Genomic DNA, 57,671 nt, shown 5'->3' with positions numbered 1-57,671 from the left:
ACGTGTACCTGCCGATCGGACTGATCAGGCAGGTCAAGTACCGCGCCATCGAGTCGGGCATGTCGTTGTCGGCGCTGGTCGCTGCCGCGCTGACCGCCTACCTCGACAACCCGCACGAGCCGGAACAGCAAACCGAGGAGGAGATCTGAGATGGCGACCGAAGGAATCGAAGCTGTGTTCCTGGAGACTCACAACTGGGGCAAGGCGGCGAGGTTCTTCCAGGCATTGGGCTACGAGTTGGAGTTCTCGACCGACCACAACTCCGGCCGGCTCCGCAACGGCGACGGGCCGTACCTCTTCATCGCCGAGATTCCCCCGGACCGCGAGCCGCAGACCCAGATCGTGCTGACGGTGCCCGACGCGGACGCGTTCCGCCCCGACGCCGCCGTCGACGTGGTCACGCCGTTCGCGGAGACCCACTACGGGACCAGGGCGATGACCGTCCGCGACCCCGACGGGCGTCTGTGGACCCTCCAGGCTCCCGCCAAGGGCTGAGCGCGGAGGAGACGTCGTGGCAGACGAGCGAACCGGGGCCCCGGACGACACCGCGGTGCGGACCGCCCTCTGGCGGGCGATGCACGTCCAGGTCGACCCGCCGCCGCACGTCCTCGAGGACGAGATCGGCCTGCACCTGGCCGCGCCCGGCGACGACTGGCGCCGTCGCCCCGACATGGACCCGCGAGCCACCAGCTCCTTCCGGGCCGCCATGGTCGCCCGCGCCCGTTTCGTCGAGGATTTGATCGCCGAGCAGGCCGACCGCGGTGTCGCCCAGTACGTCATCCTCGGAGCCGGTCTGGACACCTTCGCCCAGCGCCGGCCGGAGATCGCCGCCCGCCTGCGGATCTTCGAGGTCGATCGGCCCGGCCCGCAGGCTTGGAAGCGGCATCGTCTGGTCGAGCTCGGCTACGGCGTTCCGCACTGGTTGCAGCTGGTACCCGTCGATTTCGAGGACGGCGCGGACTGGCTGACCCACCTGTCCGCTGCCGGGCTGGACCTCGGCCGGCCGGCGGTCGTCGTTTCCACCGGCGTCACCATGTACCTCACCAAGGACGCCACCGCGGCCACCCTGCGCAAGATCGCCGGGTTTGCGCCGGGCTCGACGCTCGCCATGACTTTCCTGCTGCCGCTGGACCTTCTCGACGAGGCCGACCGTCCCGGCCTGCGGGCGAGCGCGGCCGGCGCGCGGGCGTCCGGAACCCCGTTCATCAGCTTCTATACGCCGTCGGAGATGCTCGGCCTGGCGCGCGCAGCCGGCTTCACCGACGCCCGGCACGTGTCGGGATCGTCGCTTGCCGACCGCTACTTCACCGATCGAACCGACGGCCTCCGCCCGTCGAGCGGAGAGGACCTGTTGCTCGCCACCACCTGACCACCACCTGCCGATACCCGCGCGGTCAGTCGCAGGCCACGCCATCGCCGTCGGCGTCGAGACCTTGGGAGTCCTTACCGGCCACGATCAGATCCGTGAAGCCGTGCGCTGCCAGCCAGGCGCATTTGCCCTCGGTGCCGGCGACGCCGGCCGGGAAGACCAGCGGGACACATTGGGTAGGGGTGCCGTAGTGGTGATCGCAGCCGTCCACGAAGGCCGGGACCTTCAGGGGGGCCGTCGGGGACTTCTGCTTCGGCAACGGGCTGGCGGTGGTCCCGTCGCCGAAATGCTGAACGAACGGAGCAGCCTTCGGACTCGCACCCGCCGACGGGACGGCCGGTGGCGTGGGAGTTGTGGAATGGACCGCGGCCACGGAAGGAGACGGCCACGTCGAATCGACGACGACCGGCGGCGCCACCGCGGCCGGGGACGGCGTCGCGCCCGACCCGAGCCCCGCCCGCCCGAACGTCACCAGGACCGCCGCGACGGCCGCCACCAGGGCGACCACCGCGACCACGGTGGATCCGCGCCGGACCGTCATCCGACGTGGACCCACTGCGCGACCGACGGGACCCCGTTCGTGCCGACCACGAAGAGCATGTACCAGCCGGGCGGCGCGATGTTCGGGTTGCTCGTCAGGTTGAGGCCGATCGTGCTGCCGCTCACCGACATCGGCAGGTCGACGTACCGCTGGTTCGGGTCGCTGGAGTGGGTCACGGCCTCCGGCCGGATCAGCTCGGCCTTGAGGACCGGGCCGTCGACCGTGACGGTTTTGGTGGATCCGTACGCCCACTGCTGCGAAGGCAGGCTCAGGATCTGCGGCCGGGCGCCCCGGAAAAGGTACGGCGGAGAATAGATCGACAGGCGCATGTCGAACGATCCGTTGCCCGGGTTGTCGCCGACCGCCATGACACGGCCGTCGGGCAGCAGGAACGCGGACGAGTGGTACGTGCGCGGTACCGGGTCGGTGGCCATGCCGGCCGTGAACGTGGTGGTGGCCGGGTCGTACATGGACGCCTCGTACACCGGATCTGCGCGGTTGTGCAGTCCGCCGCCGGTCTCGAAGACCTTGCCGTCGGGCAGCAGGACCGCCGAGACGTACATCTTGCCCTGGGTGGAGGTTTCCGCGACGCCGCCGGTCAGCGTTCCGGTCGGCAGCAGCGGGCCGGCCGTGTAGGCGGGGTTGGCCTGCTTCAGGTCGATCAGGTCGGTGAGCCGGTTGGCGTCGGGGTTGCTGTTGATGTTGCCGCCGCCCAGCGTGATGACCTTCTGGTCCTGGGCCGGCGGGAGCAGCACGCTCATCGACTGGTCCCGCTGGTCCTTGTTCTGCAGGCCGCCGACCGGCGTGATCGTACCGGCGGTGTAGTCGTAGATCGACGAGCCGGTGCCGGGCAGTCCGTTGCCGAAGACATGGCTGCCGGTGTAGAACAATCGCCCGTCCTGCATGAGGATCATCGACGGGTACAGGCCCCAGAAGCTCCACGTCTGGTTCGCCTCGTTGAGGCCGAGCCACCGCGACTCGCTGGTCTTGAAGTACTGGGTGGCGACCGTGCCGGACGAGTCCTCGCCGAGCCCGCCCAGCGAGATCACGTCGCCGTTGCCCATGATCGTGGCCGACGGGTACCAGGACCCGGCGGTCATGTCGTTGACCCGGGAGTACGAGTTGGTGGCCGGGTCGAAAAGGTACGAGTTCTTCAGCCCTTCGTACCCGTGGCTGCCGTCGGCCGCCGGGTAGGCCTTGTTGCCACCCATGATCAGCACCCGGCCGTCGGGCAGTTGCACATGGCCGGCGCAGAACAGGTCGGCCGGCGTCGGCACGTTGACGAACGTCCCGGTGGCCGGCTGGTACACGGCGGTGGTGAAGGTCCCGGCCGCGAACGCGTCCGGGTCGTTGCCGGACCCGGCCACGATGAGCACGTTGCCGTTCTTGAGCACGACCGTGTGGATGCCCCGGACCGGCGAGTTGAACGGCAACACCTGCCAGACGCCCTTGGTGCAGGCGTCGCCGGCGCTGCACGAGGTGCCGGCGGCCGGCGCCGTGACGTCGTTCATGGCGTAGTCGTCGGTCCGCAGGGTGCCGACACCGTAGATGGTGATGCCCCAGACGATCTGGTCGGTGTTGGCCGGCACCTGCGGCGTACGGACGGTCTTCTGCGCCCAGGCCGAGGTGACCGGCAGCGTGGCCAGGTCGGTCCAGTACACCCAGCCCTGCGCCACGTCGTGCCGGAACACGGTCATGACGGTGTTCGCGCTGGTCGTCGTGTACCAGGCCGACAGGTCGTACTGGTGGCCCGGCGTAACGTTCGGCGCGCACGAGGGGTTCTCCAGCATCATCGCCTTGCGGTCGCCGTTCGGCGAGGTCGCGAGCGTGATCTGCATGGCGTTGGCGCCGGTGTGGCCGGGACTCGTCAGGCCGAAGGTGAAGCTCTGGTCACCCCAGCCGGACTTCTCCCAGCACACCGGGAACCCGGTCGAGTCGAGGCCTTCGAGGCCCGGGTTGGCCACCAGGTTGGCGCTCGCCAGCGCCGCCCCCGTCGGGACGGCCGCGGCGATCACCGCGATCACCGCGAGGATGAGGGCCTGGGCGACACGCTTGCGGTCCGTGCGGCTCAGCCAGGGTCTTTCGTACGGCGTGAGCGCCGCGCCGCCGGCGGTCACGCGGTCACCGGCTGCCGGGACCGGGTGCGGTAGATGACCTTGTCGGAGATGAGGAACCGCGCCACGAACGAGATCACGAGGGTAACCAGGTTCGCACCGAGAACCCCGAGGTGCGCACCGCTGACCAGCAGCGCCAGCAGCGGGATCCGCAGCACCAGGTCGGCGTTGCCGAGAAGGAAGAACCGGTTGATCCGGCCCCAGAAGCTGCGGCTCGACCGGCGCGACCGGTAGAGCAGTGTGTCGGTGAGGGCGAAGTTCCACCCGATCGCCACCTGGTTCGCGAGCACGGCCGCCGGCAGGTAGTGCACGCCGGCCAGGTCGTTCAGCGCCCAGAGCGCGACCTGGTTGGGCAGCAGTCCGGAGAGACCGATGAGCCCGAACAGCAGCATCCGGGACCGCTGGGCGCCGAAGCGCAGCAGCCCGAGGTGCTTCACGAAGCGGACGCCCTCGGCCATCGACGACTTGGACTCGCCGGCGTGCCGCGGCTGGAACGAGTACGGCACCTCGACGATGCGGCCGGGCCGGTTGCGGACGACCAGCTCGAGCAGGATCTTGTAGCCGAGCGGGCGCAGCTCCTCGACCTCGAGCGAGCTCGTACGAATCGCGAACAGACCGCTCATCGGGTCGCTCACCTGCACCAGCGAGCTCCGAAAAAGCATCTTGGTGGCGAAGGTCGAGCCGCCGGAGACGATTCGCCGGTATCGGCCGGACAGACCGTCACGGTTGCCGCCGCCCGCGTACCGGCTGCCGATGACCAGGTCGGCACCGTCGCGGGCACCGGCGCCGATCAGGTCGGGCACGATCTCCGGCGGATGCTGGAGGTCCGCGTCCATGACGACGATCCACTCGCCACGGGCCAGCCGCATGCCCTCGACGACCGCACCGCCCAGGCCGCCGGCGCCGTCCTCGCGATGGTGCACGGTCACCGGGATCGGGCAGCCCCGCGCCGCCTCCCTGATCACCTCGGGGGTGTCATCGGTGCTGTCGTCCACGAAGACGATCTCGGTCTCCCCGGCGGGCAGCGCCGAGGCGAGCCGTTCGAGCAGGGTCGCGATGTTGTCCCGCTCGTTGAAGGTCGGCACCACGACGGTCTGCCGCAGCACGGTCCGCACGGGCAGCTCGCCGATGGTCCCGCGCATCCTCGCGCGTACCTTCGCGGGCCGGGTCTCGAGCGAGACCGGGTCGACGGTGATGGTCATGGTGTCTCCTTGTCCACACGGCGGATCTCGATCTGGCCGCCGGGCGGGCCGAACGAGGCGATCACGGTCGACCTCGTGAGCAGCGTCCGCACGGTGGGGAGGCTGTTCGGGTCCTGGCGCATGGCCGGGGTGGACACGACATAGTCGACGTCCCGCCAGCCGTCCGGCAGCCGCTTCGCGACCGCCGAGTCGAGGTCGATCTTGTAGAACCAGATGACCTTGTCGGGTGGGTAGCCGGCGTTCACGCAGTCGAGCCAGAGCACGTCGTCCACCACGACGGTGGCGCCCGCCCGGCCCGGCAGCTCCGCGCGGAGGTAGTCGGCGGCCTGCACGTACGGCGCGTTGTCGTCCACGCTCAGCGCCCGGCGGTCACCGACGTACCAGCGCGGGGCCACCACCAGGACGGACAGCGAGATCATCGCGCCGAGCGCGGCCCACCGCCACCACACCCGTCCCGGCCGCAGGGTGGTCACGCCCCAGGCGACCACGCCGGCGATCGCGATCGCGAAGAACGGGAGGACCTGCACGACGTACATGGCCGGGAGATAGCCGCCCGGTCGCAGCGCGACCACGACGAGGATGGCGCCCGCCAGGGCGATCGGCCGCACCCGGCGCAGCGCGAGACCGGCCGAGCACGCCACGGCCCCGGCGAGCAGGATCACCGGGTCGTAGTAGAGCCACGAGTGCAGCAGCGACGACGCACCCGAGCCGGACGAGAAGACGCTGCCCGAGCCCGAGCGCGAGCCGAGCTGGAACCCCCAGGCGCCGATCAGGGACACGTGCCCCGGGCCGGGGAACAGTTCGCCGCGCAGCACCGCGTAGAGCGGGTAGAAGCAGCCGGCCAGCACCAGGCCGCTCGCGAAGGCGCCGAACGCCCACGGCCGGGTCGAGCTGCGGGCCGTGTTCTGCCACATGGCAACGAGCACGGCCGGAAGAACGACGGCGATCGTCTCCTTCGAGAGGATCGCCACCGCGGCCGCCGCACCGGCCGCCGCGAAGTGCCACAAGTGCTTGCGGGGCGACAGGGCCAGCGCGAAAGCCCCGAGGATCCACACGACCGCGAACGAGTCGAGATAGATCTGCCGGCCCATGGTCAGACAGAGCGGCGACAGGCCGTACGTGATCAGCGCGAGCGACGCCGCCCAGCGCGGCATGCCGATGCGCCGGCTCACCAGGTACACCAGCAGCAGGCCGATCGCCTGGACCGGCAGCATCGCGATCCGGCCGGCCGCCACGGCGAGGAGTCCGGGGGCGAGCATCGCCGGGAGCCAGGAGAGTCCGGCCAGCTGAATCCAGCCCAGCGGCGGATGGTCGTACCAGTAGGTGTAATGCGCCAGTCCCCGGCCGTGCTGCACGGCCCAGGCCTGCGCCAGATAGGTGCCCTCGTCGTCGCTGGCCGACGGGAAGCCGGCGATGTTCCAGGCCAGCAGCGTGACCATCAGCGCGGTGAGACCCAGCGCGATCGCCAGGTCGGCGTTTCCCTTCAGCTTCCTTTTGCGTACGCCGTCGGTCGCGGCCGGAACGACCGAGATCGGCTTGGCGAGCTCGACCGCGGTCACGCGGCACTCCCCTCGGCCGCCGTGAGGTGTGCGCCCACGTGCGAGGTCAACTCCCAGTTGCGGCGGCCGGTGTACTCGCGCCAGACGGCTCGCAGCGCCGCCAGCGCGAGGACCACCGCGTACGGGAAGGCTCCGAGGATCAGGCGGGCGTAGTGATGCCACTTGATCTTCAGGTCGTACTCGTTGCCGAAGTCGCGCAGGCCCACCACCTGGAACATGAGCGTGGCCGCCAGGAAGATCACCGGCAGGAAGGTGAGCAGGGCGACGAACACGGGCAGCTGCGCCCAGACGGCGATCGCCACCCCGATCGGGATGACCACGCCGGAGAACGCCTGCACCAGCGGGCCGGTCAGCGTGTAGCGGGCCAGCAGCCGCTGGCGTAGCAGGGGCAGCCGCCGCCACTCCCCCTTGCGCAGGACTTGAAGGAAGCCCTGGTTCCACCGGGTGCGCTGCTTGACCAGCCCGCGCAACGAGCTCGGCGTCTCCTCCCGGGTGACGATCGTCGAGTCGTACGCCACGACCACCTTGGACCCGCGGCTCGACAGGCGCACGCCCAGGTCACAATCCTCGGCCAGGCAGGTGCCGTCCCAGCCGTTCGCCCGGCGCAGCACGTCGGTACGGACGAAGACCGTGTTGCCGCCGAGCGGGATGAAGCCCTTCTTGGCATGCAGGTGCAGCCGGCTGCGGAACCAGAAGAAGTACTCGAGGCAGTTGTGCAGGCTGTACCAGCTCGAATGAAAGTTGATCAGTTGGACGCCGCCCTGGACGACATCGGCGCTGGTCGAGCGGAACGCGTGGTCCACGTGCTCCAGCAACTCGGGATGCACCTGGTCCTCGGCGTCGAACACGCCGACGACCTCGCCGCGCGCGTACGGAAGCGCGGTGTTGAGCGCCCGGGGCTTGTTCTTCACCTCGTTGTGGTCGGTGACGACCAGGATCCGGCCCGGCGCCGTGCGCGCCACCCGGTCGGCCACCTCGGCCGTCTCCGGATCGTCGTGCCCGACGATGACGATGATCTCGAAGGCCTCGTGCGTGGACCGGAGCAGCCGCTCCACCGTGCGCTCCAGGACGGCCTGCTCGTGCCGGGCCGGAAGCAGAAGCGAGAAGGTCAAGTGTTGTTCCCCGTCCGGCGGTGCGAACCGCGTGGCGGCCAGGGTCTCCGGCGTGCGCCAAGCGTGCATCGTCCACCACAGCGTGACCGCGGCGAATGCCGAGAGAACCACCGAGACGAAAATCATGACGGCGGCAGCCAATGTCTTATACCTCTTCTCGGAGATCGGCCGGCCCACTCCCGCCGATCGCTGAGACACTAACCGCCGCAGGTCGGGGCGCTTCAAGACCGTTGTCGGCGATTTTGCAATACGAACGTGAACATTCTTGAAGCCGAAACGCGGCCGCAATATCAACTCGGACATGCCGGAATTTGCCGACCAAACCTGCGAGCGACCAGCGGTCGAAAAACCTTGCGGCGAAACGGAATCCGCCCGGCGAGCCGCGGCCATGGGCCGAACGGACGATCGGGCCTGACGATTCAGCCGATCTCGAAAAGCGCTGTCCGGCAGGACTCGGACATCTAATTTCAGAAATGTTGCGCGCGACGACGCGGTCATTTCCAATCGAGGCTCAGGCGGTGAAAGCGAATTGCATCGCGTCAGTGCCTCCCCTGCCAGCGCACGGCCGCCGCGCCGGCGAAATCGCCGGCGTGTGCGAAGCCGCCGAGGACCACCAGGTCGCCGGGGTGCACCTGTCCGGAGCGGACGGCGCGGTCGAGGGTGAGCGGGATGGCGGCGCCGAACGTGTTGCCGCACTCGTCGAACGTGTCCGGGTGCCGTTCGGGCGGCAGTCCCAGCGCCTGCCGCCAGTTCCGCAGGAACGTCCGGTTGGGCTGGTTGGTGATGAGCACGTCGATGTCGCTGGTGCTCAGCGCGAGGCGCCGGCACAGGTCGCCGACCACCTCGGGGACCAGCCGGTTGCCCCGCGCCAGGACGGCGGTCACGGCCTCCTCGGTGAATCCGATCTTCAGCTGGGAGGTACGGGTCTCCCAGTACCGGCGGCCGTCGTCGGCGACCAGCCGCATGTCCCCGGCATACTCACCGATGTGGCGCGTGCTCACTTCCAACACCGGTGACGGGCCGTCGGCGGTGACGTACCCGACTCCGCAGGCGTCACCGGGGATCGCGGACTGGGCGAGCCGGCGTACCTCGGACTGGGTGAACAACTGACCGGCCGCGGTCTGCACGTTGCAGATCAGTGCTCGCGTCGCGTCCGTGGTGGTGAGGATCTGGCGAGCCAGCTGGAGCATGTGGACGAACGAGGCGCAGCCGGCGTTCGCCACGTCGACCAGCCATTCCGGACGCAGCCCCAACCGGCGGGCGATCTCGGTGCCCGCGCCGACGATCGGCAGGTCCGGCAGCTGCGTGTGGACGAGCAGCACGTCCGCCGAGCGGATCTCGTCGGCGCCGTGCCGGTCGATCAGCTGCTGCACGGCCCGCTCCGCGAGGTCGACGTTGGTCTCGCCGGCCGCGACGTGGTGGCGCCATCGCGGCGCCTTGAACATCGCACTGTCCCGAAGCTTGTCGTCCGCCTGCGGGTCGCGGGTGAAGAAGTCGAGCCCGACCGGCTCACCGGGCAGATAGGCGGCGACATCGGTGAGGCTGACGGCCGGTGCGCCGGTCATCTCGCCACCGCCCGCACCGGCGGCACGCTCACCGGCAGCCCGGCGGCGTACCGATGCTCCAGAATGGTCTTGAGGTTGTTCATCTCGACGGTGTGCCCGGCATAGAACAGATCCCAGTAGTCGCCCACCCACGGCCGGTCCGGCCGGGGCGCCAGCTCCGGGTGGGGATTGCGGTCGTAGTGGGGGTGACGGCAGTTGGTCCAGGTCACGACGGAGCCGGACCGGCCCAGCACCAGCGCGGCCGGGATGACCCGCATCAGATAGATCATCCAGAGCTCCTCGCCCTGGTCCCAGGAGCAGTGGTAGTCCACGGTCAGGGCGCCGGGGTTGGCGACGGTCCGGCAGTAGATGCGGGTGTCGTCCGCCAACCGGTCATGGCCGGCCCACAGTCCGGGCACGCCGGACGGCTCGAAGTCCCGCAGGCTGTAGGTCCACTCCTCCAGGTGATGACCTTGCCGCAGATACTCGTAGACCTGCTCCGGCGGGCACTCGACATGCTGCTGGATGGTGCAGTACGTGCCGTAGATCTGCTGATGTGGATAGGCCGGGAGGGTCAGTTCCTGGCAACGGGCCACCAGTTCGTCCCGGCCGATGCTCTCCACGCGCATCAGGCCGGGAAGGTCAGCCAACCTGGACGGGTCGGTGCTCACGGGACGTCTCCTCGCTGTCTGGGTGCTGACCGAGCGCGGTCAGGAACGGCAGGAACGGTGGGACCTCGCGGGGGTCGACGTCCACCTCGACGAGCGCCGGGCCAGGACCGGCGGCGCTGTGCCGCAGGGCCCGGCGCAGTTGTTCGGCGCTGCCGGCTCCGCTGACCGAAAGCGTGCGGAACGCCGCCGTCATCGCGCCGGCGATGTCGGTCGGGCGGAACAGGTTGTAGCTGTAGTCGTCGCCGTAGAAGAGCTGTTCGCGGGTGACGCACATGCCGTGCGCGTTGTTGTTGAAGATCACGAAGGTGATCGGCACGTCGTACTCCACCGCGGTGTGCACCTCCATGCCGTGCATGAAGAACGCCCCGTCGCCGGCGAGCACGAAGGTGCGCTGCCCGGAGGCGAGCGCCGCGCCGATACCGGCGCCGAAGGCGTACCCCATGCCGCCCATGCCGACGGCGACCACGAACCGGCCCCGGCGCCGGGCCGGCAGCAGGTGAATTGCCGCGGCGGCCGCGTTCCCGGCGTCGACGAAGACGTGCGCGTCGTCGGGCAGCGCCGCGTCGATGGCGGCGATGGCTTCGGCGTACGGCGTTCCGCTGCCGTGAAACGGGTGGGCCGGCAGGGGTCGTGGGCCGGCGTGTTCCGGACATGGCCTGGGCTGCGCCGGGAACCGGCCGACGAGGGCGCGCAGCGTGCTCCGCACGTCACCGCGCACGGACTGGCCGGCGACGAACGGTGTCTCCGGGTCGAGGCAGATCACCGTCGTACGGCGGAGAAGCTCGTCGAGCCCGGCGCGGGCCATCATCGGCAGCCGCGTGCCCACCAGCAGGCAGAGGTCGGCGCGGCGCAGGCAGTCCGCGACGGTGGGGTGCCCCATCACCCCCGACACGCCCACGAACCGCGGATCGTGGTTGTCGAACACGTCCTTGGCGTCTGGTGTCACCGCCACCCACGCCCCGGTTCGCCGGGCGAGTTCGGCCACCTCGGCCCGGGAATCCGTGGCGGCCACTCCCGCGCCGGCGATGACGAGCACCCCGGTGGCGGTACGCAGGGCGGTCACTGCGCGGTCGACGGCCGCGAGGTCCACCGAGGTCGGCGCGGGCGTGGGCGGGATCGGAGCGTACGCGTCGACACGCGCCTGCTGGACGTCCTTCGGCAGCAGCAGTACCGCCGGCCCCCGGGGCTCGCGCAGCGCCGCGGCGACCGCCCGCGCGAGGAGCTCGCCGATGGTGTCCGGTCGCTCGACCCGGGCGCAGAACCGGGAGATCGGTGCGAACACGCGCCGGGCGTCGAATGAGCCGCTCCGGCCGCTGGATTCCTGGAACGCGCCCTGCCCGTCGAGGGCCGCCGGTGGCTGTCCGACCAGCGCCAGCAGCGGAATCCGCGAAGCGTGCGCCTCGGCCAGGCCGGGCACCAGGTTCATGGCGCCTCCGCCGGAGGTTGCCGCCACGACGCCGAGCCGGCCGGTGGCCCGCGCGTATCCGTCGGCCATCGTGACGGCGGAGAACTCGTGCTTGGCGACGACTCCCCGGACGGCGCTGTGGCCGCGATGGATCGCGTCGTACAGATCCTCGATGTTGGCGCCACCGACGCCGAAGACGTGGTCGACGCCGAACGTCGCCAGGTGGTCGACCAACCGGTCGACGAGACGACCCTGCGCGGTTCCCATCAGTGCACCGATCCCAGCCGGTCGCGGTCGGCGATGACACCGGCGATGGACGTCGTCTGGAACCGGAAGCGGTACTCGGTCGGTGTGACGCCGAGGGTCCGGCTGAACGCCCGGAGGAACGTCTCCGCGGTGGTGAACCCACACCGGCGGGCCACGCTGGTGATCGGCAGTTCGGTGACCTCCAGCAGCCGGCGGCCGCGGGTGATCCGCGCGCGCTCGACGTACTGCCCCGGGGTGATGCCGGCCTCGCGGCGGAACACCCGGGCGAAGTTGCGGGGGCTCATGTTCGCCCGCTCGGCCATGTCCGCCACGAGCACGGGCCGACCGAGATTCTCCAGTGCCCACTCCTGGGCGGCCCGGATCGGCGCGTCGGTGGCGAACTGCGCATCCATGACGGCGCTGAACTGCGACTGCTCGCCGTGTCGCTTGAAGAACAACACCAGGTACCGCGCCACCTCCAGGGCGAGCTCGGCGCCGTGGTCCTCCTCCACCAGGGACAGGGCCATGTCGATCCCGGTCGACACCCCGGCCGACGTCACGAACCGGCCGTCGCGGATGAAGATCGGCTTAGGGTCGACGACGACATCCGGGTAGCGGCGGGCCATGTCCGCGCTGAACGCCCAGTGGGTCGTGGCGCGACGCCCATCGAGCAGCCCCGCCTCCGCAAGCAGAAACGCCCCGCCGCAGACCGACGCCACCCGCCGGGACCGCGCGGCGGCCGCGGCAATCCAGGCGATCAGCGCCTCGTCGGCGAGCACGTCGTTCAGTCCCCAGCCGCCCGGCACGAGAAGCGTGTCGATCGGGCCGTCCCCCGCCGCCAGCGGCGTCGCCTCGATCGCTATGCCCGAGCACGTCCGCACCAGCGGCGCCTCCCGGGAGACGCACTCGACCCGGTAACCGGCGTCCGGCCGGTCGAGCAGCCGGGCGGCGGTGTCGAACACCTCGATCGGGCCCGTGATGTCCAGCGCCTGGCTCCCGGAGTACGTCACCACCACCACACGTTTCGTCACGGATAGACCATTTCGCGAACGCCCGTTTGGCCGCAATGACAACCCCTTGACAAATCCTGCCAAGAGCGGGTCTGTCCGATGTATCGGCACATCGGAGCTTGGCCGGCGGCGGCCGGTCGGTGCTGCTCAGGCGGCGCCCGAGGGTCGCAGTCACGGCCGGTTCGGTGCGCCCGGCGGCGCGGCGACGGCGATAGTGATTCATCTGACGGGTTTACTGCCCCCGCAGTAGTTCGAGGAGTCAGGGAGCGAGTGAGGATGGCCAGAGTTGTCATGCAGGCCGTGGTTTCGGTGGACGGCTACATCGCCCGTCCCGATGACACGGTCGGGCCGCTGTTCGACTGGTACGGCAACGGCGACCGCACGGTCCAAGCCAACGAGAAGTGGACGTTCCAGGTCAGTCGCGCCTCCGCCGCGTACGTGCAGCCCTTCTGGGACGCCGTCAAGGTCACCGTGATCGGCCGCCACCTGTTCGACACCACCGACGGCTGGGCGGGGGTGCCCGCCGCCGGGGACGAGCTCGTCGTCGTCACCCACCGGCCGCTGCCCGAGGAATGGCTGGCGAGGTTCCCCGGCGCGCCGTTCCACACCGCCGCCTCGGTCGAGGCCGGCATCGCTCTCGCCAAGGACATCGCCGGTGACGGTCTGGTCTGCGTGACGGCCGGCGACGTCGGCGGGCAGGCGTTCTCGGCCGGCCTCGTCGACGAGGTGGCGATGGACGTCGTCCCGGTGGTCATGGGCGAAGGGGTACGGTTCTTCGGCAGCCACGCCGGCACCGTCCTGCTCGACGACCCGGACATGGTGGTCCAGGGTGCCCGCGTGCTACACCTGCACTACACCGTCAACCGCGACGCCGTTCCCCCATCATGAGGAAAGGCAGCGGTTCAGTAGCCGATCCACTGGTAGACCTCGGGGATGGCCTTGGTCCCGCGACCGATCGCTGTCGCAGGACGAGGACGGCTGGGACACCTGCTGAACTCCCTGCTGACCCCATTGCGCTGAGCACTGGCGCAAATGGTTGCTTCACGAGTGTTTTCGTGTTTCGCTGACGTTTGAGTGATCCGCGCCAATGAATGCGGCCGAGGAGTCGCGAGTCGGGCGGGTCCGGAGGCGGCGTCCGCCCGGTCGCGGCCACGCGGTGGGTTTGGGTGGTGGCCGTGGACGGCGGTGTCGCGACGAGCGGCCAGGGCGCCGCCGTCGAGACGGTACCGGGCGCGGTTGCCGTGCCACGCGGCTATCCCGGCCCACTGGCGTCGTTGCTCGCCAAGACGGCGCGACCGTTGCTGATACGCGGCGGCGTGGATCGACAGCGCCTGTTCGACCTGCTCGACAAGGCAGTCCTCAATCCGGTGACGGTCGTCCGCGCGGGCGCCGGCTGGGGCAAGACCGTCCTGGTTTCGGCGTGGGCGCAGACCAGGCCCGGCCCGGTCGCCTGGCTCAGCCTCGACCGGCACGACAACGACCCGCAGATCTTCTGGGCGTACGTCGTGGCCGCGCTGCGCAGCGCCGGAGCCGTGACCTCCGAGAACCCGCTCGCCGAGATGGGCTCGGTCCCGCGGGACGAGCGGGAGCGCGGTCTGCGGATCGCCGCCGGGCTCAGCCGGCTACCGGTCCGGACGGTGCTGGTGATCGACGACTTCCACGAGATCGACGATCGGCAGGTCCTCGACGAGGTGGACGACCTGCTCCGGCATCCGTCGGCGGTCCGGCTCGTCCTGATCAGCCGGACCGAGCCGCCGCTGGCGCTGCACCGGCTGCGCGCGGCCGACCAGGTCGCGGAGATCCGGGCCGACGATCTGGCCTTCACCGGCGACGAGGCCGCGGCACTGGTCGGCGGCCACGGGCTGACCCTCGGCCCGGACGAGGTGACCCTGCTGGTCAAGCTGACCGACGGCTGGGCGGCGGGTCTGCAACTGGGGGCCGGGTTCCTCGCCGGCGACCAGGGAGCCCGCTCGGTCGCCGACTTCGTCGGCAACATCCGCGCCGTCGAGGGCTACCTCCACGACGAGGTCCTCGCGGGTCGCCCGCCACGGCAGCGCCGGTTCCTGCTCGAGACCAGCATCTGTGAACATCTGTGCGCCGACCTGGCCAACGCGATCACCAGCGCGAGCGACGGTCAACGGATGCTCGAGGAGTTGGAACGCGACAGCGGCTTCGTCGTCCGCCTGGGCCCGACACCGCACTGGTTCCGCTATCACCACCTGCTGCGCGACATGCTGGGGCACCGCCTGAACCTGGAGATGCCGGCCGACGTGCCCGAACTGCACCGGCGTGCGGCCCGGTGGTACGTCGACAACAACCTGCTTGTCGAGGCGCTGACGCACGCGGTCCAGGCCCGGGACTGGGCGTACACCGGCCGCCTGGTCATGACCCGGGTCGCGCCGCTCATCCTCTCCACCCAGCGAGCGGCCTTGGTCAGGATCCTCCAGCAGGTGCCCCGGGAGCAGCTCACCTCGACGCCGGAACTGATGATGTGCGACGTCCTGCAGATCTTCGAGGCCGGTGAATACGACGCGATCCCGGCACGGGTCGCTCGGATCCGGGAACTGCTGCGGGATCGACCGGACGTTACCCGGGACCCGGCCGAGGTTCTGCTGTTGACTCTCCAGGCGGCAGCGGACCGGATCGTCGGTGACATGCCCGCGCTCGTCGCGGTGGCGAACGAAATGCTCACCCTTCTCGCCGGATCCCCGTTCCACGACGGTGCGGCGTTCGCCCAGTACCGGGCGATCGCCCGCAACGCCAGGGGTATGGCCCTGATGTGGACGGGCCGGCTGGACGCCGCCGCCCGTGACCTGCGGGAGGCCTCCGGCGCGGCGATGGCTGCCGGCGTGGAGCTGCCCGGGATCAGCGCCGTCGGTCACCTCGCCCTGCTCGAGGTGATGCACGGATCGGTCCGGGCCGCCGCCGAGCTCGCCGGCAGCGCCCGGGACCTGGCCGAACGGCGGGCCTGGGGGTACACGTTGCAGGCCGTGGCCGCGCATTTCGCGCAGGCGCTCGTGCACATCGAGGGCAACGACCTCGCCGCGGCCGAGGAGGCGCTGCGGCGGGGCCGGCGGGCTCACGAAGGCGATCCGGAACCCGCCCAGCGGCTGGTCATGCTCGGTGTCCGGGCGCGGTTGGCGCTCGCACACGGCCAGCCGGCGAGGGCCCGGTCCCTGCTGGCCGAAGCACGCCGCGACCGGGGCGCGCGAGTCTGCGTCCCGCTCCTCGACCAGTGGTTGATGCTGCTCGACGCCGAGATCGACCTCGCCGTCGGCCGACCCGCACGAGCGGAACAGCGGTACGCCGAGTTCCTGCCCACCGAAGCCGTCGGGCTGGCCCACCGCGCCGGCCTGGCCCGTGCGGCCCTCGCCCGACGCGACCTGCGCCGCGCCGAGGAACTGCTCATCGCCGACCCGACCACCACGCTGCCGGAGACGGTCGCCACCGTCGAGGCCGGTATCGTCGGGGCCCTCGTGGCCGACGAGCGGGGACACACCACCCGGGCGGTGGACCTCCTCGCCGACGCCGTCGGCCTGGCCACGCGCGAGGGCATCCGCAGACCGTTCATCACCATGTCCGGCAGCCGGCTGGTCGACCTATTCGACCGGCTGCGGCTGCTCGACCCCGACCACGCGAGCCTCGCCGCGGACATCATCAACGAGGTACGTACGGCGAACGGCCCGGCGCCCGATACCTCCGGCGGCCTCACCGAACGCGAAGCACAGGTCCTGCGTTACCTGCCCACCATGCTGACCGCCGCGGAGATCGCCGCCGAACTGAGCGTGTCGGTCAACACCGTCAAGGCACACCTGAGATCGATCTACCGCAAGCTCGGCGCCGAACGGCGCAGCGAAGCCGTCGCCAACGCCCGCGACCTCGGCATTCTCTGACGACCACGCGGCCCGAGCCTCGGCCCGGAACCACCCGCATGCTGCGCACGTGGCCGACCAACCCACCGATAAGAAGGTGACCGAGCGTGGGCGACGCGGTAGGCTGGCCGTCGCAATCACGTCGCCTGTCGATGGCTCGCGTGCGCCGAGAAGCACGCCATACATGACCTTCGAATGCCGGAGCGGCTCTGCTCCCGTACGGTGAAGCCCGCGATCCGGGTCCGGACCCCGCGGGAGATCCGGTCGGCCCGGCGCCCACGCCGGCACCGATGCTGGGGCCACCTCGTCGCGGCGCCCCTGTGGCCGCTGCACGGCGCCAACCTCGGCACCCTGCTGCGCACCTGCGACGCCGTCGGTGCCTGCCTGGCGGTGCCGCCGTTCGGCTGGGTGGACGAGGCTCTCGCCCGCGGCAACACGTTGCGCCACCCGGCTTGCGTGCACCGCGTCGGCAGTCCGTTGCGGTGGCTCGCGGACGAACGGCGGGCGGGGACGAGCATCCTCGGCGTGGAACTGGCCGACGAAGCCGTCCGCCTCGCGGATCTGCGCCCGGCCCGGCACCGGACCGTCGTGGTGCTCGGGCACGAGGCCACCGGCATCCCGCCGGACGCTCTCGACCTGCTCGACGGCGCCGTGGAGATCCCGATGGTCGGCACCGGGTCGAGCCTCAACGTCGCCGTCGCCGGGTCGCTGGTGCTGTACAAGCTCGCCGCGCTGCTGTGACGAGATCCTGTGGGCGACCACGAGCCGCTCCCCTTCGAACACCGTAACGAACGCTTCGCACCGAAGTCCATGATGGACAGCTCGATCGCACCGCCGGCCGGTGACCCCCGAGGCGGCGACTTGCGGGCAGGAACCATACTTGTCCCGTGGTTGAGCGGGAGCGTGGCACCCCCGAGGTCACCGCTGCGCCGACGTCGGCACCCGAGCAGACGCGGACCCCGGCGTCTACGTTGGAACCGGCCGTCGGCGAGTCGCGCAGCCCGGATCTTCCGGCGATCGGCAACGCCGCGCTGGCTCGCTCGCTCGGTTCGGACGATCCGGGCGCGGGTCCCCTGCCCGCCGAGGTGCTGGCCGCCTTGCAGGGTGGGGCGGGCAACCGTGAGGTGGCCGCGCTGATGTCCGCGCCGCCGGGCGAGGCCGAGGTGCAGCGCACCGAGACGCCCGTGCAGGCGCCCACCGCGGAACAGGTCACGGCCACGGCGCCGGCGGCTGCCGTCGAGCAGCAGGCCAGCGCGGCGATGCGGTCGCTCGACGCGGCCGCCGCGCAGCCGGCGCCCGCACCGGCCGGGGCATCGTCCCCTCCGGAGCAGACACCGGCCCCGGTGGAGCAGCCGCCGGCCCCCATGGAGCAGGTGCCGGCCGACCCCGCCCTCGCCTTGCGGGACGCCGCAATGGCCACGGCCCAGCAGGCCACCGCCGGGCTGACGGCGCTCGCGACGACGGCGCCCGGCGCGGTGACCTTCGCCGCCGGCGGGACGGCCGCCGAGGCGGGTGCGCTCGTCTCGGAGTTCCTGGCGTCGATCAGCGCCCGGGCCGCCGCGCTGTCCGCTACCGGGACCGCGATCGCCGAGGAATACCGGGCCACCGCCGGGGCGACCGCCGGCCGGATCCGGGCTGCCGCGCAGGAGCGGACGGCGGCGGTCACCGGGCACGTGGCCCAGCTCGCCACCGCGGCACGGGCCGATGCGGAGTCGGCGTCCGTGGCCGTACTGGCCCGCCGGGATGCCGCGAAGGCCGCCGTGGCCGCGGCGACCGCGGGCGCCCGCGAGCGGCTGGAGGCCGGATACCGGACCTCGCTCGCCGCGATCGACGCGCGGCTGGCCACTCATCTCGCCGAGATCGACGCGAAGTATGCCGCCGGCGACGCCAAGTTCCGGGCGAGCGGCAAGACGGTCGGCGACGAGGCCGTGGCCACCGGCACGCGGATGGCCGCGGCGTACATGGACGGCGTCAAGAACGAGAGCGACGGCTTCTGGGACGGGCCGCTGACGTACAACCGGGCCAAGGCGCGCCGGGACACCGCGCAGGAGGTGTCCGCCGCGTACCAGAAGGGTCTGTCCGGAGAGGCCGACAAGCAGGCCGGCCAGGCGCAGGCGGGACGTGCCCACGACATCGCCGCCGCCCAGGCCACCGCCGCGCAGGCACGCACCGCGCTGGCCCAGCAGCACGCGAGCAGCCTGGCCACGGTGGAGCAGGCGAACACGGAGGCGCTGCGGCGGGCCGACGACGCGTACGCGGCGCTGACCGCCACGATCGCCCAGGGCCGGACCGGCGGGCAGTCGATGCTCGGCGGGCTCGAAACCACTCTCGCGGCGAACATCACCTCCGCGGCGGAGGCGCAGGCGGCGGAGGTCGAGCACCAGGCGGCCCTGCTGGCGTCGGCCACCGCGCAGAAGTTCACCGAGGCGGTGCAGGGGCTGCTCGCGATCGGCGCCCAGGTGTCCGCTGCTCTCCAGGGTGCGCCGGCCCCTCAGGTGGGCGCGCTGAGCGCGGGCCTGGCGGAGTCCACCACGCAGATGGACGCCGGGCTGGCCGTCTTCGAGGCACAGGTCGCCCAGGCCAGGGCGACCGGCGCCGAGACGCTGGCGCAGGCGGGCCAGACGGCCGTCACCGGCCTCGGCACGTCGACACAGCAGGGCTTGGACGCGGCCACGGCCGGCGGCACCGACCTCGGCAGCACGGTGCAGAACGTGGCCGGCGCCGGTGAGGACGCTTTCGGGTCGATCGAGCAGCAGCACACCAGCAGCCTCGCGACGATCACGGCGGCGGCCGACAGCGGCTACACCGACGTGGCGGCCGGGGTGGACAAGGCGTTCGGGGACATCGCCCGCTCGCTGGACCTGGGGTTCGCGCAGAGCGCCGCGGGGTTGGAGCAGGGCCTGCGCGGCGCCCTGGCGAAGATGCCGGGCGAGATCCGCACCCAGGCCGAGGAGAACGCGGCCCGGGTGCCACCGCGGTGGAAGAAGATCGTCAAGTGGGCGCTGATCATCGCGGTGGTGGTCGCGGTCGCCCTGGTCGCCGGGCCGTTCGTGATCGGCGCGGTGGGCGCGGCGCTGGGCACCGGCGCGATCGCCACGGGTGTCATCGCGGGCGCGATCGTCGGCGCGGCGACCGGCGCGACCATCCAGGTCATCAACAACTGGGAGCAGAGCCGGCCGCTCACCGAGGGCGTCGCCCGCGCGGCACTCGTGGGCGGGATCGGCGGCGCGGTGGGTGGCGGCTTCGGCGCCTACTTCACGGCCGCGGCCCAGGCGGGCACCACCATCGTGAACACGGCGTTCCGGCAGTTCGTCGCGGACACGGCGCTCAACGTGATGACCGAGACGATCATCAACGTGGTCTCCACGGGCCAGTTCAGCTGGGCGGCGCTGGGCATCGCCGTGGTCTCCTCGCTGGCGGTCGGGCTGGGCATGCGCGGCGTCGGCGGGCTGAGGGGGGTCCAGGGCATCCAGGCCCGCTCGATGGACCTGGGCGAATCCTTCGGCGGCGCGGTCACCGGCGGCGCCGGCGCGATGCCGAACGTCGCCGGCGAGGTGACGCCCACGCCCAGGAAGACCGATGTGGACTGGGACGACCCGAACGTCCAGCGGGCGCTCGGGCTCGAGGTCGACCCGGCCACCGGCCGGCTCGTGCCGACCGGCGCGAAGCTCGACAAGCCGGGCCAGCTCGAGGTCGATCCGCAGCAGGGCGCCTTCGACCCGGCGAATCCGAACGGTGGCCCGTACCGTGGCGAGCTGGGACAGGTCAAGGGCGGGGAGTACGCGCCGGAAGGCGTCTTCGAGGTGACCACGCAGCCGATGTACGCGGTGCGGGTCGGCCCGCCGGGCTCCTGGGTCGACCACCTCTTCGCCACCCAGGCCGAAGCCATGGCGTACGCGCAGCAGCTCGCCGCGCGCGGCTCGGCCGCGATCCGGGAGACCTCCGCCCTGCCGACCGACTGGCCGAGCGGCGGCGCCGTCGGATCCCCCGGCAACCCGGTCGACGTGGTCCGCGTCCTGGAGGTCCCGGCCGGCACCCCGACGATCCGATCCGTGGTCGCCCCGCAGCCGGTCACGCCCGGCAAGCCACAGGAACTCGCCGGCGGCGGGCCGCAGACCCAGCTGCCGAAGCACATCTTCCCGCGGGGTACCGGGGGCGGGCCGTCGCCGAGCCAGATCGCCGAGTTCCCGGTCGGACCGAACCCGGCGGGAGGCACGCGGTCGCCGGCGGCCGGCACGACCGCCGCGGAGGAGATGACTGCCGGCACCGCACCCGCGGCGAAGCTCCGGACCGGGGCGAAGACCGGCAACGATCCCACTCCCGAGTCGATCAACGAGGGCTCGGTCCGGATGGAGGAGCACCCCGACTTTGCCGCCGCCATCCAGGACCTCGAGGCCCGCGGATTCACGATCGTGCAGACCACCGGCGACCCTCGCGTTGTGGTGCGGCGGGTGGTCGGCAAGGACGGCACCGTCATCCGGACCGATCTCGAGCTGCACGTCCGCAAGGGGATGCGCTTCCTCGACCTGGAACACGAGATCGGCCACGTGAACCAGCTGACCGACCCGAAGCGCTTTCCCGACGGCCCGCCGCCGACCGACATCGTCACCGAGGCGACCCCCGGGCAGTTCCGCGACGCGCCGAACCAGACCGGCGTGCTGACCCGATGGCAGGACCCCATCACCGAGTATCACAACCGGCTGCAGGAGGTCATCGCCCTCGCGGATCGCGGTGCGTCGCCCGAGCTCATCCGCGAGCACCTCGGCGGTGTGGCCGAGTGGCGGGAAAGGTACCGCGACAAGGGACTGAAGGGCGGTCGCAGCGGAAGCCAGCGCGCCTGGGCCGAGGAACATTTCCCCGACATCCAGCAGCTGGAGGATCGGGTGCGGGAAATCCGCGCACAATTCACCGGAGGATAGGATCGGCACATGAAGATCAGCCCGCGCAGTGACTATCCCGTGGGCGTCCGACCAATGTCCGTCGAGGTGCCGGCCGGCGTCGCCGGTCTGTACGAAGGCATCTACGAGGTCACCCTCAACAACGTGGTGGACATCGTCTTCTGCCCGTCGCTCACGGATGTCGCCCCGCCGTTCCGCGACGAGTTGCTGCCGCGCGACGTGGACGAGATCACCACCGTGGCCCAGGCGCGGCTGGCGAGCATTCTGTTCTCGCCCTACTCCGTCACGCCCAACGACTCCCGAAACGGCCGGCACGAACGGCTGCCCGGCAAGGGGGTCGTCTTCTACGTCACCGAATCCGAGTTCACCACCTTCGCCGCCGAACTGCGCGAGTTGAGCGAGCGACTGGGTGGACGGCATCCCGATCAGACGGTCAGCGACCTGGCCGGCCACGCGGTCATCCGGTTCGTGCGGGAGACCGTGGTTCCCTCGCCGGAGTTCGGGCCGGCCGATCGCGCCATGCTGCAGGACGACCCGGTCGGCTGACGTACGGCCGGGGGTGTCAGCGTGCGCTCGAGAGTCGCGGGTCAGGCGAGCGCGGCGAGCAGTTCGCCGCGGGTCGCACCGGGTAGCGGATACTGCGGTGCGCCCATGCCGAGCGCAATGACCCGCTCGGCGACCCCGGCGCCGCCGAAGACCTCGTCCGGCGTGGCGATGAATGCCGCGATCGACGTGTAGCCGCGGGCCAGATCCGGGTCGACCAGGCTCGCCGCGAACAGCGCCTTGCTCATCGGCCACCGCGGATCATCGGTGCGATACGCCGTACCGGCGGCGTCCGCGGCCATTTCCGCGAGCCGGTGGCGGTCGTTCCAGACGGTGGCCCGGTACAGCGGCTCGACGACCTGCATGCTCGCCTCGTCGAACCGGCGGGCGAGCTTGTCGTGGTCGGCCGGATCGGTCTCGCGCAGCAGATCCCGCAGCAGCCCGGCGTGGATCATCGCCATCGAGGCGCCCCGGCCGACCGACGGATTGGTGCACGCCCAGGCGTCGCCGACCGCGACCACGCCGGTGGCGACCGGCTCGCCCTCGGCGACCAGGCGCCGCTGCCGGTCCTCGAGGCCGGCCAGGACGTCCACGCCGGAGATCGGTTCGCCGTCCGCCCAGTGCGCGATCAGCGGGTAGCGGGCGACAGCCGCGTGCCAGCGGGCCGGTTCGCGCAGGCCCCGCAGCGCCCTGTCCCGGCTCGCGGTGGTCAGCACCACGCTCCACGTACCGTTGTCACCGGGCAGGGTGATGGCCGACAGCGAGTCGTAGTTCTGCAGCAGGTTGGAAAGCGCCGCCGGCTGTTCGCCGGTACGGGAGCGGAAGTGCCGGCAGTAGTAGACGAAGCCGGAGTCCGACCGCTCCTCGACCGGCGCGCGGGCACCGGCCGCCTGCAGCCAGGAGGCCAGGGCCGAGCGCCGGCCGCCGCAGTCCACCACCAGGTCGGCGGCCATCGCCGTGCCGTCCGCGGTCAGGACGCCGGTCACCCGCGGGACCCGGGTGCGCCCGTCCGTGGTGAGGCCGGTGACCGTGATGCCCCGCCGGATCGTCACTCCGGCGGCCTCGGCGGCGGCCGACAGCACCGCTTCGAGCACCGGCCGGCGGGCCGTGACGGTGTCGAACCGTTCATCGCCGGGGCGGATCGGACCGCGCCGGTCCACCGGCAGCATGTCGATCAGGTTCACCTGGCGGGCGCCGACCGCCCGCAGCGCGTCACCGACCTCCGGGAGCTGCTCCCGTACCTGCTGCCACCAGCGCGGCAGCATGAAGTGCGGCAGCCGGAACTGATTGACCCCGCGCCGCTGCCACCCGCTCCAGGCGGCCTCGGTGTCCGCCGCCGGCGGCGGACCGGCCGGGTCACGCTCGACGACGATCACCTCGTGCCGGTCGCCGGCCAGCAGGATCGCCGCACCCAGGCCGGCCAGGCCCGCACCGAGAACCAATATCCGCGCCATGTCGCACCTCCATCGATGAGCCGATGGCGGCATCGTTTCCCGGGCGCCTGTCCACTCTCCAGGTCAGTCGGTGCTCATTTCCTGCTCACTTACGCCGGTCGGTCCCGCCGTGCCGATCTCCATGGCCCACAGCAGCTCGGTCACCCGCTCGATCGCGCGCGCCAGGTTCCGCCGGTAGGTGCTGAACGGCAGGCCGAGGACCTCGGCCGCGGCCTCCTGGCTGGGGGCTGCCCGGACGAACGTGCGATTCAGAACGGCCCGGAGCTGGTCACCCTTCGGCGTGCCGGCGAGCCGGCCGACCGCCGCCAGGACGCTCGCGCGCACCTCGCCTGCGTCGGCGCCCAGGCGGCTGCCGACCAGCGGGCAACCGGCGAGCCGGTCGGGGCGGTGGAGGTTCTGCAGAGCCGACCGTACGGCGTCGTCGAACTCCGCCCGGCACAACGGCGGCGGACGCAGCGCCGACTCCGGTGGCGGCCCGGTGCCGCCCTGGTGCTCGCGTTCGTTCATCAGCTCGAGCCACGCCTCGACGGGGAAACGGCGCCAATCCATCCCGTACGCGACGTGCAGCCGGCCCGCGACGGTGATCTCGACGAGCGGCCGGAAGCCGAGATAGTCGAAGAACGGCCCCCAGTACTCGGGGTCGACCGACACCACGAACGACCATGCGACCGGTTCGGTGCACCAGGTCATGATCGAGGTGACCGAGCCGGCCAGCACCGCGTACTTGTCCCGCTGGGCATCGCGGACACCGGACCAGAATCGGCCGATGTCGACGCGCTCGCCGGGGCGCGTCGGCGCGGTCCGGGCGATGTGGTCGAGGATCGCCCGGACGACGGGATCGCGTTCCTCCATCGGCGAACCGCAGGGGCAGAAGACGCCGTACGCGAACCCGACGACGCCCTCCTCAGTACGCACCACGTTGAGGTGGTCCGGCTCGTCGGCGAACCACCCCTCGGCCAGCGCCGCGCTCGCCTCGCCGTCGATACGTTCGATCAGCGCCAGGATCGAGGCGTACTCGTCGGGCCGGGCCGGCACGACCGCGGCCGTGCCCTGGCTGCGCAGGGTGAAGTAGGCGTCGGTGAGCGGGCTGCGCCGGTGCAGGTACGCCAGTTGCTGGGCGAGCAGTTGCCGATCCGGACCGGTCGTGGCCCGGATGCCGGCCACCACGTGGTCATGGATGATCCGGTGCAGCGACCGGTACCGGTCCGGTGCGCGGCGCTCGAACTCCGCCTCGAGAACCTCCCGGGTGAGATCGTGCGGGGTCAGCCCGCCGGGCCGGCACTGCACGAACGGGCGGCGCCGCAACCATCCCCACACCTCCGGCGCCTCGGCGCCGACCGTCTTGCGAAGCAGGTCCTCCGTCGTCAGCCAGGCCCGCGCGCAGGTCGCCAGGCCGGTCATGTGCGCCTCCGAGGGCGCGTCGCGCAGCAGCGACTCCAGCAGCACCGAGATGAGATCGGGCACCTCGGCGAGGCTTTCCGGGACGGTGCCGCCGCAGGCCACGTCGGCCAGCAGCGCCAGTGTCAGCGGGTGACCGCGGCCCAGCGCCAGCAGCCGCCGCCGAACCGGCTCGATGACGCCCGCTCGGGCGAGCAGGTCCACGCTGTCGGTCTCGTCGAGGTGGTCGACACGATGGATGGCTACCACCTGCCGCCAGCCCGGGTCCACCCGCCAGGCGGCCGACGGGGGTTCGCGTCCGGCGAGGACCACGAGGCCGTCGGCCGGCAGGCCCGGAATGAAATCTCGGCGCAGCCAGCCGTCGATGGCACCCAGGTGCTCGTACGAGTCGACCAGCAGCAGCGTTCCGGGTGCGGCGGCAGCCTGCGCGACCGCCTGGCGGAATCCCTCCGGCGACGGGTCGATCTCGCGTCCGTCCAGCAGCGCCGGAACCCGGCCGGCGGCTCGGGCTCGGGCGAACATCTCCAGCAGCAGCGTGGTCTTGCCGATGCCGCCCGGGCCGTGCACGAAAAGCACTCGCGCAGGCGACCGCCCGGCCAGCGCGTCGCCGAACGCGCGCAGCTCGGCGCGACGGCCGACGAAGTTCCGGCGCCGCGCCCGCTCGATGACGTCCCCGAGAACGGTAGCCACCACCGACTCAGTCTCGACCCCCAGGCCGGAATGGACCAGCACCCGTCACCGGACCGACAGTCGGCGGATGTCCGGCTCGGCCCCGGCGGTCACCCGGACCAACGAATCCGCAGGTCGAACGGTCCACGCCGGGCCTACTCGGCGTAGGCTCCGGTGCGTCGCCGCACCGGCTCTTCGCCCGCATCGGGAGGACACATGCTGAATCACAGCGCTGTGGAGGCCAACATTCCCGCCGCCGACCTCGACCGAGCCCGGCAGTACTACTCGGAGAAGCTGGGGCTGACTCCCGTCGCCGAGTTGGGCGGCGAGGCGCTGCGGTACCGGACCGCCAGTGGGACCTTCTTCAACGTCTACCGGACCCAGTACGCCGGGCAGGCCGCCCACACGATCGCCCAATGGCACGTCGACGACGTCGGTCAGGAAGTGCGCGATCTGCAGGCCAAGGGCGTCGTCTTCGAGGTCTACGAGGGCATGCCCGGCGTCGAGTGGAACGGCTCGGTGGCCACCATCCCGGGGATGGGAAAGGCGGCCTGGTTCAAGGACAGCGAGGGCAACATCATGTGCGTCGACGAGGGCGCACCGTCAAGCTGAGGGACGTGACTGCCGAACCGCTGCGCCTGATCGACCATCACTGCCACGGCGCCACGACCGGGGACCTCGACCGCACCGGGTTCGAGGCGTTGGCCACCGAGTCGGATCGGCCACCGCCGGCCGGGTGTTCCACGCTCGACTCGCAGCTCGGCTTCGCGCTGCGCCGGTGGTGCGCGCCGGTGCTGGGCCTGCCACCGCACGTCGACGGCGACGCCTATCTCGCGCGCCGTCGCGAGCTGGGTGCCGCCGAGGCGAACCGGCTGCTGCTGCGGGCCGCCGAGGTCGACGCCTATCTCGTGGACACCGGATTCAACGGCGCGCGGCTGCTCGGCCCGGCGGAGATGGCGTCGGCCGCGGGGACGGCCGCGCACGAGGTCGTACGCCTGGAGACGGTGGCCGAGGAGCAGGGCGAGGTGACCGCGGAGGGGTTCGCCGAGGCGTACGCGGAAAGCCTTGCGCGGGCGACCGCGCGGGCCGTCGGGGTGAAGTCGATCGTGGCCTATCGCCACGGGCTGGACTTCGATCCGCGGCGGCCGACCCGCCGGGAGGTGGTCGAGGCGGCCGGACGCTGGCTGCGCGACGGGCGGCCGCGGATCGCCGACCCGGTGCTGCTGCGGCACCTGCTCTGGGCGGGGGTCGACCGGGGGCTGCCGGTGCAGCTGCACACCGGGTTCGGCGACCCCGACCTCGATCTCGCCCGCTGCGACCCGGCGTTGCTGACCGGGTTCCTCCGGGCGACCCGGGACAGCGGTGTCCCGATCATGCTGTTGCACTGCTATCCGTTCCACCGGCAGGCCGGCTATCTCGCGCAGGCGTTCCCCCACGTGTACGTCGACGCCGGGCTGGCGCTCAACCACGTGGGCGCGCGGGCGGCGGCGGTGCTCGCCGAGTCGCTCGAGCTGGCGCCGTTCCACAAGGTGCTCTACTCCTCCGACGCGTATGGTCTCGCCGAGCTGCACCAGCTCGGCGCGGTGCTGTTTCGGCGGGCGTTCGCGGAGGTCACCGGGGCGTGGGTGCGCGACGGGCACTGGTCGGCGGGGGACGCCGCCCGGGCCGGCGAGCTGATCGGTTCGGGAAATGCGCGACGCGTGTACGGATTGGACTGAGCCTCACCGTCCCGATTGGTACGGTTTCGGCGCGACGAGAGACCGCGGGACTTCGAGGGAGAACCATGCCTGACACGAGCCGGCTGCACGACCTCGGGGTGCGTGGCGTCATCCTCTCGTACGTCGACACGGCCGGCATCAACCGCGTCAAGACCGTCCCGCTGTCCCGGCTGGACGACGCGGTGCGCTGGGGTGTCGGGATGTCCCCGGTCTTCGACACGTTCCTCGCCGACGACTCCATCACCAGCACCGACCGCCTCGGCGGCCCCGACGGCGACCTGCGGCTGCGGCCCGACCTCGACCGGCTCGTCGCGCTGGCCGGGCAGCCGGGCTGGGCCTGGGCGCCGGCCGACCGGTTCACCCAGGACGGCGAGCCGTGGATCGCCGACCAGCGCGGCTTCGCCCGGCGCACGGCCGAGCTGGCGGCCGCCGACGGCATCACGTTCCGGATGGCGATCGAGATCGAGTGGGCGGCCGGGCGCGACGACGACGACTTCCTCCCGGCCTGCCGCGGCCCGGCATACGGGATGACCCGGCTGGTCGAGCTGAGCGACTACTGCCGGGACGTGCTGATCGCCCTGGAGGACCAGGGCGTCGTCGTCGATCAGCTCCATCCCGAGTACGCGGCCAGCCAGTTCGAGGTCTCGGTCGCGGCGGCCGACCCGGTGCGCGCCGCCGACGAGAGCGTCCTGGTGCGCCAGACGATCCGGGCCGTCTCGCAGCGGCACGGCCTGCGGGTCTCGTTCGCGCCCTCGGTGGTCGCCGGCACGGTCGGCAACGGCGGCCACGTCCACCTCTCGGCGTGGCGGGACGGCCGCAACCTCTTCGACGGCTTCCCCGAGTCCGACGGCGGGCGGATCGCGGCGGGCATCCTCGCGCACCTGCCGGCCCTGCTCGCGGTCGGCGCGCCCACGCCGGCGAGCTACCTGCGACTGGTGCCGTCGCATTGGGCCGGCGCGTTCGCCTGCTGGGGTGTGGAGGCCCGGGAGGCCGCGCTGCGGCTCGTGCCGGGCACGGCCGGGCAGCCGGGCGCGGCCAACCTCGAGGTGAAGTGCTTCGATCTGGCGGCGAACCCGTACCTGCTGCTCGGCGCCCTGGTCGCCGCGGCGCGCGACGGCCTCGCGGCGGGCCGGCCACTCCCCGAGCCGATCACCGGCGACCCGGCAAACCTTCCCGGCGTACCCCGGCTGCCGACCACGCTGGACGAGGCGACGGACGCCTTCGCCGCCGACCCGATGCTGCGCGACGCGATGGGCGACACGCTCTTCGACGCCGTGGTCGCGGTCCGCCGCGCCGAGGCGGACCGGCTGCGCGACCACGAGCCCGCCGCCGTCGCGGCCGCGCTGCGCTGGGTCTACTGAGCCTGCTACCTCCTGACCAGGTAACGCACGTGGGTCGCGTACGGCGAGCTGTAGACCTTGACCACCTCGAGGTCGATGTCCCGGTCGAACCCCTCGAACAGCCGCTTGCCCGAGCCGAGGATCACCGGCGCCGTCGAGATCACCAGCTCGTCGGCCCTCCCCGCCGCCAGCACCTGCCGGATGACATCGGCGCCGCCCCCGATCGACACGTCACCGTCCCCGGCCACCGAGGCCGCCTGGGCGAGCGCCGCGTCCAGATCCGCGACGAACCGGAAGCCGGCCTCCGCCGGGGGCTGGTCGGCGGTCCGGTGGGTGAGCACGAACAGCGTCCCCGGGAAGGGATTGGTTCCGCCCCACCCGCCGGCCGCGTCGTACATTCCGCGGCCGACCACCCCGGCGCCCGTCGTGGCGACCAGCTCGTCGAAGAACTCCTTGTCGGGGCCGTGCATCACGAAATCGTGACCGCCCTCGTAGGTCCACGGACCGCCCATCACCCAGTAGTGCAGGCGCTCACCGCCCACGCCCAGGCCGTACTTCGGACCGTCATCGGGACCGGTGACATAACCGTCGACCGACGTCGTGATGGATGCGATGACCTTGCCCATGGTTCCTCCTCTGCCGGATGTCACCAGGACAGACCGGTCGGACGGCCTCGACTCATCGCGGCGCCGGCTTGCTGCTTTCCCTGGGCAGGATCGTGTACGGGATGGTGACCCGTCGCGGCGGCCGCCGGGGCTCCGCGATCCGCTCGATCAGCAGATCGATCGCCGCCTCGGCCACCCGTGTCTTGTCGATGCCGACGGTGGTCAGCGGCGGCACGGCGTACCGCCCGTCGGTGATGTCGTCGTAGCCGGCGATCGAGATGTCGTCGGGGACCCGGATCCCGCGACGCCACAGGGCGTTGAGCGCGCCGAGGGCCTGCGAGTCGGTCAGGCAGAAGATCGCGTCGGGCAGGGGCCGCCGGTCGAGGTAGTCGTCGAGCGCCGCGGCGGCTGCGGCGGTCGTCCAGGTGGGGTTGGGGATCTCGAGGTCGGCCGCGGGTGCGAGGCCCGCGGCGGTCAGCGCCTGCCGATACCCCTTCCGGCGAAGGCGTGCGCTCTCCGACTCGAAGAGCCCCAGCATCGCGATCCGGCGATGGCCGAGGCCGATCAGGTGCTCGACCACCTCCCTGCTGGCCGCGACGTTGTCGACCCACACGTGGTCGGTGGTGTCCTGCTGCACCTCGCCGAGGAACACCATGGGCGGCGTGACCGGGCTCGGCTGGAGGGCGGCGCTGGTGAGGAGCACCGGGCTCATGATCAGTCCGTCGATCAGGTGCCGCCGGGCCTGTGACAGCAGGTGTCGCTCCCGCTGGTAGTTGTCAAAACCGGTCTCCTCGATCTGTACGCCGAGATCGCGCCGGGCGGCGGCGCGCGCGAACTCGCGGATCAACTCGGCCGAGTAGGGCGTGCTCAGGTTGGGCAGCGCCAGGCAGATCAGGCCGCTGCGGCCGTTGCGCAGGCCGCGGGCGGAGAAGTTCGGAACGTAGTTGAGAGCGGCCACGGCCGACTCGACGCGGGCGCGCACCTCGGGGCTGAAGCGCCCGGTGCCGTTCACCACGTTCGAGACCGTCTTCGCGGAGACCCCGGCCCGCAGCGCCACGTCCTTCAGCGTCACGCGCATCAGCTTTCTCATCATACGAATGCCTCTTGCATCGAAGCTCGTGAAATACAAGCCTGACCTTAACTCCCCGATTCAACGTTGAATCAACCCGAGGACGGGACGTCATGAACGGACCGGTGTCACGCCGTACGGTATTGAAGGGCGCTGTGGCCGGCCTCGGCGCCGCCTCCCTCGCCGCCTGCTCCTCCCCGGTGGGCGCCGCGATCGCCGGGACCCCGCTCGACCCCGGCACCGTCGACTACTGGAATCTCTTCGGCGGCGGCGACGGCGTCCGCATGCAGCAGATGGAGGACGCCTACCGCCAGGCCAACCCCGGCACTCCCCTGCAGGCCGTCACGCTGGCCTGGGGCAATCCGTACTACACCAAGCTCACCCTCGCCACGGTGGGCAAGAAACCGCCGAACGTGGCGGTCGCCCACCTGACCCGGATGAAGACGCTGCAGGCCGCCGGCCTGCTGGAGGAGCTCAAGCCGGCGGATCTCGCCCGGTACGGCATGTCGGCCGAGATGTTCAACCAGCGCGCCTGGAACGCCGGCCTGGTCGACGGCCGGATCTACGCGATCCCGATCGACACGCACCCGTTCGTGCTGTTCTACAACACCAAGATCTGCGGGGAGGCCGGCCTGCTGGACGCGGCCGGCAACCTGGCGCCCATCGCGGGACCGGACGCCTTCACGGACGCTCTCACCAAGGTGCAGAAGGTCACCGGCCAGTACGGTGCGACGCACGGGATCAACGCCGACACGGCGACCCCGTGGCGGTTTTTCCAGACCCTCTACTCGCAGCTCGGCGGCCAGGTGCTCAGCGACGCGGGCACCAAGGTGGTGCTCGACGACGCGAAGGCCACGCAGGTGCTCACCTTCCTGCACACGCTCACCGTCGAGAAGAAGCTGATGCCCGGCAGCATCGACTACCAGGGCGCGATCGCGTTGTTCGCGAACGGCGCGGCCGGCTTCCACCTCAACGGCGAATGGGAGATCAGCACCTTCCAGACCGCGAAGATGCCGTTCGGCATGACGCTGGTGCCCAACGTCTTCGGCGGCACGTACGCGGTCCAGGCCGACTCGCACACGCTGGTCGTACCGAGCGGTGGCGCCGCCGTCGAGGGACAGCTGGACCGGTCGCTGGGCTTCATCAAGTCGATGCTCGACCAGAGCATGACGTGGGCGCAGGGCGGCCACATCCCGGCCTGGCTGCCGGTCGCGCAGAGCGACGCGTTCAAGAAGCTCACCCCCCAGTCGAACTACGCGGCGGCCGCCGACTCCGCGGTGTACGACCCGCCCGGCTGGTACTCCGGCTCCGGCTCGGACTTCGAAATCATCATGGGCTCGGCCATCGGTGCCGTCGAGGCCGGTCAGATGTCGCCGGACGCCGCGATCACCCAGATCCGGTCCAAGCTCTCCGCGCTCGCGAGCGCCGCGTCACCGGTCTGAGGAGGTACGTGCCGTGACCATCACCGCCGACTACGACACCTTCGAGGACCGGCTGGTCCGACCGGCCGGCACGGACACCAGCCGGGTGACCGAACATGGTCACGCCCGGCCCGCCTGGCTCATGATGGCGCCGTTCCTCGTGCTGTACCTGCTGTTCATCATCGGCCCGTCGATCTACATGGTCGTGATGAGCTTCTTCGACACCAGCCTGACCAGGCCGGGGCTGGGCGGCTTCGCCGGGTTCGGCAACTTCGGCGAGGCACTGAGCAGCCCGGACTTCTGGGCCTCGATGTGGCACACCATCTGGTTCACCATCCTCACCACGCCGCCGCTGGTGATCCTGGCCTTCGTCTTCGCGCTGCTCGCCGACCGGGCCAGCCGCGGACGCTGGTTCTTCCGGCTCGCGTTCTTCCTGCCGTACATCCTGCCGTCCGCCGTGATGGCGCTGATCTGGATCTGGCTCTACACCCCGGAGCTCGGCCTGCTCGGCAAGGTCGTCACCAGCCTGGGCTTCGCCGAACCGAACTGGCTGGGCAGCCCGAGCCTGGCGATGTGGTCGCTGGCCTTCGCGACGGTGTGGTGGACGCTCGGCTTCAACTTCGTGCTCTATCTGGCCGGCCTGCAGGACATCCCGCGGGACCTGTACGAGGCCTCCTCGATGGACGGGGCGAGCCCGTGGCAGCAGATCCGCCGGATCACCATCCCGATGCTCAGCCGCACCACGTCACTGGTGATCGTCCTGCAGATCATCGCGTCCCTGAAGATCTTCGATCAGCCGTACATCATGACCAGCGGCGGCCCCAACTACGCCACCCGCCCCACCCTCGAATACGTGTACGACATGGGCTTCACCGACTTCCGCACCGGTTACGCCGCCGCGGTGTCGACGCTGTTCTTCATCCTCGTACTCGCCGTGTCCGCCGTGTGGGTCTTCCTCACCCGCCGCCAGGAACAGGGGTTGTGACATGACCACGCTCGCCACCGACACCGGGGCGCGGACCGGCACACGTCCCGAGGTGACCCAGGCCGCCATCGACCGCCGGGTGCGGCTGTTCAACGCGACCTGCGTCGGAGTGCTCATCGCGTTCGCCCTGATCTGGCTGGTCCCCATCGCGTGGGCCGTCGACACCTCGCTCAAGCCCAACGCGGAGACCACCCGGACCACCTGGTGGATCGACAACCCCACCCTGGACTCGTACCGCACGATCTTCGCGCAGGGCGACATCTGGAACTGGTACGCCTCCAGCTTCGTCACCTCGCTGGCGACCGCGGCCGGCACCGTCCTGGTCGGCAGCATGGCCGCGTACGCGCTGTCCCGGATGCGATTCCGATACCGGTGGGTGGTGTTCTGGTTCATCCTGATCGGCATCATGATCCCGCAGCAGGCGCTGATCGTGCCGCAGTTCCGGGAGTTCAGCGCGATGCACCTGCTGAACACGTACTGGGCGGTGATCCTGCCGCAGATCCCGGCCGCCATCGCGGTGTTCATCTTCAAGCAGTTCTTCGACGGCCTGCCGCGCGACCTCGACGAGGCGGCCCGCGTCGACGGCGCCGGGTTCTTCCGCACGTACTGGCGCATCGTCCTGCCGCTGAGCCGGCCGGTCGTCGCCGCCGTGGCCATCTTCACGTTCGTCTGGAGCTGGAACAACCTGCTCTGGCCGCTGCTGGTGCTGTCGAATCCCAAGCTCATGACCATCCCGGTCGGGCTGGCGACCGTGCAGGGCAGCTACGGCATCCGGTACGCGGACACCATGGCGTCCGCCATCCTCGGCGCACTTCCGCTCGTGCTCATCTTCCTGTTCTTCCAGCGCCGCATCGTCGAGGGCATCGCCGGCACCGGCCTCAAGGGGTGATCGCGTGCGGCACGCGTCGCTGGCCGTCGACCCGGCCGTCCCGGTGTCCGAGGTGGACCCACGGCTCTACGGATCGTTCGTGGAACACCTTGGCCGGTGCGTCTACACCGGAATCTACGAGCCCGGCCATCCTCGGGCGGACGCGACCGGGTTCCGGCAGGACGTGGCCGGCCTGGTCCGTGAGCTCGGCGTGCCGCTGGTGCGCTACCCCGGCGGGAACTTCGTCTCCGCGTACGACTGGGAGGACGGCATCGGCCCGCGCGAGCAACGGCCGCGCCGGCTCGACCTGGCCTGGCGGTCGATCGAGACCAACCAGGTCGGCGTGGACGACTTCCTGCACTGGTGCCGTGCGGTGGGCAGCGCACCGATGATGGCGGTCAACCTCGGCACGCGAGGGCTGGACGCCGCCCGCCACCTCGTCGAGTACTGCAACCACCCGGCCGGCACCTACTGGTCCGACCTGCGGCGGGCCAACGGATCACCACAACCACACGACGTACGGCTCTGGTGCCTGGGCAACGAGATGGACGGCCCGTGGCAGATCGGCCACAAGACCGCGTACGAGTACGCCCGGCTCGCCGCCGAGACCGCCAAGGCGATGCGCCGCGTCGACCCGGGCATCGAGTTGTCCGCGTGCGGAAGCTCCCACCAGCGGATGCCGACGTTCGGCGAGTGGGAGGCGACCGTCCTCGAGGAGGCCTACGACCTCGTCGACTACCTGTCCCTGCACACCTACTACGAACAGTTCGGCGACGACCGGGACAGCTTCCTCGCCCGCGCGGTCGACTTCGGCCACTTCATCGACGCGGCGGTGGCAACCTGCGATCACGTACGCGCGAAGAACGGTCACCGCAAGCGCATCAACCTGGCCGTCGACGAGTGGAACGTCTGGTACCAGAGCCGGTTCGCCGGGGAGGAGAACCTGGATTGGGCGGAGACGCCGCGCCTGATCGAGGACACCTACTCGGTCACCGACGCGGTCGTGGTCGGCGACCTGCTCATCACGCTGCTCCGGCACGCCGACCGGGTGAAGATCGGCTGTCTCGCCCAGCTGGTCAACGTCATCGCGCCGATCCGCTCGGAGCCGGGCGGCCCGGCCTGGCGGCAGGCCACCTTCCACCCGTTCGCGCTGACCTCGCGGCACGGCCGGGGCACGGTGCTGCGGACCGACGCGGTGGCGCCCACCCACGAGACCGCGGCGCAGGGAGAGGTCCCCGTCCTCGCCGCGGTGGCGCTGCGGGACGACTCGTCCGGCGAGGTCACCCTGTTCGCCGTCAACCGGGACCAGCGGCAGGCGCTGACCCTCGACCTGGATCTGCGGGCCTGCCCCGGCCTGGTGGCGGGCAGGCACGTCGCCGTCCACGACAGCGACCCGGAAGCGGTGAACACCGCCGCACAGCCCGACCGGGTCACACCGCGCCCGCTCGACGACGTCGAGGTGTCCGGCGGGCGCGCGACCGTGCTGCTGCCGCCCCTGTCGTGGAACCTGCTCCGGCTAGCCGGCGGCCACTGACGTCCGCTCGTCCGCCGTTTGTCGGGCGGCGGCGTGCTCCACCTCCAGCAGGCTCATCTCGTGCCGCTCGGCCTCGTATGCCGCGTGCCCGCCGCGCACCCCGAACAGCCGCTTGGCCACCAGCAGGTAGACCACCGCGGCCACGTTGATGACCAGCGCCGCGATCCGGAACCAGGTGATCCGCTCGGTCAGCTCGTAGATCTCGATCGGCAGGCCGAGCGACGTGGCGATCAGCGCGAAGTACTCGCCCCAGCGTTTGAGCAGCCACAGGCCGGTGCCCTCGACGAGCTGCAGCACCCCGTACACGATCAGGGCGATCGCGACCCAGAGCAGCGTGTCCGACCGGGCCTCGACGACGCGCCGGATCGTCTCCACGATCGTCGAGTTCTCCAGGTTCCAGCCGATCTTGTCGGTGAACGGCTTGAGCAGCGGGATGTCCTCGTGGAACGCGCGCTGGATGGCGTCCCGGCTGTCCCGGAACTGGATCACGCCGTAGCCGGCGGCGAGAACGAGCAGGCCCTTCGTGAAGCGCTCGAGGGCCAGCAGCCGCAGGATGATCGCGTCGCGTAGCGCCCGGCCACGCGGCACGAGCGGCGCGTCGGCGGCCGGACCGGCCATCCGGGGCTCGCCCAGCACGAAGTCGCCGCAGCGAAGGCACCGCCACGCCGCGCCCAGCGCCGTCTCCGCGTGCAGCCGGGCGCGCAGGTCGTCCTCGACCGGCGCGTACGTCAGGTGGCCGCGTCGGCCGCAGACCCACAGATTCAAATCCACATCTCACTTGGTACAACACCCGGTCACGCGCCGGCCCGGTAAATTGACCGTTGCCGCGAATGCTCGCAGGCTGGACCGATGAGTTGGATCCGATCCCGTGGTCGGCGAACCGCTCGACGGCTCGCCGTCGTCGACGGCTATCGGTTCACGGCCGGCGTCCGGCACCGGTTCACCCTGGAGCACGGCGATCTCGACACCGCCGCCGTCGCCCTGGTGCAGAGCGCGGCCCGCCAGTGGTTCCGGCTGGCCGCCCGCCACCCCGCCGCCCATCCGGCGATGCCCTCGGTCGTCGTCGACGATCTGTGGCGCGAGATGGTCCGCGACGCCCGCGACTACGCCGAGTTCTGCGACGCCGCGTTCGGGCGGCTGTTGCCCCGCCCACCGGAACCCGGCTCCGATCGTCCGGCCCGGCTCGCCACCACGTTCCGCCTGGCGCGGGAGGACGAGAACGGGGCGCTGCCGCTGCTGTTCCGCATCGACCGGGAGCTGAGAGTGCCGGGCGGCGGGCACTACCTCGCCGACTGCGGCGGCGGCCGGGACGTCTGCCATGAGATGCCCGGCGCGACGTGCCTGAAGCACATCACCGGCGTCAAGGGCGCACGCCGATGGCCGAGCCGCTTCGAAAGCACCTCCATTCCGCCCGGTACCGGAGGATTCGGACCGTAGGCGCTCAGCGCAGGTCCACCTGCAGCGTGTGGCGTCCGCCGGAGCCGGCCCCGACCAGCACCTCGACGCCGCGGGTAGTGGTGGCCAGCCGGGACGGGACGGGCCGGCCGTCCAGGCGTACGGCGGAAACGGTCTTGCCGGCCGGAAGCACCGCGCCCAGGGTGAGGCGGGCCCGGACCGCCGCGTCGACCGTGACCGTCAGCGTCGCCGCCCGGACGGCCGCCTGAACGTCGACGTGGCCCGGCCCGACCGCGATGTCCGAACCGGCGACGCGGGTCTGGCCCGGCGGGATCTGCGGTACCACCGACAGCGCGCCGCGGCCCAGGTCGGGGTCGACGCCGAGCTGCTGGTGAACGACCGGCCAGAGGACTCCGTACGCTCCCCAGGTCTGCAGCACGCTCGACCGGCTCAGGAAGTCCTTGCTCATGTTGGTGCCGAAGTCGGGCGACGGCAGGATCTCCGGCATCGCGCCGGGCATCTCCCACACCGACGGGTCGAGCTGGCTGCGGGCGTTGGCCGTGGTGTACCGGCCCTGCCGGGTGAGCCGGCCGAAGTTGCCCTCGGCCGCCGCCATCACGGCGTTGCCGAGCGAGAAGATGTCGCGCTCGGGTGGCGCGCTCGACACGACGCTGTCGCAGCCGGGCGTGCCGGTGTGGAAGAAGCCGAAGTCCCCGGTGAAGCAGTCGCGTTCCCGCTGGGCGAGCGCGGTCACGGCGTGCCCGCGGTCGGCCACCGATGCGCCGCCGGGCAGTTCCGCCTCCATCGGGACGGCGCCGATCCAGTACCGCTGGAACAGCTTGACGTTGCCCGGGTCCTGCAAGGAGTCCGCGTACGAGTTCGCGTCTCCCCCGTACCACCAAGCGGTTTCGAATTTCCGCTCTCGAGTGGTCGCCTGGGCCGTCGCCCACGCCGCGGTGGCCCGATCGCCCTTGCTCCGGGCCATGGCGGCCAGGTCGAGCAGGCCACGGATGGTGTAGACGGCCACGTCGAGCTTCTCCTGGCCCATGCCCGCGCGTTCGACGTTGCCGCTGCCCTCGGGCCAGCCGTCGCCGTCGGCGTCCAGCGCGACCGCGTATCGGATTGCTCGCACCGAGAAGTCGTACATCTCGTCGCGGAAACGGTCGTCGCCGGTCCAGCGCCAGATCAGCGCGACGGTGCTCGGGAACTTCACGGTCTCGTCGGTGTTGCCCGGGTCCGCGTTCGTACCGAAGTAGACCTGGCCGTCCGGGGTGACCTCGTGCACCACCTTGCCGGACCGGTCGTTGATCACGTCGCTGATCGCCCGCAGCGTGCGCAGGTGATTCTCGATCGGCCCGAACTGCCCGGCGGCTACGGCGGCGAAGGCCGAATATTCACCGTCGGTCGCGAAGATCCACGGATAGTCGGGCCAGCCCGCTGCCAGCCAGTCCGCCTCGGCGAGGGTCCCCTTGACCGGCGGCGACGCGGTGCCCTGGTTGCTGGCGAACAGCCGCAGGTCGCGCGACTGCTGGACCGAGTCGGCCAGGTTCTGCTTGGACCAGTCGACGCTCTGCTGCAGCAGCCGGTCGCCGGGCAGGTCGACCCGGGTGTGCGCGGCCACGGCCTGCCGCGCGGCCATCTTGCCGGACAAGGCTCGCTGCGGATCGTGCAAGACCTTGGACATTTCCGTACGGGCGGAAGCCGGCCCCTGGTCGGATCCCGCGACGGCGAACCACACCGTCTGCCCGCCCCTGACGTCGTAGGTGAGCTGCCCGCCCGTACCCCTGCCCTCGGGCCCGTCGTCGCAGACCGCCGGTGCCGGGTCGCCGCAGACCACGTCGCCCTGCGGCCCGCGCATGCCGGGGCCGAGCGCGTGCCCGGACGGGGTCAGCCCGCTGCCGACCAGCGCCGCCCAGTCGTGCCCGCCCTGGTCGCGGAAGACCAGGTTGCGGCCGTCGAAGGAACCGGTGTCGGGCTGGTTGGCGGTCGCCTGACTCGGCGTCGTGAAGGTCCAGGGGTACGCCGACAGCAGCTCGGAGTGGGCCTGCACGGTCAGCCGGACGGTGCCCGCGCCGGCCGGGAACCGCAGGCCGATCAGCGCCGCGCGGGCCCCGTCGGGCACGACGTCGGTACGTTCGATGTCCATTCCGCCCGGCCCGGCCAGCGTCATGGTCGTATAGCCGGGATGCTCGGTGAACCGGCTCGCGGTCAGCCAGGTGCCGTCGGCCGCGAACCACACACCGTCCAGCAGCTTGATCGGCTGCGACCAGAATCCGCCCATCTCCCCGCGGATGTGCCAGCCGGTGGCCGGGTAGGTCGCGTCCTCGGCGCCCACCTCGTAGGCGCGGTCGCCGGTCACGACGAACCGGCGATTCCCCAGCTGGGAGGTCTCGGACAGCGCCCCTGCCGGCGCCGCGGCGGCCGCCGGGGCGACACCGCACAGCCCGATCGCCGTACCCAGGACCGCTGCCACCGCGACACGCTTCATGGCGGACTCCAGAATTGATCACCGTTGATCTATCTGGTTCCCACCCTGCCCAAGCCCGCCGTTGGTCGCAACCGGAGAGAGACAGTGCCCGAGCGGGCACTCCGTTCGAACGGGCCGCCGTGCCTCACGCTTCGCCGCCACGCGCCGCGACGATCAGCGGGATGGAATGCCCGCGGTGAATCCGCGCGAGGAGGCCCAGTGAACGACACGACCGCCGCCACCGAGGCGATGAGGTTTCCCTTCGAACAGCAGGACCCGCTGGGCGTACCGCCCGAGTTCGCGATGCTGCGGGCGGAACGGCCCGTGCAGCGGGTGACCATGCCGTACGGCGGTGACGGCTGGCTGGTCACGCGGTACGACGACGCCAAGTTCGTCTGGTCCGACCGGCGGTTCTCCCGCCGGGCCACGGTGAATGCCGACGTGCCCCGGGCCAGCCCCAAGGTGACCCCGCCGGACCACCTGATGGCGATGGACCCGCCCGAGCACTCGCGTCTGCGGCGGCTGGTGGCCGGCGCCTTCACGGTGCAGGCGGCCCACCGCTGGCGTCCCCGCACCGAGCAGGTGGTCGAGGAGCTGATCGCCGATCTCCGGGCGCACGGTTCGCCGGTGGATCTCGTGGAGAACTTCTCGCTGCCGCTGCCGGTGACCGTGATCTGCGAGCTGCTCGGCGTGTCGAAGGAGGACCGGCACTTCTTCCAGCATTTCTCGCGGGTCGCGCTGAGCACCACCGCGGCGACGCTGCAGGAGATGCTGGCGGCCCGGGACGAGCTCACCGGGTACCTCTCGCGGAACATCAAGGTGCGTCGCGACCAGCCCGAACAGGAGCGCTCCCGGGACCTGCTCACCGAGCTGGTCAACGCCCGCGACAACGACGATCGCCTCAACGAGGGCGAACTGATCATGATGGGCGTGGGTCTGCTCATCGCCGGGCACGAGACGACCGCAAACTCGATCTCCAACTTCGTGTACCTCCTGCTGGAGACCGGCCGCTGGGCGCATCTCGCGGCGCACCCCGAGCAGGTCAACGTCGCGGTCGAGGAGCTGCTGCGGTTCATCCAGCTCGGCAACAGCGGCAGCATGACCCGGGTGGCGACCGAGGACGTACGGGTCGGCGACCAGCTCATCCGCGAGGGCGAGGGCGTCATCGTCGCGATCAACTCGTGCAACCGGGACGAGGCCGTGTTCGACCACGCCGACCAGCTGGACCTGGAGCGCGAACAGAATCCGCACGTACGGTTCGGCCACGGCCCGCACCACTGCCTCGGCGCGCAGCTGGCCCGGATGGAGCTGCAGGTCGCTCTCGGCGCGCTGCTGCGGCACTTCCCGACGCTGCGCTTCGCCGGCACCGCGCAGGAGGTGCCGTGGCGGGAGGGCACGCTGGTGCACGGCCCGCGGGAAATGCTCCTGTCATGGTGACCTCCCCGCCGGCCACGGATCCGGACGGGCTGCCCCGCCTGCCGTTCCGCCAGCCGGACCTGCTCGAGGTGCCGCCGGAGGCGCTCGATCTGCAGGCGCGCTGCCCGGTCAGCCGGGTGCGCACGCCCACCGGCGACACGGCCTGGCTCGTCACCGGCTACGACGAGGTGCGGCGGGTCTACGCCGACGACCGCTTCGGCATGTCGCACCGCAGCCCGCAGACCGCACCCCGGCTGGGCGCGTCGCTCCTGCTCGGCGGCCCGAACGGCGACTTCGACACGCAACCGGCCGAGCGGCTCAAGGCGCGGGCGCGGCTGGCGCCGTACTTCTCGCCCAAGCGCATGCGGGCGTTCCGGCCGCGGGTCGAGGCGCTCACCGAGTCCATGCTGGCCGCGATCGAGGCCGCCGGGCCGCCCGCCGACCTGCACGCCGACCTGTCGGTACGGCTGCCGGTGACGGTGATCTGCGAGCTGCTCGGCGTCGACGAGCGCGACCGGTACCGCTTCCGGGAATGGACGCAGGGCGTGGCCGACGTCAGCGACCGGGAGCGGTCGTTGACGGCGCTGACCGAGCTGATGTCCTTCACCCAGGATCTGGTGGCCCGCAAGCGAGCGGAACCCGGCAACGACGTGATCTCGGCGTTGTGCCGCGACGAGGACGGCACCATCCCGGACGGATACATCGCCTTCCTCGCCGCGATGCTGCTGTTCGCCGGGCACGAGACCACCGTCGTCCGGCTGGATCACGCGATCCTGCTCATGCTGGCCCACCCCGACCAGCGCACGGCCGCGTTCGCCGAGCCGGGCCGCCTGGCGCCGGCGGTCGAGGAGATCCTGCGGGTGGTGGTGCACGGCGGCGTCCGCGAGACGCTGCGGTGGGCCCGGGAGGACGTGCCGCTCGGCGACGTCACCATCGGCGACGGTGACCTCGTTGTGCTCTACAGCGCGGCGGCCAACCGGGATGCGCAGGTCTTCGGCAATCCCTGCGAGTTCGACGTCAGCCGTCCCCCACGCCCGCACGTCACGCTGGGCTTCGGCGCGCATTACTGCCTCGGCGCGCCGCTGGTGCGCATGGAGCTGGAGGCGGTTCTCTCGCGCATCTTCACCCGCTTCCCCGGACTGCACCTCACCGTGCCGATGGACCGCCTGGAAGCCCGCCGCGAGGTGCTCACCGGCGGCCTCGCCGCTCTGCCCGTGGCCTGGTGACCGCGCCCGGGCCCCCACCATGGAAGGAACCAACGGCATGAACCTGGCTCAGCTCCTCCTCGACGCGGCGGCCGCCGACCCCGGGGCGATCGCGATCGTCGACCCCGGCGGCCCGGTCACCTACCGTCAGCTGCTCGCCCGTGCCGCCGCGCTGGCCGAGGCGTACGGGCAGCTCGGCGTCGGGCCCGGCGACCGGGTGGGCGTCGTCCTGGCCCCGGGCCGCGACGCGGTCAGCGCCGCGCTGGCGGCCTGGGTGCGCGGCGCGGCGTACGTGCCCGTCGACCCCACGCAGCCGGCCGCCCGCGCGGTCGGCATCCTGAGCCGCTGCGCTCCCCGGCTCTGCGTCGGCACGCCGATGCCCGGCTGGGAGGACGCCGAGCTGCGCGATCCGTCCGCGCTGGCCGGCGACTGGCCCGCCGACGTACCGGGCGCCGAGCTGCCCGCGCTGAGCGCCGGTGCCGGCGACGACGTCGCGTACGTCATCCACACCTCCGGCTCGACCGGCCTGTCCAAGGGCATCGAGATCGAGCACGCCGGCGTGGTCAACCTGATCGACGAGATCGACGCGCTGATCCCGGTGCCGCCCGGGTTCATCGGCTCGTGGTGGTGCAGCCCCGACTTCGACGTGTCGGTGTGGGAGAGCTGGTCGGTGCTGTGCCGCGGCGGCACGCTGGTGATCCCGTCGACGGCCGAGCGGGCGGAGGCGGCCCGGTTCGCGGCCTTCCTCGACCACCACGGCACGGTCAGCGCGTACGTGCCGCACGGCTTCCTGCCCGGTCTTCTGGAGCTGATGCGCGAGGACCCCGGCGCCCTTCGCGAGCTGCGCCGCCTCGTGGTCGGTATCGAGCCGATCGCGCTCGGCCTGCTGCAGGACATCATGCGCGCCCGGCCCGAGGTGACCGTGGTCAACGCGTACGGGCCGGCCGAGGCCACCGTGCTGATCACGCTGTACCTCGTGCCGCGCACCGGCGGCGACCCGGCCGACCGTACGCCGATCGGCACCGCCATCCCCGGCAACGAGCTGGTGCTTCTCGACGAGGAGGGCCGGCCCACCGAGGCGGACGAGGGCGAGCTGCTCCTGGTCGGCTGCCAGGTCGGTCGCGGTTACATCGGCGCCACCCCCGAGCAGCGGGCGCGCTTCGGCACGTACGACGGCCGGCGGTCGTACCGGACCGGTGACCGCGTTCGCCGCCTGCCGGACGGCGACGTCCTCTTCCTGGGCCGGATCGACTTCCAGATGAAGGTGCGCGGCTACCGCATCGAGCCGGGCGAGGTGGAGACCGCGATCCGCGGCCTCGACACCGTCCGCGAGGTGGTCGTGGGTCAGCGCGAGATACCCGGCATCGGCAACGCCGTCGTGGCGTACGTGGTGCCGTCGGAGCCCGGCGCGTTCGACCCGGACCGCAGCCGCGCCGCGCTGCGTGCGACGCTGCCCCACTACGCGTTGCCGTCGGCGTTCCTGCTCCTCGACGACATCCCGATCACGGCCAAGAACGGCAAGGTGGACCGGCGGGCGCTGGCGGCGGTGCCGCTGCCCGACCCGGTGCGCGCGCCGTCCGCCGCGCCCCTCCCCCACGCGGCGGACGGCGGCAGCACCCGGGACCGGGTGCTGCACGCCTGGCGCGCGGAGTTCGGCCCCGACCTCGACCCGGCGCTCGGCTTCCTCGACCTGGGCGGTACGTCGTTGCCCGCCCTGCGGGTGGCCCACCTGCTGCGCGACGCGACCGGGAAGGACGTGTGCGCCGCGGACGTGATCAGTTCCAGTTCCGCCGCCGACCTGGCCGGGCGTATCGACGCGGCCGCGCCGACGGCCGCCGGCGACGGCCCGCCGCCCGACGGGCTGCGCGCGGCTCCGCTGAGCCCGAACCAGATCGGCATGTGGCTGCGCGACGCGTTCGCGGACGAGAGGTCGCCGTTCACGCTGGCGCACTGCTTCGAGCTGCCCGACGGGTACGACGCCGCCCGGCTGGCCGCCGCGGTGCGCCGGGTGATGGCGGGACACCCCGCCTTCGGCGCGACGACCGCACAGTCCGACGGCGAGGTACGCCTGCTGCTGGATCAGCACGTCATCACGCTGCGGACCGTCGACGACGCGGACGAGGCATCGATCGCGGAGCAGATCGAGCGCCCGTTCACCCTGGCCGGCGGCGAGCTGACCCGGGCCGTGCTGCTGCGTCGCCGGCACCACCGCGACCTGGTGTTGTTCGTCTGGCACCACCTCGTGGTGGACGGCTGGTCGGTGCGGGTGTTCCTGGACGATCTCGGCCGGGCCTACGACGACCCGTCGTACGAGCCGCCCGCGCAGCCGGTCACCGCGTGCGACGTGAACGCGTGGCTGGACGAGCGGGCGCAGCGCCCGGAGTCGTCCGCGGCCATCGCCCACCTGGCCGATCGCCTCGCCGCGACGCCGGACCTGCCGCTGCGCCACGCCGACACGTCGTCCGGCTCGGCGCTGCGCCGGCTGCGCATCGACGGCGACCGGCACGAGCGGCTCCTGGTCGCCGCCCGGCGGGCCGGCCTGCTGCCGTACTCGTTCCTGTGCACCGCCTACCAGCACGCGCTGTGCCGGGAGCTGGGTCTGCGCCGGTTCCTGCTCGGCAGCGTGGTGGCCGGGCGGGAGCGGGCGCAGATGCGCCGGATCGCCGGCTGGTACGTCAACACGGAGCTGCTGGTCAACATCCCCGCCGACGAACGGCCGACCCTCGACGTGGTGCGCGCCGTCGAGGCGGAGCTGAACCGGGCGCACACCGAACAGCTGGAGGTGCCGATCGCCCTGCTGGCCCAGGAACTGCGCCGGCGCGACCGCAAGGCGCCGCAGGTGGTGCTCAGCGTCGACCAGCAGCAGCTGCTGCGGCTGGACGGGCAGGCCTGCCGGGAGCTCGACCTGTGGGCGCCGCGGCAGCTGCAGGACGCCAACCTGGTGTTGCTCACCTCGCCGGCGTCCATGCACGGCTACCTCGAGTACCGCCGGGCGTTCATGAGCGACGCCGAGGCCGCGGCCGTCGAGGAGACCCTGATGTCCACGCTGGATCAGCTCACCACGGCGGCGGAACCCGTTGCCGCCCGGGAAAGGTGAACCGCGGCCGTCCTCGAGCGCCCGGCGGCGCGGCACTATGATGAGCATGGTGCTCATGCCGTATCCGTACCGCGGGCGATTGACCTGGCCGCTGCGGATCGTCCGGCTGATCGGGCTGGTCCTGCTGCTGATCTCGGCGACGCAGGCGAACGAGGCGCCCGGCTGGTCCGGCCGCTCCCTGCTCATCACCGTCCTGCTGGTCCTGACGTCGATCGGGTGGCTGCTGTGGCTCGCCGCCGACTGGCGCGGCGAGCGCTGGCGGCTGGTCGGCGTGGTCCTGGTCGGCGTTCCCGGCGGACTGCTGGCCGGGCTGAACCCGGTGGGCACCGCACTGGTCTTCCCGTGCCTGGCGATGCTCGACGCCGGCTTCACCGGCCCGTACCGGCGCACCGTGGCCATCGGCGCCGCGACGGTGGGCGCGATGGCCGCGGGCCGGGTGGTCACCGGCTGGCACCACTTCGCCCTGCAGGCGCTGCTGGTGTTCGCCTGTGCCGTGCTCGGCGCGCTGCGCGGGGCCTACCAGTACCGGGCCGACCAGGAAGAACTGGTGCAGTCCAACGTTCAGATCGCGGCACAGGAACAGGCCCGCGCCGCGACGCTGGCCGAGCGGGCCCGCGTCGCCCGGGAACTGCACGACCTGCAGGCGCACGCGTTGTCCGCGCTGGCCGTGCAGCTGAAGGTGATCGAGGCGCTGGTCGACGAGCGGCGCGAGCCCGAGCGCATCCGGCCGTACCTCGCCCAGGCCCACGACCTGGCCCGCGAGGGGCTGGTCGAGACGCGCCGGGCGATCCTGGCCCTGCGCGAGGAGGAGCTGCCGCTCGCCTGTCTGCTGAGCCGGCTGGCCGACACCTACCGCGACCGGGACGGCGCGCCCGCCCACTTCGAGGTCACCGGTGAGCCCGCGAACCTGGCCGCCGACGTGGCCCTGACCACCTATCGCGCCGGTCAGGAGGCGTTCACCAACGTGCGCCGGCACGCCGAGGGCAGTCCGGTGTGGATGACGCTGGCCTACTCCGAGCAGGACGTCCGCCTCACCGTGGTCAACGAGCTGGCCAGGACGCCGGCCGGCGCCGTGGCCGCACGCGGTGGCTACGGCCTGGCCGGCCTCCGGGAGCGGGCCGAGATGGTGAGCGGGCAGCTCACCGTCGGGCCGAGCGACGGCCGCTGGCGGGCGTCGCTCAGCATCCCGCTGTCGAGAGCGGGCAGATGAGCGGCCCGCAACCCATCCGGCTGCTGATCGCCGACGACCACCCGGTCGTCCGGGACGGGCTCGGGATGCTCCTCGACCTCGAGGCCGACGTGCAGGTGGTCGGGCTCGCCACGGACGGCGCGGAGGCCGTCGAGATGGCGCTGAAGTCGCACCCCGACGTGGTGCTCATGGACCTGCGCATGCCCGTGCTGTCGGGGATCGAGGCGATGCGCCGCATTCTCGACCAGGACCCCTCGATCCGGTTCGTCGTGCTGACCACCTACGTCGACGACGACGAGATCGGCGAGGCGTTCCGGGCCGGCGCCCTCGGCTATCTGACCAAGGACGCCAGCCGGCCGGAGATCCATGACGCGGTCCTGGCCGCCGCGGCCGGCACCGGCGTGCTCTCCCAGGAGGCGCAGCGCTCGCTGGCCAGGGCGGCGAAACGGCCACCGCCCGGCACCGGCCCGGTGGCGGCCGCCGAGGTGCTGACCCCGCGGGAGCAGGAGGTCCTGCGGCTGATCGCGGCCGGCCGATCCAACCGCGAGATCATGAAGCAGCTCCGGATCGGCGAGGCGACGATCAAGACGCACATCAACCGGATCTTCGCGAAGACCGGCGTCCGCGATCGGGCACAGGCCGTCCGCTACGCCTACCAGCACGGCCTGGCGTCAGTGCACGACGGCTGAGATGGGCGGCCGCTCGCCCGGCGTCAGTGCACGACGGTTGAGGTAGGCGGCCGGCCCGGCGTCAGTGCACGACCGTCGAGGTGGGCGGCCGGCTCGCGCGGCGGCTCACCGCGCCGACCCGGCTGGTCAGCCGCAGCGGCACGATCCGCAGCCCGAGACCGAGCACCGACCAGGGCCAGGCCGGCACGCAGGCGCGGGCCGGCTCCCGCTCGATCGCCCGGACCAGCAGGCGACACCCGTCGGCCGTGTCCCGGGCCAGCCGCTGCCCGGTGTGCGGGTTGGACTCCGACCGGATGTAGCCGGGCAGGATCGCGCTGACCCGGATGTCCGTGTGCAGCACATCGGCCCGGATGCCGTCGGCCAGGTGCAGGGCGGCGGCCTTGCTCGCGGCGTACACGGTGAGGCCTCCGGGGAACCCCTTCAGCGCGCTCACCGAGGCGATCACGACCAGGTGCCCGTACCCCTGCTCCCGGAAGATCTCCATCGCCGCCTCGCACTGGGCCAGCGCGCCGAGGAAGTTCGTCTCCGCGGTGGCCCGGTTGACCGCGACGCCGCCGGTGCCGACCGGCACCCCGGCGCCGGTGCCGGCGTTGACCACCACCCGGTCCAGCCCGCCGAGCAGGTCGTGGAACCCGCGGAAGACCGTCGCCACCGCGGTCGGATCGGTGACGTCGAGGCGGCGCGCCCGCACGTCGATGTCCGGGTGCCGCTCCAGCAACTCGGCGCGTACCGCGGCGAGCCGATCCGCCCGGCGCGCGCAGAGCGCGAGGTTGCGGCCGCGGGCCGCGAACTCGCGGGCCATGCCGAGGCCGAGGCCGCCGCTGGCGCCGGTGACGAGAATGTTGCGGCGGAGCGGGCCCCTCATTCGATCAGCCTGATCGCCGACGTCGGGCAGGACGCCACCGCGGAGCGGACCCGCTGATACTCGCTCGCCGGCGGCAGCGGGTGCCGTACCCGCACCACGCCGTCGGCCTCCTGCTGGTCGAAGACCACCGGCGCCTTGAGTACGCAGTTGCCGCTGCTGCAGCAGAGCCGGTCGTCGATCTCGATGTGCATCCCCGTACCGTCCGTCCTGTGTGCTCCCGCCGGAACCGCCGTCACCATGCGACCGGCACCTGTTCGAAACCCACCACGATCAGGCCCTGCTTGACCCGCAGCTCGGCCGGGTCGACGGCGAGCCGCAACCCCGGCAGCCGCCGCGCCAGCGTCGCCAGCACCACCTGCAGCTCCACCCGGGCCAGCGGCGCGCCCAGGCAGAAGTGCGGCCCGGCCCCGAACGACAGGTGCTGGTTGTTCGGGCGGCGCAGATCCATCCGCTCCGGATCGGGGAACCGCCGCGGATCCCGGTTCGCCACCGCCGGGCTGACGATCACCGTCGACCCCTGCGCGATCATCGTGCCGCCGACCTCGATGTCCTCGGTGACGTAGCGGGGCACGCCGATGCTGGGGTTGGTGTCGAAGCGCAGGACCTCGTCCACGGCGCTGGGCACGACCGACGGGTCGGCCAGCACCGCCTCGAACTGCCGCCGGTCGGTCAGCAGCATCGCCATCATCTTCCCGATCATGTTCGCCGTGGTCTCGTAGCCCGCGACCAGGATCGCCATGGCGCTGATGATCAGTTCGCGGAGCTCCAGCCGCCCGTCGTCGCTGTCGCTGACGCTGATCAGCTCGCTGAGCAGGTCGTCGCCCGGCCGCTCCCGCTTGCGCTCGATCAGTCCGGCGAGATAGGCGCCGAACTCGTACCGGGCGGCGTCGACCTCCTCCTTGGTGTACCGGGTCAGGGTGAGGATGCGATCGGACCATGCCGAGAAGCGGTGCAGGTCGTCCTTGGGGACACCGAGCAAATCTCCGATCACGCGTACGGGCAGCACCGCGCCGATGCTCGCGGCCAGGTCGCCGGGCGGCCCGCCGGCGACCAGGTCGTCGATCAGCTCGTCCGCGATGGCCTCGACCCGGGGACGCATGCTGTCCACGCGACGGATGGTGAATGCCTTCGCCATCAGCCGGCGCCACTGCACGTGGCCCTCGCCCTCGAAGATGCGCATGTTGGTGGCGGCCTGCCGGCTGAAGACCCCGCCGTCGGCGCTGGCGCCCACCTTGGCGGTCGCGTCCGCCGGGATCTGCCGGGTGAAGCGCGGATCCGACAGCAGCGTGCGGGCCTCCTCGTAGCGCGTGATCAGGCTCGCGGCGTCGCCGCTGGGCAGCTGGACGGCGGCGACGGGGCATCGCTCCCGCAGTTCCGCCCACTCCTTCGGCGGCTGCATCGGGATGCCGCTGCGGAAGGGGTACGCGGGCAGGTCTTCGACGGTCATGATGAGCTCCTTGGCATGGGGACGGCGGGACGGGTGGACCGGCCCGCCTCCTCCTGGCGATGGACGGCCTGCGCGTAGCGGCCCAGTGCCTGCAGGACGTAGCCGGCGGCGAGAAGGTCGTCGTGGTACCACAGGTCGAGGAAGTAGACGCCGAGCAGCGTGGGTGCCCACAGCCCGTCGGCGGTGCGGTGCCGGATCAGCCAGTCGACGCCGCGCTGCACGGCCGGTGTGCCCGGCGCCGCGCCGGAGCGCAGCAGGCCGAGCAGCGCCCAGGCGGTCTCCTCCGCGGACGAGGCGGCGCCCTCGCCGTCGCCCCAGCCGCCGTCGGGCGACTGGTTGTCCAGCAGCCACCGCCGGCAGCCGCGGGCGGTCTCGCCGTCGCCGAGGCCGAGGGCGCCGAGCACCTCGAGCACCTGCGCCGTTCCGGCGGTGCTGCCGCGGTACCACAGGCACGGCAGCGACCCGTCCGGCCGCTGGGTGCGGGCGAACCAGCGGACCGCCCGCGCGATCGGGCGGTCCCGCGGGCCGAGGCCACCGGCCCGGTGCAGCGCGTCGACGGCGTGCGCGGTGATGACGGCGCACGGCGCGTCGAGCGCGACGTGGTTGTCCCGGCAGAAGCAGCTCCACGAGCCGTTCCGGTTCTGCATCGCGAGCAGCCAGTCCACCCCGCGGCGCAGGGCGGGACGGCCGGCCCGGTCGCCGAAGCCGGCCAGCGCCATCAGCCCGTCCGCGGTGTCGTCGGTGTTCGGCCAGCCGGAGGCGACCGACCAGGCCCAGCCGCCGGGCGGGCAGCCGGTCGCCGGGAACGGCGCGTCCCACTGGCGTTCCTCGATCCAGGCGGCGGTGCCGGCGAGCCGGGGATCGGCGGCGTACCCGGTTTCCTGCAGTCCGATGGCGACGAAGGTGGTCGCCGAGAACTCCAGGTCCCGGTTGACCGCCCAGGAGCCGTCCGGGCGCACCGTGACGTGCAGGTAATGCACCATCCGGTCGACCAGGTCGGGCCGTACGCCGGCCCGGGCCAGCGCGAAGCAGACCATCGAGACCAGCAGCGGTGACTCCTGCATGCCGCCCTCGTCGCCCTGCTGGCGGAGCAGTTCGTCGAAGTAGGCGAGGGCGCGCGGCTCGGCGAGGCGGAACACCGCGCGCAGCACCGGCCCGAACGACCAGGTGTGCCGCTGCATCACCGTCCAGGAGAAGGTGACCGGCACCACGAAGGACACCTTCTGCCGCAGCCGGCGGGGCAGCAGCGCGACGGCCGCCGGCATGCGGCGGATCCGGGTCTCGTCGTACAGGCCGGCCAGGGCCAGGAACTGCAGGCACAACACGTGCAGCGCGCACCGCTCCGGGTTGGCGACGGCCGCCATGCCGCCCCGCAGGTCGATCCACGCCAGGGCACGCCGGACGTCGTCGCCGGTGGCCTCCGGCGCCAGCAGCCGGAGGGCGGCGGTCGCGAAGGCGGTCGCCGGCAGCGTCGCCGGCAGACCCGGACCGTCGCCCCACCCGCCGGTCGGCAGTTGGTGGTCGCGCAGCCAGGTCACCGCGGCTCGGATCAGGTCGGCCGACCCGGCGGGATCGGCGTAGTACAGGGCCACGGCGGAGGTGGCCGTCGAGATGGCCGCCGACGGCAGGTGGTCCTGCCACGACCCGTCCGGCCGCCGGGCCGCCAGCAGTGCCTCCGCGGCCTGCTTGATCGCCGGCCCGGCGTCGGCGAGGAGTTCTTCGCGCACGTGCCTTCCCCCGTTTGGTTGGCTAGACGAGCTGCTTGGACTTCGGCGAACGGGTCTTGGACCCTCGGACGAACAGCCGCTGTTGCCCGTTGGCGGTCGCGGTGCCCCGGCCGCGGACGTAGATGACCGCGGCCCGCGTGCCGATCGTCGCCACGTTGAGGAAGATGATCGTGTCGCGGAACGCGTCGACGGAGATCTGGTTCTCGTACATGAACTTGCCGATCTCGTGGCTCCACAGGTTGCTGGAGCCGTACGAGAAGAAGATCTTGGCGGCGGTGATGGCGATCCAGGCCAGCACGTACAGCAGGCCGGCGCGGGTGAAGACCCGCTTCTGGCCGCCGTCGTACTCGAATCGCATGAAGGACAGCGCCACCAGGCCCATGACGATGCCCAGCGCGATGCCCGCCAGCTCCAGCAGCAGCCCCTTGCCGGACAGGTCCAGGCCCTTGAAGAAGAACGGGACGATGATGACCGCCGCGGCCACCGGCCGGAAAACCCGGAACCGGCTGATCTTCCGGCGCCCGATGTCGCTCTCCATGGCCACGAGGAAGACGAAGAGGTTGACGCCCAGGATCACCAGACTCACGATTTTGCTCCAATTTGCGGCCGATGTGACACCTTGGACGCTACGAGCAGCTCCGGCCGCTGTCGTCGAACCACAGGTTGACGCCGCGCCGTCCGGGCCGGTCAGCCCCGGTCCAGGTCGCGGACCTCCCGGGGCAGCCCGAAGTGCACGTCCTCGGGCACCGACTCCACGTCCTCGACGGTGCCGAACCCGTGCCCCGCCAGCACCCGCAGCAGGTCGTCCACGAGCACCGCGGGCACGGAGGCGCCGCTGGTGAGGCCGACCGTGCGGACGTCCTGCAGCCACTCGGGACGGAACTCGCCGGCGTCGTCGATCAGGTATGCGGCGCCCGCGCCGGCCTCCAGCGCGACCTCGACCAGCCGGCGCGAGTTGGAGGAGTTGCCGGAGCCGACCACCAGCACCAGGTCGGAGTCCGCGGCGATGGTGCGCACGGCGGTCTGCCGATTCTGCGTGGCATAGCAGATGTCGTCGGATGCGGGCCCGGCCAGGTCCGGAAAGCGGTCCCGCAGCGCCTCGACGGTCTCGCGGGTCTCGGTCACCGACAGGGTGGTCTGCGACAACCACGCCACCCTGCGCCCGTCGCGCACCCGCACCGCGGCCGCCTCGGCCGGGCCGTCGACGAGCTGGACGTGCTCGGGTGCCTCACCGGCGGTTCCGATCACCTCCTCGTGGCCCTCGTGGCCGATCAGGAGGATGTCGTAGTCCTCGGCCGCGAAACGCCGTGCCTCGTTGTGCACCTTGGTCACCAGCGGGCAGGTCGCGTCGATGGTCCGCAGGTCGAGCGCCGCGGCTTCCTGGTGGACGACCGGAGCGACACCGTGGGCGGAGAACACCACGACCGCACCGCGCGGCGCCTCGTTCGTCTCGTCGATGAATATCACGCCCTGCTGCTCCAGGGTACGAACGACGTGGCTGTTGTGGACGATCTGCTTGCGTACGTAGATCGGCGGCCCGTACCGCTGCAGCGCGAGCTCCACGGTCCGCACCGCCCGCTCGACGCCGGCACAGTAACCCCGGGGCTTGGCGAGCAGGACCCGCCGCGTCTGGTCGCTCACGAAGCGTCACCTTCCTCCTCGGCCAGCCGCATGGCCTCCTCGATCAGGGTTTCCACGATCTGCGACTCGGGCACGGTCTTGATGACCTTGCCCTTCACGAAGATCTGGCCCTTGCCGTTGCCCGAGGCCACCCCCAGGTCGGCCTCGCGGGCCTCGCCGGGCCCGTTCACCACGCAGCCCATGACCGCGACCCGCAGCGGTACGGGCATGCCGTCCAGCCCGGCGGTCACCTCCTCGGCGAGCTTGTAGACGTCGACCTGGGCGCGACCGCAGGCGGGGCAGGACACGATCTCCAGCTTGCGCGGGCGCAGGTTGAGCGACTGCAGGATCTGCGCGCCGACCTTGACCTCCTCGACCGGCGGCGCGGACAGCGACACCCGGATCGTGTCGCCGATGCCCTGGCGCAGCAGCGCGCCGAAGGCGACCGACGACTTGATCGTGCCCTGGAAGGCCGGCCCGGCCTCGGTCACGCCGAGGTGCAGCGGGTAGTCGCACTGCTCGGCGAGGATCTCGTACGCCCGGATCATCACCACCGGGTCGTTGTGCTTCACCGAGATCTTGACGTCGTGGAAGTCGTGCTCGGCGAAGAGCCCGGCCTCCCACATCGCCGACTCGGCCAGCGCCTCCGGCGTCGCCCGGCCGTACTTCTTCAGCAGCCGCGCGTCGAGCGAGCCGGCGTTGACCCCGATCCGGATCGGCGTGCCGTGCTCCTTCGCGGCCTGGGCGATCTCCCGGACCTGGTCGTCGAAGCGGCGGATGTTGCCGGGATTCACCCGCACCGCGGCACACCCGGCCTCGATCGCGGCGAACACGTACCGGGGCTGGAAATGAATGTCGGCGATCACCGGGATCTGTGCTTTGCGCGCGATGTCGGGCAGCGCGTCCGCGTCGTCCTGGCTCGGGCACGCCACCCGGACGATGTCGCACCCCGCCGCGGTCAGCTCGGCGATCTGCTGCAGGGTCGCGTTGACGTCGGAGGTGAGGGTGGTGGTCATCGACTGCACGGAGACCGGATGTTCGCTGCCCACGCCGACCGTGCCGACCTGCAGCTGCCGGGTCCGGCGGCGGGGCGCGAGCGTCGGGGGCGGGAAGGTCGGCATGAAGAGCTGGGTCATCAGGTCTGGTCCCTTGCGCTCGTGCCGTTCAGCAGGAAACGGCCCACCAGGGTCTCGGGCAGTGGCCAGCGCACCGGGAACCGCCGAGCCAGGAACTCGGTGGTCACCCGGGCCAGATGGGGGCCGGTGAGGTGGCGCTCCTCGAGGATCTCGTCGCGCTTGGCGTGGGCGAGGAACTCCGCCGGCAGCCCGAGGGTGCGCACCGGGGTGTCGACGCCCGCGTCGCGCAGCAGCCGTGCCACCGCGTCCCCGACACCGCCGCAGCGGCAGCCGTCCTCGACGACGGTGACCAGCCGGTGCCGGCGGGCGAGCGCGACCAGGGCCGGGTCGAGGGGCCGGACCCAGCGCGGGTCGACGACGGTCGCGCCGAGCCCCTGCGCGTGCAGCAGCGCGGCGGCGGCCATCGCGGCCCCGGCCATCGCGCCGACCGACACGAAGAGCACGTCGCCGACGCCGCTCTCGCGCAGCACGTCGAGACTTCCCAGGCGGGCGACGGCCGGCACGTCGGCCGGCGTGGAACCCTTCGGGAAGCGGATCACGGTCGGCCCGTCGGTGACGTCCAGCGACTCCCGCAGCAGGGCGCGCAGCCGGGTGCCGTCCCGGGGCGCGGCGATGCGCAGTCCCGGCACGACCTGAAGCAGCGCCAGGTCCCACATGCCGTTGTGGCTCGCGCCGTCGTCGCCGGTGACTCCCGCCCGGTCGAGCGCCACGGTGACCGGCAGCCGGTGCAGCGCCGCATCCATCAGCAGCTGGTCGAAGGCGCGGTTGAGGAACGTGGCGTACAGCGCGACGACCGGGCGCAGGCCGCCCATCGCCAGGCCGGCCGCCGAGGTCATGGCGTGCTGCTCGGCTATTCCGACGTCGATCAGGCGCTCCGGGAAGCGCTCGCCGAAACGCAGCAGACCGGTGGGGCCGGGCATCGCCGCGGTGATCGCCACGACGTCGTCGCGCTCGGCGCCGACCCGCACCAGCTCGTCGCCGAAAACACCCGTCCAGGTGGCCGGGGCGCCCGCCGCCGGAGCGCTCCGCGCGCCGGTGACCAGGTCGAAGACGCCCGGTGCGTGGTACTTCTCCTCGTCGTCGGCCTCCGCCGACGGAAAGCCGAGACCCTTGCGGGTCACCACGTGGACCAGCGCCGGGCCGGCGCTCTTCGCCCGGGCCAGAGCGGCCTCCAGGGCGGCGATGTCGTGGCCGTCGACCGGGCCGATGTAAGTCAGGCCCATCGCGGTGAACAGCGCACCCGGCGTCTCCGGAGCGGCCGCCCCGGCCGGCGCCGCGTCGCCGGGCAGGTCACCGATCGGCAGGCCGCCCCGCGAGATCGCGAGGTGCCGCGCGAGAGCACCGATCGTCGGGGCGTACGAGCGGCCGTTGTCGTTGAGCACCACGACGACGTTGGACCGGCCGGACGCGCCGAGGTTGTTGAGCGCCTCCCACGCCATGCCGCCGGTCAGGGCACCGTCGCCGATGATCGGGACGACCCACCGGTCCCGCTCACCGCGCAGCCGGTAGGCCCGAGCCAGGCCGTCGGCGTAGGACAGCGCGGTCGACGCGTGCGAGTTCTCGATCACGTCGTGCCGGCTCTCGGCCTGGCTGGCGTACCCGGAGAGCCCGTCGCGGGTGCGCAGCGTGTCGAAGGCGTCCCAGCGTCCGGTCAGCAGCTTGTGCGGGTACGTCTGGTGGCCGGTGTCGAACAGCAGCCGGTCGTGCGGTGAGTCGAACGAGCGGTGCAGGGCCAGCGTCACCTCGACGATGCCGAGATTGGAACCGACGTGCCCCCCGCGGCCCGCGGTCACCTCCAGGATCCGCTGACGCAGCCGCACCGCCAGCTCGCTCAGTTGGGGCGGGCTCATCGCCCGCAGCGCCGCCAGGTTCATCCCCGCCGGCTCGGCTGTTGCCGCCGCCTCGCGGGTGGGGGTGAAAAGAACATTCACCGGTTGACCTCCTCCGTCCGTGCGTTGTTCGCCGAAGTTTTGGAACCGTGGATCAGCCCGGAGGCCGAGAGCCAGTCGCGGACCGTGAAGCGGCGGGCGGTCAGCCCCGCCACGTTCTCGGTGATCTGCCGCCGCAGCCGGTCGTTGGTCTGGTTGCGGCGCAGCAGGGACGGGCGCAGCGCGCTGCCGACGCGCGACGTGCCGGTCAGCAGCGTGGCCAGGTTGTGGCTCAGCCGCGCGGTGAACTGCAGGTCCGGGCGCCGTTGCCGCTCGTATCCGGCCAGCGCCGCGTCGACCCGGGCCGGCTCGAACTCACGGGCGCCGGGCAGCCACGCGCCCAGCGTCCACGCGTCCCGGATCGCGGCGTTCATGCCCTGGCCGACCATCGGGTGCACGCAGTGCGCGGCGTCGCCGAGCAGGGCCAGTCCCGGCAGGGCCCAGCGCGGGGCGACGAACCGGTACGCCGAGAGCACCTGAACCGTGTCGAGCCCCTGCCGCAGCGGCTCCGCCACCGGCTCCAGCGCCGGCATCCCGCGCAGCAGGTCGTCGGCCCAGCGCGGCGCACCGGCCCGGCCCACGTCGCGGAAGGCGCCGGCCGGCACCTGCACGTAGAGACGGGCGCGACCGCCGGGCAACGCGAACAGGGCCCGGAGCCCGTCCCGCGTCAGGTACGCGTTCATCCGGTTGCCGAGGGCCGGCGCGTCCGCGAGCTCGAAGCCGACGAGCTGGTGACCGTAGCGGTGGGCCGGCACGGCGAGGCCGGCCGCGTCGCGGAGCCGGGACGCGTGCCCGTCGGCCGCCACGGTCAGCGCCGCGGTCACCGTGTCCTGCTCGCCGCCACGCTGGACCCGGACCCCGCAGATCCGGCCGGCGTCGTCGCGCAGCAGGCCGTCCGCCCGGGCGCCGGTCCAGAGCGTGACGGCGCCGCCGAGGGAGTCGGCGATGGTGGTCAGCATCTCGCGGTAGCTCTGCACCATCCCGTGCCGGTACGGGCCGGGAATCATCCCGTAGTCGAGCGACACCAGGGGTGCGCCGTCGTGCCCGAGCACCGCCAGCGCCGCCACCGGCAGCGCGCCGCCCGCGCTCAATGGTCCCAGCAGCCCGAGGGAGTCCAGCACGTGCAGCGACCGCGGCTGGATCAGCTCGCCCTTGTGCATCATGCGGAACCGGCGCTGCTTCTCCAGCACCAGGACACGGTGGCCGCGCTGGCCGAGCGCGGTGGCGAGGGTCAGCCCGCCCACGCCCGCGCCGCAGATCACCACGTCGTAGTCCACGGTCAGTCTCCGCTCGTCGCCGCCGGTCGGGTCAGCGCACGCGCTCGACGGCGAGGTCGGCGTACTGGGCCAGCCGATCCCGGTGGGCGCTGGGCGCCAGCACCGTCAGCGCCTCCTTCGCCGCCTCGGCGTGGTGCACCGCGACGGTCCGGGCCGACGCCACCGCACCGGTGCGGACCATGACCTGGCTGAGCAGCGACAGCGCCTCGCTCGGGTCGAGGTCGCTGTCGAAGGCCCGTTCGAGCAGCACCCGGGACTCCTCGTCGGCGTCGCGGAACGCCAGCAGCGCCGGCAGGGTCATCCGCTTGTTGCGGATGTCGCTGAGCACCGACTTGCCGATCGCCTCGTCGTTCTGCCCGGTGTAGGTGAACAGGTCGTCGCACATCTGGAAGGCGATGCCGAGCTCGTCGCCGTACCGGCCGACCGCCTCGACCTCCGCGTCGGTGCCGCCGCCGAGGAGCGCGCCGCTCTGGCAGGCGCCGCGGAACAGCGCACCGGTCTTCAGCGCGATCATCTGCAGGTACGCGTCGAGGTCCCGGGCGCCGCTCTCGGTGATCTCGTACTCCAGGCTCTGGCCGCGGCACAGGTCCAGGCCGGCCCGGGCGGCCACCTCCAGCGCGGCGACGATCCGGTCGTCCCGCGCGCCCGTCTGCCGGCACTCGGCGAGGCAGAGGAACAGGTCGAACAGCAGGGCGTCGCCGGCCACGATCGCGTTGTCGGCACCGAACTGCGCGTGCACGGTCGGCCGGCCCCGGCGCAGCATGTCGTTGTCGATGATGTCGTCGTGCACGAGGCTGGCCACGTGGCCGCTCTCGGTGCCCAGCGCGGCCGGGAGGACCTGCTCGATCCGCCCGCCGACGGCCATCGCCGACTCCAGCAGGAGAACCGGCCGGAAGAGTTTGCCACCGGCCGCGGTCGCGTGCCGGCACATCGCGCCGAGCAGGTTCTGCTCCGCGAGCCACCGCGCGCCCAGCCGTTCCGGGAGGATCCGGGTCACCGCCGTGGCGCTCGTACCCTCTTCCGGCGCTCCGACCGCGGTCATCACCTGCGCGCCTGTCGACATTTC

Annotated in this window: 46 protein-coding genes (2 of these 46 only partly in view); 21 read left to right on the top strand and 25 right to left on the bottom strand. The window is 71.9% G+C overall.

Annotation, left to right across the window (positions count from 1 at the left end):
* The 3 genes in view from ODJ79_RS32790 to ODJ79_RS32780 are tightly spaced (at most 16 nt apart) and all read left to right on the top strand, a layout consistent with a single transcriptional unit that may run on beyond the window.
* Positions 1 to 149: the 3' portion of a CopG family transcriptional regulator gene (locus ODJ79_RS32790; protein ID WP_263027505.1), read on the top strand. 28 nt of this gene lie to the left of the window's left edge; only the last 149 of its 177 coding nucleotides appear in the window; its start codon lies beyond the left edge, outside the window; it ends in the stop codon at positions 147 to 149.
* Between the two features lies 1 nt (position 150).
* Positions 151 to 495 (top strand): VOC family protein, encoded by a 345-nt coding sequence (locus ODJ79_RS32785; RefSeq protein WP_263027504.1) that lies wholly within the window; start codon positions 151 to 153, stop codon positions 493 to 495.
* Positions 496 to 511: 16 nt separating this feature from the next.
* Positions 512 to 1,369, top strand: coding sequence for a class I SAM-dependent methyltransferase (locus ODJ79_RS32780; RefSeq protein ID WP_263027503.1), 858 nt, complete (start codon positions 512 to 514; stop codon positions 1,367 to 1,369).
* A 25-nt stretch (positions 1,370 to 1,394) separates the two neighbouring features.
* Here the strand turns inward: ODJ79_RS32780 and ODJ79_RS32775 are convergent, their stop codons facing one another.
* The 9 genes from ODJ79_RS32775 to ODJ79_RS32735 all read right to left on the bottom strand — a co-directional run bounded on the left by ODJ79_RS32775 (position 1,395) and on the right by ODJ79_RS32735 (position 12,794).
* Positions 1,395 to 1,910, bottom strand: coding sequence for a hypothetical protein (locus tag ODJ79_RS32775; protein ID WP_263027502.1), 516 nt, complete (start codon positions 1,908 to 1,910; stop codon positions 1,395 to 1,397).
* Positions 1,907 to 4,027, bottom strand: a complete 2,121-nt coding sequence (locus ODJ79_RS32770; protein WP_263027501.1) for a galactose oxidase early set domain-containing protein — start codon at positions 4,025 to 4,027, stop codon at positions 1,907 to 1,909. Before ODJ79_RS32770 ends, ODJ79_RS32775 begins: the two co-directional genes overlap by 4 nt.
* Positions 4,024 to 5,226 (bottom strand): glycosyltransferase, encoded by a 1,203-nt coding sequence (locus tag ODJ79_RS32765; protein WP_263027500.1) that lies wholly within the window; start codon positions 5,224 to 5,226, stop codon positions 4,024 to 4,026. Before ODJ79_RS32765 ends, ODJ79_RS32770 begins: the two co-directional genes overlap by 4 nt.
* Entirely contained in the window at positions 5,223 to 6,785 is a 1,563-nt protein-coding gene (locus ODJ79_RS32760) for an ArnT family glycosyltransferase (RefSeq protein WP_263027499.1), read from the bottom strand. The genes ODJ79_RS32765 and ODJ79_RS32760 overlap by 4 nt, the downstream gene beginning before the upstream one ends.
* Positions 6,782 to 8,008, bottom strand: a complete 1,227-nt coding sequence (locus ODJ79_RS32755; RefSeq protein WP_263027498.1) for a glycosyltransferase — start codon at positions 8,006 to 8,008, stop codon at positions 6,782 to 6,784. The genes ODJ79_RS32760 and ODJ79_RS32755 overlap by 4 nt, the downstream gene beginning before the upstream one ends.
* 428 nt (positions 8,009 to 8,436) lie before the next feature.
* Positions 8,437 to 9,462 (bottom strand): 3-oxoacyl-ACP synthase III family protein, encoded by a 1,026-nt coding sequence (locus ODJ79_RS32750; RefSeq protein WP_263027497.1) that lies wholly within the window; start codon positions 9,460 to 9,462, stop codon positions 8,437 to 8,439.
* Entirely contained in the window at positions 9,459 to 10,112 is a 654-nt protein-coding gene (locus ODJ79_RS32745; protein ID WP_263027496.1) for an SRPBCC family protein, read from the bottom strand. The genes ODJ79_RS32750 and ODJ79_RS32745 overlap by 4 nt, the downstream gene beginning before the upstream one ends.
* Positions 10,084 to 11,784, bottom strand: coding sequence for a thiamine pyrophosphate-binding protein (locus ODJ79_RS32740; protein WP_263027495.1), 1,701 nt, complete (start codon positions 11,782 to 11,784; stop codon positions 10,084 to 10,086). Before ODJ79_RS32740 ends, ODJ79_RS32745 begins: the two co-directional genes overlap by 29 nt.
* Positions 11,784 to 12,794: a GlxA family transcriptional regulator gene (locus ODJ79_RS32735; RefSeq protein ID WP_263027494.1), complete on the bottom strand. Its 1,011-nt coding sequence runs from the start codon at positions 12,792 to 12,794 to the stop codon at positions 11,784 to 11,786. Before ODJ79_RS32735 ends, ODJ79_RS32740 begins: the two co-directional genes overlap by 1 nt.
* 255 nt (positions 12,795 to 13,049) lie before the next feature.
* Here ODJ79_RS32735 and ODJ79_RS32730 point away from each other — a divergent pair, with 255 nt between their 5' ends.
* The 5 genes from ODJ79_RS32730 (at position 13,050) to ODJ79_RS32710 (ending at position 22,089) form a co-directional block, all read left to right on the top strand.
* On the top strand, positions 13,050 to 13,661 hold the full coding sequence (locus tag ODJ79_RS32730) for a dihydrofolate reductase family protein (RefSeq protein ID WP_263027493.1): 612 nt from the start codon (positions 13,050 to 13,052) through the stop codon (positions 13,659 to 13,661).
* Between the two features lie 278 nt (positions 13,662 to 13,939).
* The gene (locus ODJ79_RS32725) at positions 13,940 to 16,666 is read left to right on the top strand and encodes a LuxR C-terminal-related transcriptional regulator (protein ID WP_263027492.1); all 2,727 of its coding nucleotides are present in this window, start codon (positions 13,940 to 13,942) and stop codon (positions 16,664 to 16,666) included.
* A gap of 174 nt (positions 16,667 to 16,840) precedes the next feature.
* Entirely contained in the window at positions 16,841 to 17,386 is a 546-nt protein-coding gene (locus tag ODJ79_RS32720; RefSeq protein WP_263027491.1) for a TrmH family RNA methyltransferase, read from the top strand.
* A 146-nt stretch (positions 17,387 to 17,532) separates the two neighbouring features.
* Complete coding sequence (locus ODJ79_RS32715; RefSeq protein WP_263027490.1) at positions 17,533 to 21,564, top strand: hypothetical protein; 4,032 nt, start codon at positions 17,533 to 17,535, stop codon at positions 21,562 to 21,564.
* Positions 21,565 to 21,573: 9 nt separating this feature from the next.
* Complete coding sequence (locus tag ODJ79_RS32710; RefSeq protein WP_263027489.1) at positions 21,574 to 22,089, top strand: hypothetical protein; 516 nt, start codon at positions 21,574 to 21,576, stop codon at positions 22,087 to 22,089.
* Positions 22,090 to 22,130: 41 nt separating this feature from the next.
* Here the strand turns inward: ODJ79_RS32710 and ODJ79_RS32705 are convergent, their stop codons facing one another.
* Together ODJ79_RS32705 and ODJ79_RS32700 are read right to left on the bottom strand one after the other, a co-directional pair.
* Positions 22,131 to 23,540, bottom strand: a complete 1,410-nt coding sequence (locus tag ODJ79_RS32705) for an FAD-dependent oxidoreductase (protein ID WP_263027488.1) — start codon at positions 23,538 to 23,540, stop codon at positions 22,131 to 22,133.
* Positions 23,541 to 23,603: 63 nt separating this feature from the next.
* A complete protein-coding gene (locus tag ODJ79_RS32700; protein WP_263027487.1) occupies positions 23,604 to 25,631 on the bottom strand; it encodes an ATP-binding protein in 2,028 nt (675 codons plus the stop codon).
* 192 nt (positions 25,632 to 25,823) lie between these two features.
* Between ODJ79_RS32700 and ODJ79_RS32695 the strand changes: the two genes are divergently transcribed.
* The 3 genes from ODJ79_RS32695 (at position 25,824) to ODJ79_RS32685 (ending at position 28,686) form a co-directional block, all read left to right on the top strand.
* Positions 25,824 to 26,219: a VOC family protein gene (locus tag ODJ79_RS32695; protein WP_263027486.1), complete on the top strand. Its 396-nt coding sequence runs from the start codon at positions 25,824 to 25,826 to the stop codon at positions 26,217 to 26,219.
* 5 nt (positions 26,220 to 26,224) lie between these two features.
* Positions 26,225 to 27,325 carry an amidohydrolase family protein gene (locus tag ODJ79_RS32690; RefSeq protein ID WP_263027485.1) on the top strand — a complete coding sequence of 367 codons (1,101 nt, stop codon included), beginning with the start codon at positions 26,225 to 26,227 and terminating at the stop codon, positions 27,323 to 27,325.
* A 65-nt stretch (positions 27,326 to 27,390) separates the two neighbouring features.
* Positions 27,391 to 28,686, top strand: coding sequence for a glutamine synthetase family protein (locus ODJ79_RS32685; RefSeq protein ID WP_263027484.1), 1,296 nt, complete (start codon positions 27,391 to 27,393; stop codon positions 28,684 to 28,686).
* 5 nt (positions 28,687 to 28,691) lie between these two features.
* Here ODJ79_RS32685 and ODJ79_RS32680 read toward each other — a convergent pair whose 3' ends face one another.
* Together ODJ79_RS32680 and ODJ79_RS32675 are read right to left on the bottom strand one after the other, a co-directional pair.
* Positions 28,692 to 29,291, bottom strand: a complete 600-nt coding sequence (locus ODJ79_RS32680; protein WP_263027483.1) for a dihydrofolate reductase family protein — start codon at positions 29,289 to 29,291, stop codon at positions 28,692 to 28,694.
* Between the two features lie 52 nt (positions 29,292 to 29,343).
* Positions 29,344 to 30,348: a LacI family DNA-binding transcriptional regulator gene (locus ODJ79_RS32675; protein WP_263027482.1), complete on the bottom strand. Its 1,005-nt coding sequence runs from the start codon at positions 30,346 to 30,348 to the stop codon at positions 29,344 to 29,346.
* A 104-nt stretch (positions 30,349 to 30,452) separates the two neighbouring features.
* Here ODJ79_RS32675 and ODJ79_RS32670 point away from each other — a divergent pair, with 104 nt between their 5' ends.
* From ODJ79_RS32670 to ODJ79_RS32655, 4 genes are read left to right on the top strand one after another with little or no spacing between them, the layout of a single operon-like run.
* Entirely contained in the window at positions 30,453 to 31,781 is a 1,329-nt protein-coding gene (locus tag ODJ79_RS32670; protein ID WP_263027481.1) for an extracellular solute-binding protein, read from the top strand.
* Between the two features lie 13 nt (positions 31,782 to 31,794).
* A complete protein-coding gene (locus ODJ79_RS32665) occupies positions 31,795 to 32,745 on the top strand; it encodes a carbohydrate ABC transporter permease (RefSeq protein ID WP_263027480.1) in 951 nt (316 codons plus the stop codon).
* A gap of 1 nt (position 32,746) precedes the next feature.
* Positions 32,747 to 33,634 (top strand): carbohydrate ABC transporter permease, encoded by an 888-nt coding sequence (locus ODJ79_RS32660; protein ID WP_263027479.1) that lies wholly within the window; start codon positions 32,747 to 32,749, stop codon positions 33,632 to 33,634.
* A gap of 4 nt (positions 33,635 to 33,638) precedes the next feature.
* Entirely contained in the window at positions 33,639 to 35,147 is a 1,509-nt protein-coding gene (locus tag ODJ79_RS32655; RefSeq protein ID WP_263027478.1) for an alpha-N-arabinofuranosidase, read from the top strand.
* Here the strand turns inward: ODJ79_RS32655 and ODJ79_RS32650 are convergent.
* Positions 35,130 to 35,918, bottom strand: a complete 789-nt coding sequence (locus tag ODJ79_RS32650; RefSeq protein WP_263027477.1) for a DUF2127 domain-containing protein — start codon at positions 35,916 to 35,918, stop codon at positions 35,130 to 35,132. The two genes, ODJ79_RS32655 and ODJ79_RS32650, sit on opposite strands and share 18 nt — an antisense overlap.
* Positions 35,919 to 35,996: 78 nt before the next feature.
* Here ODJ79_RS32650 and ODJ79_RS32645 point away from each other — a divergent pair, with 78 nt between their 5' ends.
* Positions 35,997 to 36,584 carry a hypothetical protein gene (locus ODJ79_RS32645; RefSeq protein ID WP_263027476.1) on the top strand — a complete coding sequence of 196 codons (588 nt, stop codon included), beginning with the start codon at positions 35,997 to 35,999 and terminating at the stop codon, positions 36,582 to 36,584.
* A 4-nt stretch (positions 36,585 to 36,588) separates the two neighbouring features.
* On the opposite strand, the gene ODJ79_RS32640 is transcribed toward ODJ79_RS32645, so the two are convergent.
* On the bottom strand, positions 36,589 to 39,030 hold the full coding sequence (locus tag ODJ79_RS32640) for a hypothetical protein (protein WP_263027475.1): 2,442 nt from the start codon (positions 39,028 to 39,030) through the stop codon (positions 36,589 to 36,591).
* Positions 39,031 to 39,228: 198 nt separating this feature from the next.
* On the opposite strand from ODJ79_RS32640, the gene ODJ79_RS32635 reads away from it, so the two are divergent.
* The 5 genes from ODJ79_RS32635 to ODJ79_RS32615 are packed head-to-tail and all read left to right on the top strand — an operon-like array spanning position 39,229 to position 46,605.
* Positions 39,229 to 40,446 (top strand): cytochrome P450, encoded by a 1,218-nt coding sequence (locus tag ODJ79_RS32635; protein WP_263027474.1) that lies wholly within the window; start codon positions 39,229 to 39,231, stop codon positions 40,444 to 40,446.
* On the top strand, positions 40,440 to 41,651 hold the full coding sequence (locus ODJ79_RS32630; RefSeq protein ID WP_263027473.1) for a cytochrome P450: 1,212 nt from the start codon (positions 40,440 to 40,442) through the stop codon (positions 41,649 to 41,651). Before ODJ79_RS32635 ends, ODJ79_RS32630 begins: the two co-directional genes overlap by 7 nt.
* Positions 41,652 to 41,688: 37 nt before the next feature.
* Positions 41,689 to 44,727 carry an amino acid adenylation domain-containing protein gene (locus tag ODJ79_RS32625; RefSeq protein ID WP_263027472.1) on the top strand — a complete coding sequence of 1,013 codons (3,039 nt, stop codon included), beginning with the start codon at positions 41,689 to 41,691 and terminating at the stop codon, positions 44,725 to 44,727.
* A 46-nt stretch (positions 44,728 to 44,773) separates the two neighbouring features.
* Positions 44,774 to 45,937, top strand: a complete 1,164-nt coding sequence (locus ODJ79_RS32620) for a sensor histidine kinase (RefSeq protein WP_263027471.1) — start codon at positions 44,774 to 44,776, stop codon at positions 45,935 to 45,937.
* A complete protein-coding gene (locus ODJ79_RS32615) occupies positions 45,934 to 46,605 on the top strand; it encodes a response regulator (protein ID WP_263027470.1) in 672 nt (223 codons plus the stop codon). The genes ODJ79_RS32620 and ODJ79_RS32615 overlap by 4 nt, the downstream gene beginning before the upstream one ends.
* A gap of 61 nt (positions 46,606 to 46,666) precedes the next feature.
* Here the strand turns inward: ODJ79_RS32615 and ODJ79_RS32610 are convergent, their stop codons facing one another.
* The 10 genes from ODJ79_RS32610 to ODJ79_RS32565 all read right to left on the bottom strand — a co-directional run.
* Positions 46,667 to 47,470 (bottom strand): SDR family oxidoreductase, encoded by an 804-nt coding sequence (locus tag ODJ79_RS32610; protein ID WP_263027469.1) that lies wholly within the window; start codon positions 47,468 to 47,470, stop codon positions 46,667 to 46,669.
* On the bottom strand, positions 47,467 to 47,661 hold the full coding sequence (locus tag ODJ79_RS32605; RefSeq protein WP_263027468.1) for a ferredoxin: 195 nt from the start codon (positions 47,659 to 47,661) through the stop codon (positions 47,467 to 47,469). Before ODJ79_RS32605 ends, ODJ79_RS32610 begins: the two co-directional genes overlap by 4 nt.
* Before the next feature lie 41 nt (positions 47,662 to 47,702).
* A complete protein-coding gene (locus ODJ79_RS32600; RefSeq protein WP_263027467.1) occupies positions 47,703 to 48,917 on the bottom strand; it encodes a cytochrome P450 in 1,215 nt (404 codons plus the stop codon).
* Positions 48,914 to 50,644, bottom strand: coding sequence for a prenyltransferase/squalene oxidase repeat-containing protein (locus ODJ79_RS32595; RefSeq protein WP_263027466.1), 1,731 nt, complete (start codon positions 50,642 to 50,644; stop codon positions 48,914 to 48,916). The genes ODJ79_RS32600 and ODJ79_RS32595 overlap by 4 nt, the downstream gene beginning before the upstream one ends.
* A gap of 22 nt (positions 50,645 to 50,666) precedes the next feature.
* A complete protein-coding gene (locus tag ODJ79_RS32590) occupies positions 50,667 to 51,230 on the bottom strand; it encodes a hypothetical protein (RefSeq protein ID WP_263027465.1) in 564 nt (187 codons plus the stop codon).
* Between the two features lie 101 nt (positions 51,231 to 51,331).
* Positions 51,332 to 52,285 (bottom strand): 4-hydroxy-3-methylbut-2-enyl diphosphate reductase, encoded by a 954-nt coding sequence (locus tag ODJ79_RS32585; RefSeq protein WP_263027464.1) that lies wholly within the window; start codon positions 52,283 to 52,285, stop codon positions 51,332 to 51,334.
* On the bottom strand, positions 52,282 to 53,400 hold the full coding sequence (gene ispG / locus ODJ79_RS32580; RefSeq protein ID WP_263027463.1) for a flavodoxin-dependent (E)-4-hydroxy-3-methylbut-2-enyl-diphosphate synthase: 1,119 nt from the start codon (positions 53,398 to 53,400) through the stop codon (positions 52,282 to 52,284). The genes ODJ79_RS32585 and ispG overlap by 4 nt, the downstream gene beginning before the upstream one ends.
* Positions 53,400 to 55,331, bottom strand: coding sequence for a 1-deoxy-D-xylulose-5-phosphate synthase (locus tag ODJ79_RS32575; protein WP_263027462.1), 1,932 nt, complete (start codon positions 55,329 to 55,331; stop codon positions 53,400 to 53,402). Before ODJ79_RS32575 ends, ispG begins: the two co-directional genes overlap by 1 nt.
* Positions 55,328 to 56,605 carry an FAD-dependent oxidoreductase gene (locus tag ODJ79_RS32570; protein ID WP_263027461.1) on the bottom strand — a complete coding sequence of 426 codons (1,278 nt, stop codon included), beginning with the start codon at positions 56,603 to 56,605 and terminating at the stop codon, positions 55,328 to 55,330. Before ODJ79_RS32570 ends, ODJ79_RS32575 begins: the two co-directional genes overlap by 4 nt.
* Positions 56,606 to 56,636: 31 nt before the next feature.
* Positions 56,637 to 57,671: the 3' portion of a polyprenyl synthetase family protein gene (locus ODJ79_RS32565; RefSeq protein ID WP_263027460.1), read on the bottom strand. Its footprint extends 3 nt past the window's final position; only the last 1,035 of its 1,038 coding nucleotides appear in the window; its start codon lies beyond the right edge, outside the window; it ends in the stop codon at positions 56,637 to 56,639.

This window comes from Actinoplanes sp. KI2 (assembly GCF_025630775.1).
Classification (GTDB): domain Bacteria; phylum Actinomycetota; class Actinomycetes; order Mycobacteriales; family Micromonosporaceae; genus Actinoplanes.
This window is presented reverse-complemented; position numbering and strand designations above follow the sequence as displayed.

Excerpts from the sequence above, each read along its gene's own strand:
- ODJ79_RS32695 (WP_263027486.1), top strand. The coding sequence starts at position 25,824 with ATGCTGAATCACAGCGCTGTGGAGGCCAACATTCCCGCCGCCGACCTC.
- ODJ79_RS32720 (WP_263027491.1), top strand. The coding sequence starts at position 16,841 with ATGCCGGAGCGGCTCTGCTCCCGTACGGTGAAGCCCGCGATCCGGGTC.
- ODJ79_RS32675 (WP_263027482.1), bottom strand. The coding sequence starts at position 30,348 with ATGCGCGTGACGCTGAAGGACGTGGCGCTGCGGGCCGGGGTCTCCGCG.
- ODJ79_RS32775 (WP_263027502.1), bottom strand. The coding sequence starts at position 1,910 with ATGACGGTCCGGCGCGGATCCACCGTGGTCGCGGTGGTCGCCCTGGTG.
- ispG (WP_263027463.1), bottom strand. The coding sequence starts at position 53,400 with ATGACCCAGCTCTTCATGCCGACCTTCCCGCCCCCGACGCTCGCGCCC.
- ODJ79_RS32730 (WP_263027493.1), top strand. The coding sequence starts at position 13,050 with ATGGCCAGAGTTGTCATGCAGGCCGTGGTTTCGGTGGACGGCTACATC.
- ODJ79_RS32685 (WP_263027484.1), top strand. The coding sequence starts at position 27,391 with ATGCCTGACACGAGCCGGCTGCACGACCTCGGGGTGCGTGGCGTCATC.
- ODJ79_RS32600 (WP_263027467.1), bottom strand. The coding sequence starts at position 48,917 with ATGACCGTCGAAGACCTGCCCGCGTACCCCTTCCGCAGCGGCATCCCG.
- ODJ79_RS32680 (WP_263027483.1), bottom strand. The coding sequence starts at position 29,291 with ATGGGCAAGGTCATCGCATCCATCACGACGTCGGTCGACGGTTATGTC.
- ODJ79_RS32630 (WP_263027473.1), top strand. The coding sequence starts at position 40,440 with ATGGTGACCTCCCCGCCGGCCACGGATCCGGACGGGCTGCCCCGCCTG.
- ODJ79_RS32750 (WP_263027497.1), bottom strand. The coding sequence starts at position 9,462 with ATGACCGGCGCACCGGCCGTCAGCCTCACCGATGTCGCCGCCTATCTG.
- ODJ79_RS32660 (WP_263027479.1), top strand. The coding sequence starts at position 32,747 with ATGACCACGCTCGCCACCGACACCGGGGCGCGGACCGGCACACGTCCC.
- ODJ79_RS32640 (WP_263027475.1), bottom strand. The coding sequence starts at position 39,030 with ATGAAGCGTGTCGCGGTGGCAGCGGTCCTGGGTACGGCGATCGGGCTG.
- ODJ79_RS32610 (WP_263027469.1), bottom strand. The coding sequence starts at position 47,470 with ATGAGGGGCCCGCTCCGCCGCAACATTCTCGTCACCGGCGCCAGCGGC.
- ODJ79_RS32615 (WP_263027470.1), top strand. The coding sequence starts at position 45,934 with ATGAGCGGCCCGCAACCCATCCGGCTGCTGATCGCCGACGACCACCCG.
- ODJ79_RS32645 (WP_263027476.1), top strand. The coding sequence starts at position 35,997 with ATGAGTTGGATCCGATCCCGTGGTCGGCGAACCGCTCGACGGCTCGCC.
- ODJ79_RS32625 (WP_263027472.1), top strand. The coding sequence starts at position 41,689 with ATGAACCTGGCTCAGCTCCTCCTCGACGCGGCGGCCGCCGACCCCGGG.
- ODJ79_RS32670 (WP_263027481.1), top strand. The coding sequence starts at position 30,453 with ATGAACGGACCGGTGTCACGCCGTACGGTATTGAAGGGCGCTGTGGCC.
- ODJ79_RS32705 (WP_263027488.1), bottom strand. The coding sequence starts at position 23,540 with ATGGCGCGGATATTGGTTCTCGGTGCGGGCCTGGCCGGCCTGGGTGCG.
- ODJ79_RS32740 (WP_263027495.1), bottom strand. The coding sequence starts at position 11,784 with ATGGGAACCGCGCAGGGTCGTCTCGTCGACCGGTTGGTCGACCACCTG.
- ODJ79_RS32710 (WP_263027489.1), top strand. The coding sequence starts at position 21,574 with ATGAAGATCAGCCCGCGCAGTGACTATCCCGTGGGCGTCCGACCAATG.
- ODJ79_RS32765 (WP_263027500.1), bottom strand. The coding sequence starts at position 5,226 with ATGACCATCACCGTCGACCCGGTCTCGCTCGAGACCCGGCCCGCGAAG.
- ODJ79_RS32605 (WP_263027468.1), bottom strand. The coding sequence starts at position 47,661 with ATGCACATCGAGATCGACGACCGGCTCTGCTGCAGCAGCGGCAACTGC.
- ODJ79_RS32785 (WP_263027504.1), top strand. The coding sequence starts at position 151 with ATGGCGACCGAAGGAATCGAAGCTGTGTTCCTGGAGACTCACAACTGG.
- ODJ79_RS32620 (WP_263027471.1), top strand. The coding sequence starts at position 44,774 with ATGGTGCTCATGCCGTATCCGTACCGCGGGCGATTGACCTGGCCGCTG.